This is a genomic window from Psychrobacter sp. 2Y5 (assembly GCF_051847375.1).
In the GTDB taxonomy this organism is placed as follows: domain Bacteria; phylum Pseudomonadota; class Gammaproteobacteria; order Pseudomonadales; family Moraxellaceae; genus Psychrobacter.
This window is the reverse complement of record NZ_JBPYDA010000002.1, coordinates 57,672-115,342: the sequence shown is the minus strand read 5'-3', so window position 1 is coordinate 115,342 and position 57,671 is coordinate 57,672. Positions and strand designations below refer to the sequence as shown.

Here is a 57,671-nt window from a genome sequence, read left to right as displayed (position 1 = left end):
AGCGCATCGATATTGCTGTGCGTATGAGCCCAAGTATTGACGACTCTGCGCTTAGTAGCCATCCTTTGTCTGATGTGCGTCAGCTGCTAGTGGCCTCGCCGCAATATTTACGCCAGCATAAAAAGATAGAGAGCCCAAAAGATTTAGCTGATCATCAGCTTATTGTCATCGATATTATGCAAGATGCTAGCTATGTTGAGCTCCTAAAAACAGAAACTAGTAAAAAAACGCGTATCAAAATGGACTCGCGTATCCATACCAATAATGTCTTTATGGCGCTAACTTTGGCAAAAGAAGGTCATGGCATCATTAGAATTATGGAGATGGATGTTAAGCGTGAGCTTGAAAACGGAAATTTAGTAGAAGTTCTAACCGGTTACCAATTACCAAGCTTTGTACTTTATGCAGTGACCTTAAATCGTGAACAGCAGCCTGCTAAAATTACACGCTGTTTAGAAGTATTGAAAAAGTACTTTCACGCGAATTAAGATGTTTTGAATGGCGGGCCTCTTTACTGCTTATTGTGTTTATAGCATTTAAAAGAGTCTTTAGAGTTATTTCATCTAAAGGCTCTTTTTTGCAACTCTGTTTTTTTAGCTAATTTTTTAAACTGCATAACAAAAGCTAGAGTTAAAGTAGCGGCCTTAACAAGTTATGCAGACGCTCAACCACTTGCTTGCTTTCATTACGGCTGATGTTGAGTGGCGGCAGTAAGCGAATGACATGACCACCAGTGACATTGATGATAAGCTGCTGCTCATCACGGGCAAGATCAACCAATTGACTACAATCCATCTCTTCTGGCAAGACAATACCTATCATCATGCCCGCGCCGCGAGTCGTGATACCAAATTGCTGCAACTCGCTAGCTAGGCTATCGCGAATAAACTGGCCTTCAAAGACAGCGTTCTCCATAACGCCGCTATTGGATAACACCTCGTACACGCTATGGACGACGCGGCTTGCTAGGGGAGTGCCACCGTAAGTAGAGCCATGACTGCCTGCACCGAATAAGTCTTTAGCGCGGCCACGCACCAAACAAGCGCCTACTGGAAAGCCATTCCCTAAACCTTTTGCTGTGGTTAATACGTCAGGACGCGCCTTACTGTGCTGATAAGCAAAATATTTACCGGTACGACCATTGCCAGTTTGTACTTCATCGAGCATAAAGAGCCAATCATTAGCGTCACAAACAGCTTGCAGTTCTTCTAAATAAGTAAAGCCATTAGCAGCGGTGTTCAAACCACCTTCACCTTGTATAGGCTCTACAAAGATAGCGCAGATATCATCGTGATCGATAGCGGCTTGCTTGATAGCGGCAATATCACCGAACGGCAAGCGGATAAAATCCTCATCTAAAGTAAAGAAGCCTGCACGCGCCTTGGGATTAGCTGTGGCAGACAAGGATAATAAAGTACGACCATGAAAGGAGTGCTCCATAACGACGACTTTGGGACGTTTAAAGCCTTTATTATGGGCATAAAGCCGCGCCATTTTCAGCGCCGCCTCATTAGCCTCAGCGCCACTATTAGCAAAAAATACGCTATCCATTTGTGCGGCCATGCATAGCGCTTCACCCGCTCGCTCTTGCCAGTCGATACCGAATAAGTTACTAGTGTGCACCAAAGTAGCGGCTTGCTGCTGAATAGCTTCGGTGACTTTTGGGTGACAATGGCCTAAACCGCAAACGGCAATACCAGTCAGTGCATCTAAATAAGGAGTGTCGTTTTTTGTATAGAGCCAACTGCCTGAGCCGCGTACAAAACTGATCGGCTGACGATTATAGGTAGGCATCAGATAAGTCGCTGACATACGGACATCCTTAAAGTATAAATATGAGAGGGTAGGTTTTAGGGTGATTTATTAAAATACATGGCTCAGCTGTTAGGCGCTGCCATACTGACCTTCAAAAACGCTAGCGTTATAATTCATCAGAAAACGGGGTGGATTCAGCTGGCAAGGTGTATTCTTCGCTAGCCCAAGCTCCTAAATCGATAAGCTTACAGCGCTCACTACAAAAAGGTTTGGATTTATTGTCTTGCCAAGCCGTTAGGGTGCCGCAGCGCGGGCAGGGGTAGCTTTTTGGTAGGAGAGTATCAGTCGTGTCAGTCATAAGAACAGGCAACTTTTTTAGATTTTAATAAATAACAGCCGTTATAATAGCATGTGCTTTATAAAAGACAACGCAGACTAAGTCGCAAATACTAAAAAGAACGACAAAACCCAGAGCGAAATTCTACAAAGAGACAATATAATAGAGTTATCATAAATAGCCTAAGCAATAATATCTTTACAAGATAAACCCTGTATCATATAAAGAGAAATTAATGACCCACATAAAAAACTTATCACATAAACAAAAAAGACCATTCCAGCCTGCAAAATTATCAAAACCGCGTGATTTTATCCTGCCAGAGATAATAGCTAACAAGCAAAAAAGTCGGTGTCCTTTAGTTGTTGAGATCGGAGCAGGGAAGGGCATGCATGCTTTAAGCTTTGCTAAGCAAAACCCTGATAAACACCTAATAGCTATTGAGCGCACTCTCAATAAGTTTGACGCTTTTTTTAAAATGACTCAGACGCAGCAGCTACCAAACCTTACTGCCGTACATGCAGACGCTATCGCTTGGATAGTACAAGCGATAGGACCGAATAGCCTCACGCGAATATACTTACTCTATCCCAATCCTGAGCAGCACAACTCTAATCAGCAGTGGCTAAATATGCCATTTTTTGAGTTTTTAATATCACGTCTGCAGATCGGCGGTGAGATAATATTAGCGACTAATATTGAGGAGTATATGGACAATGCAGAACAGCAAGCTGATGCGCTCTGGTGTTTACCTGCAATAAGACAAGAGGTGCCAGTAAACAGTCAGCGTACCCATTTTGAGATCAAATATTTAGCCCGTAAAGAAAAGTGTTGGCAGCTGACTATGACTAAGCCTGAAGGGTATCAAACTAGGTTTGATGAGTGGCAAGCCAGCTAATATGGTTTAGAGTTTAATACGGCAAAAGGCACTGATAGCGGTAAAGTAAGATTGCTACTAAAGTCTATAAATACAAAATAGCCTAAGCAAATAAAAACCAGAATAAAAAACCGCCACTAAAGGGCGGTTCAAAATTTGGCTTATATATATACTATAAAAACGGCTTCACTAATTTGTCAGAATCAGTATGGGCGTCTAACACCGTCAAAAAAGTATAAGCGCCGATAAACTTGCGACTTATAAACATAAACTCTTTTGGAGGTAGATTAAATTCAAAAGACTGCATAGCCGTGGAGGCAGCGGCAGAGATACGTGAGTGCAGCTTACTCTTAGACCAGATATAGCGCTCATTGCCATCTAAGACTTCAGCCGGAATGTCTGGATTACTAGCCGTATCACTAAAGGGTTCGGTAGCCAATAAAAATATGTTAGCAATATCGGAGCTGACTTTTTGGCTCATAGTGTCAAAAAAGTCATAGCCAGTCATAGCTTCCATCATCGTTTGATGATCATGGTGATAACCCGCCTTTAACAATCCATGAGCAATCGTTAATAACTCATAATCGAACTGGCGAATCGCCCCAAAGTCGAGTAATACTAGTTTGTCAGGCTCATCCATGCTATCACTAATGCGTACTAGATAATTACCAAAGTTGGGATCAGTTTGCATCTCGCCCCATACAAAGATCTCCTGCATCATAATCTCGATAGCTGCTTGGCCTATGGCGTTACGCCGCTCACTAGATAATTCCTGTAATAATGGTGAAGTCACTGAAACGCCGGACTCATAAGACATGCACAATAAGCGCTGACTCGAAAAATCACGATATATCTTTGGGACAGCATAGCGCGGATCATCTTGCAGACGCCCATAAAAACGCTCAGTGGTCGCAGCCTCGATATTATAATCGACCTCAACATGTAGTAAATCCCGAATCTCTTCAAACCAAGTGTCCAAAGCGCGAGTTTGTGGTACCGCGTTACTTACTTTTAATAGACGCTTAAATAACGCTAAGTCTGAGTCGATGGCATCGGCAACGCCTGGATATTGAATCTTTAATACCACCTCTTCGCCAGTCGCTTTTATAGTAGCGCGATGCACTTGGGCAAGGGAAGCGGTACCGATAGGTACTTGATCGATATCAAGCTCATCAAACTTTTCGCCTAAAGTGTGACGTAAGGTTTGCTCTATTCCCGGCCATGTCAAGGTTGCCGTATCGTCATTTAGGGTTTGCAGCGCGCGAGTGATCTCAGGAGGTAGAATGTGCTCTCCATACAAGGCTAGCATCTGTCCAATCTTGACTACTGAACCCTTGAGTTTACCAAGCTCCTCTGCAACATAGTTAGCCTGCGCTTCCATAAAAACTTGATTGCGCGCTGAACGAGCTTCTTTACCCAAAAACATGCCGGACACGCTATTACCTGCCCAGCGACGGCCAATATTTAGCGAAGTCTTAGCAATAGACATCCGACGTTCAAAACCAGAGGTTTTTAGGTTATCAATTGACTGCTTATTATTAGTAGGTTTATACACATCATTTGCCATAAATATAATCATTCACTAGGTTAATAATGATTTGTGGGTGCGTCGCCGTGAATGCAAGTGAAAAACCTTGCGAGTGCACAAGATTGTATCACAGCAACGCCACCTTGCCGATAATAAGGGTTTGGCCGTTTCTCAGTAAAAATTCCAGATTTTTATTTTAAGCTGGCTTTAGCTTTCGCGAGCAATCGCTTGATGACCAATATCACGGCGATAATGTGCACCCTCAAAGCTGATAGCTCCTGCGACGGTCAAAGCTGCTTGCTGAGCATCTGAGATACTATCTGCAAACGCGGTAACACAAACCACACGCCCGCCGTTAGTGACAATTTCTCTATCACTATCTTTTTGAGCATTGGCGTTAATATTGGCATCTAGATTATCTGCTTCCTTAGCAAAGTCAGTACCGGCATGAAATACTTTTACAAACTGTTGATCGTCAAGCTCAGGTAGGCCTGATATTACATCGCCTTTAGACGAAGTTTCTGGATAGCCTTTAGAGGCGATCACGATACCTAGAGCAGGGCGCTTATCCCAATCAGCCTCATCAGGTAGCTGACCTGCCAGCCCCGCCGCGACTAAATCCACGATCGATGATTGCAGGCGCATCAAGATAGGCTGCGTCTCTGGATCACCAAAGCGGCAGTTGAACTCGATAACCGAAGGGTTGCCAGCGTCATCAATCATTAAGCCTGCGTATAAAAATCCTGTGTAAGGGTGACCGGCGGTTTTCATGGCATCGACAACAGGCTGAATGACCTGCGTCATAACTTTGTTATGGACATCATCGGTGACCACCGGAGCAGGAGAGTAGGCGCCCATACCACCTGTGTTCGGGCCGGTGTCACCTTCAAAGGCACGCTTATGATCTTGGCTAGTGGCCATCGGCAAAATGTTGTCGCCATCAATCATACAAATAAAGCTGGCTTCTTCGCCTTGCAAAAACTGCTCAATAACCACGCGGCTACCGGCGTCGCCAAACTTATTATCAGCTAGCATATCATCAATAGCAGCATAAGCCTGCTCAGTAGTCTCGGCGACAATAACGCCTTTACCTGCGGCAAGGCCATCGGCTTTGATAACGATAGGCGCGCCTTGTTCATCGACATAAACTTTGGCACTGGCTGCATCCGTGAAGCCTTGATAAGCTGCCGTCGGGATATTGTTGTTTTGCATAAACTCTTTGGCAAAGGTCTTTGAGCCCTCTAGCTGCGCGCAATAAGCAGTCGGACCCCAAGCTTTAATACCGGCATCTCGGCAAGCATCGATGATACCCGTTACTAAAGGTGCTTCAGGGCCCACGATGACGATATCGATGTCGTTATATTGACAAAACTCTATAACTGCGCTGTGTTCATTATCAGTGTTTTTATTCTCCAAAACGATATTTTGGCATTTGGGCTCTAGCGCCGTGCCTGCATTACCTGGTGCGACGTACACCTTCTCAACCTTGTCATCTTTGGCACATTGCCACGCCAATGCATGCTCACGTCCACCGGCACCTATTACCAAAACCTTCATCATACATCTCACCTTTGTATCGATTGAATCGACTATGTTGTTTATTGAGTGTTGTTATTGTCAATTTTTAATGATCATTAGCGCTAAAGCTTGTAAATCACCTGAATATACTATGGCGTATTCTAACAAATAATTTGTCTTAATTGTTACGAGTATAGGACCCATTAGATAGGTAAAAATAGAAATTGTTGGCTGACAGCTAAGAGTGTTTGTGATTAGCTAAATTGACCTTTTTGGCTGTAAGCTCAGCTGTCTCATTAGTAAAGGTTATTAACTAACGCTTAATACATGAAATTATATTGAATACTACAGCTAAGGGCATAGGTGCGTTACACTTCACTAAATGAGAGCTATATTTAAAGCTGTAAGGTCATTACTCATATTGAGTCATTAGCCGTATTGAATAATATCGACTCAAAATACATAAAGCCGAAAACTATCATGATAAACAAAAACTTATAATAAGGACAAACGCTATGCCAAACTCTCTAAGTATCAGTAAAGAGGATATTAACCAAATCAGTGACATTGCCACGAGCTACGTGCAAAAGGATAAGTCACTTTTAGAACAGTTTATTCAAAGCTACTATCGCACCTTACATCACGAGATCGCTGATCAGATTGACAATATAGATCTAGCCGGCATGGCACTGCACCACTTTACCTTGTTAAAAGCTTACGCAGGCAACAAACCTCAATTAAAAATACTAAACCCTATCGCAGAGGAACAGCATTTTCATAGCTCCCATACCATCATTCAGATGGTTGCCTATGATCGCCCCTTTCTGGTAGATACTATCTTGATGAGTCTTGAGGCTCAAGGCATAAACGTACACCGCACCTATAACACGATTATTAGCGTAGAGCGAGATGATGACGGTCATATCACTCAGATCGATAGCGCCGCTGAGAGCGCAACCGCGCATTTGTCACTTATTCAATGCGAAATTGCTTATCAAGAAGATAGCGAATTGGCGGATCTACAACAAATGTTGCTAGAAAAAGTGGACACGCTAGATACAGTAGTCGGCGACTGGCAGCAAATGCACGAGCGCTTAACACAGATAAAAAATGAGTTATCAAAGCAGACTTTGCCTGAAGTGTTTTATTCTCAGCAAGAGATTCAGGCCTTTTTGGATTGGATATTAGAGGATAACTTTATATTTTTAGGCTACCGAGAGTATCGCTTAGAGCAAGGTGATATGAAAGAAGTCAATAATCCGGCGGCCGCTTCGTCAAGTACGCAAAATAATGATGATTTGAATCTATATTCTATTGGTAATAGTGGTCTTGGCTTATTACGCGGGAGCAGTGAAGATAGCTTGTCGGAGAGTTTTAGCCAGTTGCCAAAAGAGCTCAAGAAGCTGCTCACAGGACCACGGGTGCTTATGCTATCAAAGTCGAGTCGCGTCTCACCCATTCATCGTCCTGTCTATATGGACTTTTTGGGTATTCATAAATTCGACAGTCATGGCAAACTCATTGGTGAGTACCGCTTCATTGGTCTATTGACCTCACAGGCTTATCAGTTAACGGTCAGCAACATCCCACTACTGCGCGAAAAAGCCAATAAAATCATGGCGATGACATCTATACCCAAAGACGGTCACGCTTATCATAAGATGACTCATGTCATCAATACCTTACCACGTGATGATTTGTTTCAAGCCAGCGTTGAAGAACTGTATCCGATGGTCACAGGCATCTCGCAACTACAAGATAAAAAGAGCCTACGTCTATTTAGTCGTGTCGATCATTACCAGCGCTTTGTCTCCTGCTTGGTCTATATTCCAAGAGACAAGTTCAATACTGAGCTACGGATTAAAGTACAAAATGTGCTAAAAGAAGCTTATGGTGGCACCTCATCTGGGTTTACCACTGAGTTTAATGAATCCGATCATGCCCGCGTTCATGTGCATGTTCGCACAATCCCAGGACAAGTCAATGAGGTCAATACTAGCGATTTAGAAGCAGAGCTCACCGGATTGATGCAGTCATGGAGCGATCATTATCAAAAAATGCTACTCGATAACGTCGGTGAGCAACAAGCCAATGCGCTCATGCGCCGATTTCTAGCGTTTATACCAGCTGCTTATCAAGAGCGTTTTGATGCGCGTACCGCGGTTGAGGACACCAAACGCTTGCAGCGTCTTATCAGCTCGACAGACGATGAGCCAATGATTTGGCACTTATATCAGTCAACGGGTGATGCTAGCAATCAGCTGCATCTAAAACTTTATGGTCATCAGCAGCCCGTTATTTTATCAAAAGTGTTACCCGTACTAGAGAATTTTGGCGTATCGGTGGTCTCAGCACAAACTTATGAGTTTGATCTGTCAGAGCAGCCGATATGGATGCAAGAATATGAGCTAACGCTCGAGCATGTCGATACTGTTGATATGCGCGTGGTTCGCGAGCAGTTTGAGAACAGCCTACAACAAATATGGGCGGGCAGAGTGGAGAGCGATCCCTTTAATGAGCTTGTGCTGATTACCGAATTAGATACCTATGACGTGGTTGTCCTACGAGCGTTGTCAAGCTATATGCGTCAAGCTAAAGCACCATTCTCTAGTAGCTATATTCAGCAGACCATCGTCAAATATAGCGCTATCAGCGTCGCCTTAGTCAGGCTATTCGACGCGCGTATGAACCCCAAACACAATGAGGGAACTCGCGAAGAAAAAACCGCGCAAATTCAACAAAATATCATTGAAGACCTAGCAGCAGTTGATAGTTTGGATGAAGATCGCATCCTGCGTTGGTACTTAGATTTGATTAACGCTATGGTTCGTACTAATTTTTATCAGATCGATGAAGAGGGCAGGCGTAAAGACAGAGTATCGTTTAAGTTCTTAGCGGCCGATATTCCTAATCTGCCTAAACCTAAGCCAATGTTTGAGATTTTTGTCTACTCACCAAGAGTGGAAGCGGTGCATCTACGCGGTGGCAAGGTCGCCCGTGGTGGTCTGCGCTGGTCGGATCGTATGGAGGATTTTCGTACTGAAGTGCTCGGCCTCGTCAAAGCACAAATGGTCAAAAATGCGGTTATTGTGCCAGTCGGCTCAAAAGGTGGCTTTATCGTTAAGACTAAAACTATAGCAGATGGCCGCGAAGCCTTTCAAGCCGAAGGCATCGCTTGCTACCAAACTTTCCTGCGCGGGATGCTTGATGTCACTGATAATATCGTCGATGGACAGATTGTCCCGCCAGCTAATACTGTGCGTCATGATGACGATGATCCGTATTTAGTAGTAGCAGCTGATAAAGGTACGGCAAGTTTCTCTGATATCGCTAATGCGCTGTCTAGCGAATATAACTTTTGGCTCGACGATGCTTTTGCCTCAGGCGGCTCAGTCGGTTACGATCATAAAGCCATGGGTATCACCGCACGCGGCGGCTGGGAGTCGGTCAAACGTCACTTCCGTATGCTAGGTCAAGACATCCAAAATCGCGACGACTTCTCGGTAGTCGGCATCGGTGATATGAGTGGTGACGTCTTCGGTAACGGTATGCTGCAATCTAAACATACCAAGCTTGTTGCAGCCTTCAACCACCTGCATATCTTTATCGATCCAAACCCTGATACCGTAAGCTCTTATAGCGAGCGTGAGCGCTTATTTAATACGCCGCGCTCCACTTGGGATGACTACGATAAGTCGCTTATAAGTACAGGCGGCGGCGTGTTCGCCCGTACCGATAAAACCATTGCCATTACCCCTGAGATGAAAGCGCTATTTGCAATTGAAGAAGATAACTTAGCGCCCAATGATTTTATAAGTGCTTTATTACGAGCACCGGTCGATCTCATCTGGAACGGTGGGATCGGTACTTATGTCAAAAGCGCTAATGAGAGCCACGCTGATGTTGGTGACCGCGCTAATGATGCCGTACGTGTCGATGGCGGTGAGCTGCGGACCGCAGTTGTCGGTGAAGGCGGTAACCTAGGTTTCACTCAGCAAGGGCGTATTGAATATGCGCAAACCGGCGGCCGCATATATACTGACGCTATCGATAACTCAGGCGGCGTCAACTGCTCGGATCATGAAGTCAATATTAAGATCTTGCTCGGTAAAGTCGTTGAACAAGGTGATATGACCTTGAAGCAGCGCAACGAGCTACTTGAGAGTATGACGGACACCGTAGCGCAGTTGGTATTGCGTCAGAACTATCTACAGCCCCAAGCGCTTGAGCTCAGTCAAATACGAGCCGCTGATAATCTAAGCGATCACCAGCGCTTCATTCAGCTGCTAGAATCTGAAGGCCGTCTGGATAGAGCGATTGAATATCTACCCTCGGATGAAGAGATTGCCAAACGCCAAAAAGCCAATACCGGTCTAACTAACCCTGAGCTAGCGGTAGTTATGGCTTATGGCAAAATGTGGGTCTATGATCATCTGCTATTATCAGACCTGCCCGATGCGCCATACTTTGTGAATGAGCTGCGTAAATACTTCCCTGATGAGCTGGTCGGCCGTTTCTTTGATGAGATGACAGAACATCGTCTAAACCGCGAGATCATTAGTACCTATTTGACCAATAGCGTGGTCAATCGTCTGGGTATCGAGGCGCTGTTCCGCCTGTTTGAAGAAACAGGGCAGACGCTAGCGACTATCATTCGTGCTTATGCCATCAGCCGTGAAGTGTTTGAGGCAAAAGCGGCATGGCAATTGCTTGAGTCGCTCGATAATAAAGTCGACGCCAAGCTATTATTAGAGCTTGAGCTACGCTTACGTGACGCGTTAGAGAGTGGCGTCGTTTGGTTTATTAATGCCTTTGGACAAAATCTACAAGTGGCGGATATGATCGAGCGTTTTGGCGATAGTGTTGCACAGCTCACTAAGTCCAATGGCTTTATTGAGCAGCAGTTTGCTCAGCATCTACAAGATGATACTGCAAGGCTCACCGCTGATGGCCTCGAGGACAACGACGCGGCGCTGTTTGCTATTTTGCCTTATCACGTTGATGCCTTAGATACGGCCTTACTCGCTGAAAAATATGAGCGCTCAGTAGATGATATCGCTTCCTTGTACTTTGAGGCTTATCAAGTGCTACAGTTCGATTGGATGATGGATCATATCGCCACTCTGCCGCAGCAAGACTACTGGGATCGCCGCGCACGTCACGCGCTGGTCAATGAGCTGACGCGTAGTTTGCGTTTGCTTATGAATGCCATACTATCAGAGCCTGATGCGAAAGGAGCCTTTAACGAGTGGAAGTCGCGTCATGCGAATGCGCTTAACTCTGTCACGACTGAGATGCAAAAGCTAGATAACCATGATGACAGCGTAATTAGTCTATCCACGCTGTCAGTAATGATGAGCGAGCTTAGCAGCTTAGTCAGTAAATAATGAGTTAGTCAATAAATTGTATAGCAAAAAAGCCACCGCTCATTAAACGGTGGCTTTTTTATGGGTAATGTTTGGTTATTTAATGATAAAGGGTTGAACATGAACAAGCCACAAGATGCTACGCTTGCCATTGTCTCCTATCCATAAACAGAGACTTATAAAGAGGTGAAAATCAGCATCGTCGCTATCATGGCTAGCAGAAAAACTATAATAGGCAGCACGTAGCTAGGCATAGATAGTGGCTTAGATATCGGCTTAGACACTTGAGCAATTTTACTAATAACAATAGCCATTTTATTCTCTTATTTATTAGGAATTTGCAACGTAATAACAGCCTTGACCACTAATTTGACTGAAGCCGCCGGACAGTTTTTTGACTTGGATTTGCGTCAAAATCCGTTCTTTTAACGCTTGCACATGGGAGATGACGCCGATCAATTTACCTTCTTGTTGCAGGCTGGTCAGCGTATCTAGCGCAATATCAAGCGATTCTTCATCTAGCGTACCAAAACCTTCATCCAAAAACAATGAATCGACGCGGATGTTTTGACTAGCCATTTGCGATAATCCTAATGCTAAAGCTAAACTAATAATAAAGCCTTCGCCGCCTGAGAGGTTTTTGGTACTGCGAATCTCGCCGCCTTGATAGTTGTCTATGACGTTGAGCTCTAACGGATTACTATTATCACGCGCCAGCAAGTAACGATCACTCATCTTATGCAGCTGCGTATTAGCGTGATTGACCATAATATCAAAGGTCAGACCCTGCGCAAACGCCCGGAACTTTTTACCACTACTGGATCCTATCAGCTCATTTAACTGACGCCAAACTTGCAGATTTTGTTTTTGCTCAGCTATGGCCTTAAGCTGGGATTGTTGGTTGCCTTTTTTGGCTTCATTGTCTTTAAGCTTTTGCATCATCGCGCCGATGGACTCTATTAAACGATTAGACTTGCTTTGTGCTTGCTGCTGCTCATCTAACAAACACTCTTTGTTCTCTAAAGTTAAAGGGTGGGCTTTTTGATCCGCTAGTGCTTGTTCAGTCTGCTGTAGTAAAGATTTTGCTTGCTTCAAGTGATAGTCGATTTGCTGCCGCTGCTCGCTTAAATGATTGCGTTCATTTTGCGATAGGCGCGCGCTCATAAAATCAGCTTCAGTAGCAAAGTCAGAGCTCGCTAGCGCCTGTTGAAAGATATCATCTTGACTCTCTAGCGTGGTTTGTGCGGCTAATAATTCACTTGCAAGTCGTGTCAGCTGCTGCTCTGCTATTTGCAATAGTTGCTCAACACTATCGGCCTGTCTTTGTACCCGAGACTGCGCAGTTTTGGCTTGTTCAACATCTAAACGTAACCGATCTTCTTCCTTATCAACCTCTTTTTCAGCAAACAGGGCTTTTCTGTCTTTCTGAAATTCAACAACAGCTTTTGTCTGTTCTGCAATAGACTGACTTAAGGTGTCAAGCTCAGTGCTCTCTTTATCCAGCTGTGCTTGTTTGGTCTCAATTTGAGTGGTCAAACGACTAAGCTCAGTCGTTAGCGTTTGCTGTTGTTGCTTTTCTTGATTGTAGCTCTGTTTTAAATCCAACATATGGCTACGATACTGACGCAAAGCCGCTAACTGCTGCTCGATTTCTGTATTATCTAATACGCTTTGCTCATCGATACTGGACTTTAAAAGCTGTATGCCTGGGAAGATCCGCTCGGATTGCGAGTAACTAGCAGTATATTTATTGATAATGCTGAGCACATCAGCGATAAGCGTTTGCAGCTCGAGAAAATGAGCCTTAGTGTTATCTTGTAGTCCACCGAGTCTTTGCTGATTGAGCTTGTCATCGTTATCGAGCAGACTGATTTCGCTTGCCAGCTGATACTGATTTTTCTCAAACAGGGCTAATTCTTTTTCAAGCTTTGCTATGGACTCAGCCAATGTCTCATAATCGGTCAAAGCTGCCTTTACACGGTCTTTATGCTCGAGAAGTTGCTGTTTGGTTTGAGCTGAACTTGCAGTAATAGAGTGGATAACGTCGATAGCACTGGTGTCAATCGCATTAGTATTTAGACTCCGCTTAAGCTTTTGGGTCAATGCGCCGATGTCCTTGATAGGATTAACACGAGCCGCAACCGCTTCGTTATAGCGCTCATCTTGTCTAGTTAGAGTATCGCTCATCTGCGCAATATCATCGCTAAGCATACTCGCTTGAGTGATTAGTGGCACGAGTTGCTGCTGCTGGTGTTCTAACTGATTGGTATGAGTTGCAAAAGAAATTTTGAGTTTCGACAGCTCGTTATCTAGACTTTCAATCATGGTGTCGCTATCAGCGAGCTGCTGCTGCGTACTCAAGATTTTCGAGGGCTCAGTGGTTTCGTTGACCGATTTTTTATTAGCATTGGGATGTTCTAAAGCGCCGCAAAGCGGGCAGGGCTGACCATTTTCTAGCTCATTAATATAGTGCTCAAGACTTGCAACTTTTTGTAGTAGCGTCAATTGCATCTGCTTTTCTTGACGCTTGTCCTTGGCCTGTTGAAGACTTTTTTCGGTATTAGTGATTGATTCTTTAAGTGTTGCCAATGCCTCGTTGATACTAGGCTTCGATGATTGAAGGTTTTTTATTTGAGTCGTGAGTGTACTTAACTGCTGGTTACTATATATAAGTGGATCAATTTGACTGATTAGGTGTTCAATCTGCTGTTGTTCCGCTCGATGTTCCGCCAATGATTTGGTCGCTAGCAATTGCTGCTGTTGCTGTTGTAACTCACTAAACTGCTTTTGCGCCGCTGCAATTGAGGTTTCTTGCTCTTGTTGCTGTGATATAAGCTTGGCTTTGTCTAGCCGATATTGCTCGGTTTGCGCTACTAGAACCTTTTTTTGCTGCGCTAGAGTAGTATTATCTTGCAGTAGCGTCTTGAGCCGGCGACCGTTATTCTCAAAAGTTGCTATGTCGGTATCAATATCCTTAAGCTCGCTATACTGTGCAAGGTATTGTGCGGTACTAGCCAGCTGCGACTCACTGCGCGCCGCTATGGTTTGATGGGATTTTATTTCTTGCGTTAATCTCTGCACACTCGCTGATAGCGTGTCTTGACGTTGGCTGTTATCCTGTAGACGCTGACTTTGCTGCTTGATTCTCGCATCTAATTCGCGGGTTTCGGTAATCTTAGGTAAAGCCTCTTTTAACGCCAGTTGAGCCTGCTTATAGGTTTGATCCGCATGGTTAAGTTGATCCTGTGCTTGCTGCAAGTCAGACTGCTGCGTGGGTAATTTCACTGCTACTGCTTGCTGCTCATCGAACAAGCGCTTCGTAGTGTCGCGACTGCGACTCAGCTGGCCAAATTGACTCTCTAGCTCGAGCGCTTTTGTCGCAGCATCTAAGCGCTTAGCATCAGGGATAAAGTCTTGTTTTGATTGTTCAGCTTTTGATAAATCGTTTTGATAAGTGGCACGTTTGTTTTGCAACTCATCAATCGCATCTAACCACTGAATCTGTTCAGTGAATTGCTGATACTTTTGCTGCTGCTCGGTTTGGGCTAGCTGATACGTTTTTAGCTCTTCGTTAATGACCGCTTCTTCATCAACAGTCAATAGGATCAAGCCGTCCAAACCATATTGTAATTTACTAAGCACCTCTTCCTCGCTACGCTTCTTCTCAAAGACATGAGTTGAGATCGTCGCATAAATATCCGTGCCCGTAATTTTTTCTAAAATGTCGGCGCGCTCATCTGCTTTGGCTTTTAAGAAGGCGGAAAAGCTACCCTGCGCGAGCAAAATGGAGCGCGTGAACTGATCAAAATCCATGCGCGTTAGTTCAATAATTTTCTCTTTAGTACGTGACAGCTTGCTCTCTAAAATATCATCGCCACTGTTTTCACTATCGTCAGTTTGAGCATTGATCAAGGCGACTTCATGAGTAGCATCCTGCAAATTACCATCAGGCTTACCATAAGCGCGGCGCTGACCCCAGCGGCAGCGGTATTGGACACCATTGAGATCAATGACCACCTCGGCAAAACACTCCGCCGTTTGTCGCGTCATCACCTCATTACTGCTTTTGCTAATGCTATTGATACGCGGGGTTTCACCATATAATGCCAAGCAAATCGCGTCCAAAATCGTGGTCTTGCCCGCGCCGGTCTGTCCGGTAATGGCAAAGATACCTTCGTTAATAAAAGCAGGATCAGCGAAATCGATATACCATTCGCCTTTGAGAGAGTTAAGGTTTTTGAGTCGCAGTTCGATTAGGCGCATGTTAAGATCTTTATCGTGTTAAAAGTGAGATATAAACTAGGGTTTACAAGGTAAAAGAGGATTTATCTATTCGGCCTGGCTATCATTATGATAGATGTTGTGTAGTATTTGCTGATAAGCGTCTAACAAGGATTTTTTTTGTGAGTCTGGTATCTCATTAATGCTCAAGCAGCGCTTAAACACATCCTTCTCATTTAAGTCTTGCAGAGTCTCTGCATTTTTATCTTGACCCAGTACTTTATTATAAGTGCGTGTGTTTTTAATTTTTAATACTTCACAGGATAGACCCTCTACCATGGCAGCCACTTCTTCACGCAGCTCAGTGACAATGTTATCGCCGTCATAAATAATCTCAAGCCATACCGACTCTGTTAGATCTAAAGCTTTGATGGTATGAGCAATGGTAGTCAAATCACCTGAGATTTGCGCTAATTTTTGGAAGCAAGGGATAGCTAGGCAGACTACTTGCATCCTGTTTACATCGTTTGAGTAAAGGGTTTTGGCATCGCTAGCAGTAGGAACATTCAAAACTTGTTCATGGCTTAACGGTTGTTGGTTGCTGTCGTCTTGCTTGTCAGGCTCAATCTCCATGTCATCAAAGCCAAATAAATCATCGATTAAGTCGTTTGTATTGCTTACGACTTTTTTTGTAACGCTTTCAATAGGCTTGGCTATAACCTCAGGTAATAACTCAGCGGCGTTGTCTATTAAGGACTCATTTAACACATCCCCAAACTGCACAAGTAGCACTTGCTTTTGCTGCTTTGCTTCCCCAAAACCCATGGCAATGGGCGAGCCTGAATAACGAATATGCCCTTGACCACCGACGCGCTGCGGCACGTGCAAATGCCCAAGCGCGACATAATCAAAGCACTCATCGAACATCTCAGCGGATATCTGACCGAGATTACCGACATACAAGTCGCGTACGCCATCATCTTCTGTCGTTTTGCTACCAGCGGCAAACAGATGACCTGTGGCGATAATTGGAATGTGGCGCTGATGGGTTTGGCTTAATGATTTTTGCTGATCTTTGGCTAAGTTTGCAACTTCATCGTAGTGCGCGCGAATTCCCTTGATGACATTAGCATCTTTGCTATCTGCGGACTCGCCGGCGCTGCTACTGCGCACATCGCGGTCACGCAAGTAAGGTACCGCAGCGATAATGCAGTGCGTGTTGCCTTTGTTATCGTCTAAGACCAAAACTTCATCGCTCAAATCTTCACAGGCAGTACCGATGACATGGACGTTTAAAAATTTAAGCACTTGGCTTGGCGCATCCAAAAAAGTAGGGGAGTCGTGATTGCCAGCAACGATGACGATATGCTCACAGCAAAGCGTTGAGACTTTGCCTAAAAACTCATAATACAGCGCTTGTGCCCGATTGCTTGGCGTCATAGTGTCAAAGATGTCACCAGCAACGATAAGCACATCTACCTTTTGCGCGCTGATGGTCGTCTCTAGCCATTCTAAAAAAGCCTCGAACTCATCATAACGCATGCGCCCATACAGCCTGCGCCCCAAATGCCAATCTGAGGTGTGGAGAATAGTGAGTGGTTTAACCGGGTTTTTAAAGATATCAGCTGCGGACATAGATAGGCTTAATGGCAATGAATAGAAAGGTTTTATTTTAGCAAGAATTGCTCATGAAAAAGCCACTTTAACAAATAATTAAAGTGGCTGCGTTTAGTGATGATAATAAGTATAAAACCGCTAACCAATGACTAACTGCTTCAAACTATCTTCTTTTGACTCAGACAAAGTAGCAATCATAGACAGCGCATGTGCTTGCTGCGGCGTATTATTCTCATCTACAAGTTGTCTCGGAGTCGAAGCGGTACCGCCGCGTAGCCAATTACTTTGAGTATGGCTACTATCTTTATTATGCGTGTTGTACCATGCCAAATCATGATGCAGCCCCACTACGTCACCCATAATGAGTAGGGCAGGCGTTGGCAACTGAGCGCTATCTTGTAGAGCCACAATCGTATCAAGCGTACCTGTGAGCACTTGCTGATTGGGCATGCTAGCGTTAGAGACGATAGCGATAGGCGTACTAGAGTCGCGTCCCGCCTGCATCAAACCTTCGGTGAGACGCGTTAGCGAATGCAGCCCCATATAAAACACCACGGTCTCATCGGTATCAAGCAGGTTTTCAAACTTCTCATTGGGCGCGCCTGCTTTTAAAAATCCGGTGACAAAACGCACCGACTGCGCATGATCGCGATGGGTTAAGGGAATACCAGCATAGCTGGCCGCGGCATTGGCAGCCGTGATACCCGGCACCACTTGATAAGGAATACGGTGCGCGCGCAGGCTTTCAATCTCTTCACCGCCGCGTCCAAAGATAAACGGATCACCGCCTTTTAGTCGTACCACACGGCGACCTTTTTTGGCCTCAGTTATTAGTAGCTCATTGATACCTAACTGCGCTACCGCGTGATTGCTACGTTTTTTACCGACATAGACCTTGTCGGCGTCACGGCGGCATAGATCTAATACTTGCGGGGACACCAACGCATCATAAAAGACAATATCAGCTTGCTGCATTAGCCTGAGCGCTTTAAAAGTCAACAGCTCTGGGTCACCAGGACCAGCTCCTACGATATAAACCTCGCCAACGTTTGCTGGTTCCGCTTGGATGTCATTATCTTCACCTATAACTGCTGCTTTAGCCACTTGCACAGGTGCGCTTGCTGATACTGGCTGTTTACCCTGCTCATTTGTGTGATGACTGATGGGCGCAACAGGGCTTTGCTTATGTAAACCTTCATTGGTAGTTTTGCTCTGGGCAATCTGCGCGGCGGTTTTATCCAAATCTTTTTGCAGCTGCGCGTTTGCTTCAGTCTCATTACCAGCGAAGACAAGCTCGCTGACTTTTCCTTCAAAGGCACGCTCCCAAAACTGCCGACGTCCGGTAAGCGTTGGTATTTTAGTTTTGACCTCGCTACGAAAGTCGCCGGCAAGCTTGGCTAATTTGCCATAGCCTTGTGGTATTAAGGTCTCTAAACGCGCGCGCAATAAACGCGCCAGTACCGGCGCTTTACCGTTAGAGGAGATACCAATCACGATAGGGTTACGATCGACGATAGCAGGGAAAATAAAATCGCATAAATGCGGCGTATCGACCACATTGACTGGGATATTAAGCTCGGTGGCATCGGCATGAATTTGATGATTGAGCGCTTCATCATCGGTGCCGGCGATGATGATACGTGCGCCTCTCATATAGGTTTTATTATAATTTTCACAAATAAGCTCATGCTTATCGTCTTGCAATAACGTTTGTAAAGGATCGCAAATATCAGGCGCGACGACCGTAATATTGGCTCCTGCGCGGCTTAATAAATCCGCTTTACGCAGTGCGACATCGCCGCCACCCACGATCAATACTTTACGGCCTTCTAGTTTAAAAAACAGCGGAAAGGTATTCATAATGTTATGAGCCTTCAATTCAAATATGCTGCCATTATGAATTATCGCGCGCGGTATCTCACCTAACGGATTGGCATTAGTATAGTTATATTTTTCATAAGGGTGGGGTTTTTCGTTTGAAATAGGAATAGATAGCTCTGAATATTAACGCAACCGCAAAAAACAACCTAACAGAGGCCAACCTGACTATCTTGTAGACTGTGCTAATCTATTTAAGATTGATGTATTATTTATAAACACAAAAACAAATAAGGATAAAGACTATGAAATTACGAGACAGAGTAGCCATCATATTTGGCGGCACCTCCGGACTGGGTGAAGCCACGGCAAAAGCCTACGCAGACGAGGGCGCAAAAGTAGTCGTGACAGGTCGCGATGAAAAAGACGGCAATCGCATCGTCAAAGACATTAAAGACAATAATCAAGAAGCAATTTTTGTCAAAGCCGATGTTTCTAAAGGCTCTGAAATTCAGGCAGTAGTGGATAAAGCACTAAAAACCTACGGTCAAATCGACATCTTATACAACGGCGCAGGTATTCATGACGGTTATGACAATGCGGTTGAATTAGAAGCAGATTTTTACGACAAACTAATGGCAATTAATGTCAAAGCGCCTTATCTGGCCTCAAAAGCGGTGATTCCGCATTTTATTAAGCAGGGCAAAGGGGCCATTATCAATGTCGGTTCGCAAGCGACACAAATGGCAGGTCCGGGCGGTTCCGCTTATGTGACTTCCAAACACGCAGTATTAGGATTTACCAAGCAGTTGGCCTTTGATTTTGGTAGTCAAGGCGTAAAAGTGAACATTTTATCACCAGGCTTTATCGAGACGCCAATGACCGACGGCATTGACGATGAGCGTTTAGATCGTATTCCTGCCGAGCGTGCTGGCAAGCCAGAAGAGATTGCCGCATTGGCGGTATTCTTGGCGTCGGATGATTCTAATTATATGCATGGTTCTAACGTGTTCATGGATGGCGGCTGGGTGCTTGGTCGTAAATAGTAGTTCTTCTTTGTATCAGTCGTAAATACAATAAAAAAGCCCTTTCATAACGAGAGGGCTTTTCTGTTTTTGTATATTACAGCTTAATATTAAAGCTGAGTATGCAAACCACACTCACGGCTTTCTTCAACCTTCGTTGGATCAAAGTAATCATGCTCGTTGGGCAAGTTATGCTCGTCCAAGTATACATCTAAATCGGCGTCGTTCTTGTCAAATAGTGGCGCCACTTTCAATACGCCATCTTTCGATAAGCTGAGTACGTCAAGACCTTGACGGAATTCAGTTTGATCTTTACGAATGGCATTGAACCAAACGTCAGGCTTTAGCTCGTCTAGTGCACGGCGGAAAGGCTCAAGCTTGACTTGCTCGGTAAATTTATCATGCTGAGGATTATCGATTCCCGGAATACCATTCATTGTCGCGTCACGATGAGCAGCGGTTTGCTTAGGGATATAAGTGATGACATTAAGGTCTAAATCGTTAATCACTTTATTAGCAAAGCGATAAGTGGCATCGGTGTTATAACCAGAGTCTACCCATAATACCGTGATGTCAGGGCGCTGCTTAGCCACTAAATGCAAAATAGCAGACTCATACGGACGGAAGTTAGTAGTGATAATAGGATTTTTGGCTTGAGTCAGCGCCCACTCAACGATTTGCTCAGGCGACTTACCTTGCAAGTCTTTATTAGCTTGGTCGATATCTAAGTTTGGATGTAATTGGCTCATAATGTGTTCCTTAAATGGGATTGATTTAACATTGATTTCATATTGATTTAATAAAAGGTTCATAAACAAGTCATAAATTAAAATTTAAGCGCCTGCAAACATAGGCAAATCCGCAGCCTTTCGGCCATCATAACTACTAGCAAGCGCGGTAAAGGCCTGTTTGATATGAAACTCAGAATCCGGATGCACGTCATGTTCGCTAAGCACGAAGCTATCGACGCCGACGCGTAATAGATAAGCAATTTGATCCCGACCAAACTCGCCAGCGATCCGAATCTCGTCTTTATAACCGAGTTGGCGCAGAGTTTGTACAAAGCTAAAGCCGCGACCATCAGCAAATTTTGGCACATGAATGACAATCAGCGTTTGCTTTAATAACAGCTCGCCAAGCTGGCTTAGGACATCAGCATCCGTATCCGCGGTAATCCAAACACCAAGATGACTGCTGTGTTGAACAATAAGCTTATACATCTCATTCATCAGTCCGCTAGCGAGTGCGCCCTTAACATCAAGCAAATCTGCAAGCGGCACAATAACTTCAGGCTTTTCTTGACGTTGTAGCAGCTCAAGCAAGGTAATCTCACTGAGTGCAATACCATCGGGTAGACTATCAGTGCTCAGCGCTAGCCAGTTATCTTGTGCGCTAACATCGACGCCTTGGCTATCCAAGATATGATGATTAGCCATAGACCTTCTCCTTAAAGGGATCAATACCGACACGCTCGACTAGCTCGCCAAAGCTTTCGACGTCGTTATCAGTGGTCGCGCGCAGCTCGACATAGACATCAACGATTTGCTGAATAGTGTCCGCAACCGCTTCAGTGGGGACGGAGCGGCCTAGTATTTTGCCTAATTTGGCATCGTTACTGGAGTTACCGCCAAGGCTGATCTGATACCAGTTCTCGCCCTTTTTATCGACCCCTAAGATACCGATATCACCAGTATGATGATGAGCGCAGGCATTGATACAGCCTGACATATTTAGGCGAATATCGCCCAAATCATACAGATAATCCAAGTCGCTAAACTGCTTCTCGATTTGCTCAGCGATGTTGTGCGTAGTGGCGTTAGCCAGTGAGCAGTAATCCCAGCCCGGACAGACGATCATGTCGGTGAGCGTATTAATATTAGGGCGGGCTAAGTGCAAATCTAGTAATTGCTGCCACAGCTCGAATAGTTTATTGGCTTCCACATCAGCAAAGACCAGGTTTTGCTGGTAGGTACCGCGTAGCTCGCCAAAGCTATACGCATCTGCAAGATCAGCCAAAGCGTCCATCTGCGAGTCAGTGACATCGCCGGAAGGCACATATTTACCGTCGACCAGACCTGCTTTTAAAGAGATGACTACGGCGCGGTAACCGGCGATTTTGTGCGCGACGGTGTTTTGGTTATACCAACTAGCAAAGTCTTTATTGTCCGCGAGTTGCTGCTGCAGCTCTGACTGCACGTGTAGCGCATCAAACTCTTTATAATCCGGCTCACTAAAATAGCTGATCGCGGTAGTGAAATTGTCATCTGTTAAGGTGAGCGGGCCATCTTTGGTATTCGCCTCCCATTCAGCATCGACCAATTTGGCAAACTCGCGTCCGCCCAAAGTATCGACTAAAATTTTAATCCGTGATCTATATTTGCTACCTTTATCTCGGCGACCATGTAAGTTATAGACCCGCAAAATCGCGTCTAAGTAGCTCAATAGATGCGCGCGTGGTAAGAACTCGTTAATAACTTTACCAAGGACTGGAATACGGCCCAAACCGCCGCCAACGAGCACTTCAAAGCCAAGCTCGCCTTCCTCATTTTTCTTAAGATGTAGACCAATATCGTGTACACGGGTAGCAGCGCGGTCATTTTCAGTACCGATGACGGCAATCTTAAATTTACGCGGCAAAAAGGCAAATTCAGGATGAAAGGTTGACCACTGACGGATAATCTCGCAATAAGGACGCGGATCTGCAATCTCTTCTTTATGAATACCAGCATACGGATCGGTAGTGGTATTACGGATACAGTTGCCCGAGGTTTGGATGGCGTGCATCTGTACTGAGGCCAGCTCCGCTAAGATATCAGGCACGTCTTCAAGCTTAGGCCAGTTCAGCTGCATATTGGTACGCGTGGTGAAGTGCCCGTAGCCTTTATCATATTTACGGGTAATCTCGGCAAGCTTACGCAACTGATAGCTGGCAAGCAGGCCATAAGGGATAGCGATCCGTAGCATCGGCGCGTAACGCTGAATATAGAGGCCGTTTTGCAGTCGTAGCGGTAGATACTGATCCTCTGGCAGCTCACCTGCCAAAAAACGCTCAGTCTGGTCGCGAAACTGGGCGACGCGTTCTTCTACCAGCGTTTGATCCGCGTAGTTATATTGGTACATGACGTCATCTCAATAGTGATTTGCGTGTGTAATAATTCCAAGGTGTGCTTTAGCACTAAGTCGTTTAAAAATGAACTTAAAGCAATATAGGCTGACATCATATAACTGTGCGCTGATAAATATAAATTCCTATAAGTCATATCCATATCCAAACACAGCATAAATTTTCATAACAAAAATTCGGTAGCCTAGTCGCATTGAATTAATAAGCCACGTATTAACAAGCCAATTTATCCGCTGTTTTAAGGTTAACAACATGACATCTTTATCTGCTTTATCTGCTCAAGCAACTTCTTCTACATCAAAACTGGTGCCACCACACGGTAGCGACGCGCTTAAACCCTTATTATTAAAAGGCGATGCGCGCACGAAAGCGCTTAAGCTTGCCAGCACATTACCAACTATCACTCTAAGCTCACGCGAGCGCGGGGACTTGATCATGCTAGGTATCGGCGGCTTTACTCCGCTTAATGGCTTTATGAATCAGGCCGACTGGCAAGGGGTAGTCGATGAGATGCGCCTGAAATCAGGTGACAACGCTGGGCTGTTTTGGCCGATTCCGATTACGTTATCCGCGCCCAAAGTTTTAACTGATAATCTTAATCAAGGGGATAAAGTCGCTTTGGTAGCTGAAGATGGCGAAGTGATGGGTATCATCACGGTTGAAGAAACCTACAACATTGACAAAGATCATGAGTGCCAGCAAGTCTTTACCACCACTGACCCTGAGCATCCGGGCGTACAGCAAGTCCTGCGTCAAGGTGAGGTCAATGTCGCCGGTCAAGTCGAGGTATTAAGCGAAGGCGAGTTCCCTGAGCTATATCCGGAGATTTACAAAACCCCAAGCGAAACCCGTGAGATTTTGAGTAATAAAGGCTGGAAGACCGTTGCCGCTTTCCAGACGCGTAATCCGATGCACCGCTCGCATGAGTATTTAGCCAAGATTGCCATTGAGATCTGCGATGGCGTACTGATTCACTCCCTGCTCGGGGCGCTTAAGCCGGGTGACATTCCAGCTGAAGTACGTCAAGAGGCGATTAAAACGCTGATTGACAACTACTTCAGAGCGGATACCGTTATTCAAGCCGGTTACCCACTAGATATGCGTTATGCAGGCCCTCGTGAAGCTTTATTACATGCCGTATTCCGTCAAAACTACGGCTGTAGCCATCTAATCGTTGGCCGTGATCATGCCGGTGTTGGCGACTATTATGGTGCGTTTGACGCCCAAACGATCTTTGATTATGTCGGCAAGGACGATCTGATTACCCAGCCATTGAAAATAGGTTGGACGTTTTGGTGTAACGCTTGTCAAGCGATGGCTTCTGATAAGACTTGTCCGCATGAGGCTAAGGATCATGTCAAAGTATCTGGCACTAAGCTGCGTAAGGCTTTATCAGAGGACGAAGACGTACCTGAGAACTTTAGTCGCCCTGAAGTACTGGCCATTTTGCGTGAATACTACGCTGGTATCGCAAAAGAGGAACGTGCTGAGGTGAAGCTAACAGGCGCATCAGCGGTGTAGGCTACATTACATTTAAGCCATACTCGAAAATTCATCATAAAAACAAAAAGGTGGCAAATAATATATTTGCCACCTTTCTTTTTCAGACTTTTATTCAATTAGCTTAGCTTAGCTCTAGATTGGTCTGAAGTTTTTGATACTCACCAACGATTGAGGCGCCACCAGAGCAATAATAGTTTAAGGCGTATTTATCATCGCTATCTATCGTCAGCTTACCGTTTTGAAACTGTAGAAATACCTTGCTGTCATTAGCTATTGTCTCAAAGATAACCCCATGCGCTTGATCTTGACCCATAAGCTTTGCTTGTCCATCGAAGGTGCAAGTCGGCGTTTTTATATCATGACGAGAACGCACCTTTATATGAATTCCCTCTTTATTATCATCTGCTTGTACCATCACGGCGACCCAATCATAGCCTTGATGACGCTGACTATAGCTATCTGACACATAATCACCGACTACCGCTTGTACGGCAGGAGATACGGCGGCTACAGTTGCCGAGCTAGCTGTCGTCATAGTGCTAGTAGCGGATGATGTGTTATTGCATCCTGCCAGTAAAGCAGTGCTGATTATCACGGCACTTAACATAGCGATCGATGGATAGGATTGTTGAGAGGGGTGCAAGGTCATATATAAGCCTTAATGCTTAGAAATAGAGGAAATAACAGTTCAGATTAGGGCAGCATAGCTAATAACGCTACTTATGCCAAGATATTCATTTGATAAGCGTTTTTGTCACTAAGCATTCTACAAGCAAACTGCTAGCATAGCTCTCATTATCCTTTTCATTATCTATAAACCGTTTTCGTTGACCAAGTAGGCATACGATGACTTCTTCGGTCTACCACCTAGCCAATAACTATCGTCATAAACCTTTTCAAAACGGTAGTCATTATTTAAAGAGAACGTCCATGCAAAACCTGCCTTTGTTGTTTAAGTATTCCCCAAAGCTATCGTCAACTCTGCACTCATCAAAAACCCTGATATCCGCTAGCGTAATGCTGGCAAGCGTAGTCTTGATAGGCTGTAATCAGACCCAAGCTGATGCGAGTGCTAACAAAGCAAGCACCGCGCAAGATATCAGTTTACTCAACGTCTCATATGATGTCTCACGTGATTTCTACAAAGAGTATAACGAGTTATTTAAAGACTCACATCAAGCGCAGTATCCAGATAGCAAGGTGAAGATCAATCAGTCGCATGGTGGTTCAAGTAAGCAGGCTTTGTCAGTGGCCAATGGCTTGCAGGCCGATGTTGTAACCCTAAATCAAGAAAGCGACATGCAGCTACTGGTTAAAAAAGGCTTAGTAGCCACAGATTGGCAGCAAGCGCTACCGAATAAAGCGGTGCCTTATACCAGTACAGTGGTGCTACTCGTGCGTACTGGTAATCCTAAAAATATTCAGGATTGGCAGGATTTGGGACGGACTGATGTAGAAGTCGTTATGCCAAATCCAAAAACTAGTGGCACTGCACGTTATGCTTTTTTGGGTGCTTATGGTTACGGCTTGCAGCACTTTAAAGAAACGCTTGATACAGCACCTCAAACCGATAACTTTATCAAGCGACTGCTCGCTAATGTTGTCACTTACGATAATGGCGCGCGAGCCGCTACCACTAGCTTTACTCAGCGCGGGCTTGGCGACGTCCTCATCACCACAGAGAACGAAGCGCGTCTAGTCGCCCAAAAACATGCTAAAGGACAAGTTGATATCGTCTATCCCAGCTATTCTATCACCATTAATAACCCAGTCGCTGTGGTTACAGCTGTAACCGATAAAAAAGGCAGTACTAAGTCGGCAAATACTTATCTAAAAGAATTGTGGAGCGCGCCTGCGCAAGAACTGATCGCTAAGATGTCTCTGCGTCCTAGTGACCAAACGGTTCTTAAAGCGCATCAAAGTACGCTACCTGTCATTGATACCTTTGAGCCGACGGAAGTCTTTGGATCATGGGACAAGATTATGGCGCTGTTTTTTGTTGAGGACGGGCGCTTTGATCAGCTTGCGCAAGCCCATACTCGGTAAAGGCATCAGGTAAGACTCTAGCCACTGTTTATTTTGATATTCCATTTTGGCAGAAACATACACATATTCGTCATTAAAGATAATATGCAGACGCTGTTAGCATACTTGCATGATTACTCAGCATAATTGAATGAATAATTAAATGAGCTATCACCCCCTTTTATAAAGCTTTAATTCTCTACCTATTCGAGGCATTTATGACGACTTCTCCCAAAAGCTACTCTTTAAATAAAACCCACTTTTTCAAAAACAAAACCCTAAGTGCCCTTAGTATCGCAGGCGTGGCGGTCACGCTTGGACTAGCGGGCTGTAGTAATAATGAATCAGCGGAGACGGCAGCCAACGCTGACCCTGCGGCAAGCGGGGAGGCGCAAAATATTGAGCTGTTAAATGTCTCTTACGATGTGGCGCGCGATTTTTATAAAGACTACAACCCAATGTTCGTTGAGCATTACCAAGCTGAAAACCCTAACGCTACTATCAATATTAAGCAGTCGCATGGTGGCTCAAGTAAACAAGCCTTGTCTGTCGCTAATGGTTTACAAGCTGATGTAGCGACCATGAACCAAGGTTCAGACATCGAGCTATTACAAAAAGAAGGCCTAGTAGCGAACGACTGGGAGCAACAGTTTCCGGATAACGCAGTACCTTTTACTAGCACCATCGTCTTTTTGGTCCGTAAAGACAACCCAAAAAATATCAACGATTGGGAAGATCTGACTAAAGAGGGTGTTGAGATTGTGATGGCGAATCCAAAGGTCACAGGCAATGGTCGTTACGCTTTTTTAGGCGCTTACGGTTATGGTTTACACGCTTTTGATAACAACGAAGACAATGCCCAAAACTATGTCAGAGACATGCTGAAAAATGTCAAGGTTTATGAGAATGGCGGGCGCGCGGCAACCACCACTTTCGTTCAGCGCGGTATCGGCGATGTGCTTGTTACTTTTGAGAATGAAGCGAACCTAGCTGCCACTAAGTTTGGACAAGGGCAAGTCGATATCGTCTATCCGAAGTACTCGATTAAATCAGAGAGCCCTGTCGCTATCGTCAATGCGGTCACTGAGAAAAAAGGCACGACAGATGCAGCCAAAGCTTATCTTGACTATTTATGGAGCGAGCCGGCTCAGCAGTTAGCGGCCAACTTGTACCTACGTCCAAGTGTACAGAGCGTCCTTGAGAAAAACGGTGATAAATTACCACCGGTTGAAACTTTCCGTCCTAATGATACTTTCGGTACGTGGGATGAAATCATGGGTAACTTCTTTAGCGATAATGGCGTGTTTGATCAACTAGCGGTGAACGCTCCGCAGTAGCTTTTACAATAACCGCTACCGGTTATTATTACCTTTATTTGCTGGCTTAACTGACAGACAAATCCAAAATGTTCATGATAAATAAATAAGGACATGGCCGCTTGCGCTATGTCCTTTATACCGTAAGCTGCCTAGATGCTCACTACAAAATAAAGAGCACTAAAAGACAAAGCACTCACGATGATAAGTAAGTGCTGATAAAAATACAGACAGCGACGTAATAATTAGGATATAACTATGAGCGCAACGACACCTCCTGTCAGCACCTCGCCTAAACCTGTAAGAAAAAGTTGGCTTACGCGTTTGCGTCAGCGCAATGTGCTACCGGGGTTCGGGCTAAGCATGGGTATCACAGTTTTTAGCCTATCGCTACTGGTGATATTGCCGTTTGCGATGATGGCTTATACGACGACGCAGATGGGCTGGTCGGGGTTTTGGGATACCATCTCTCAGCCACAAGTTACCGCTGCTATCAAATTAAGCTTATGGGTGTCATTTCTTGCGATGCTGACGAACATGGTCTTCGGTACGCTGGTCGCTTGGGTGCTAGTGCGTTATGAGTTTTGGGGCAAATCCTTAATCAATGCCTTAGTCGATTTGCCGTTTGCCTTGCCAACGGCGGTGACCGGTATCTCGCTTGCTACCCTTTATGCTCCTAACGGTCTAATAGGCCAGTGGTTCGCCAAATTCGATATTCAAGTTGCCTTTACACCTATCGGTATTTGGCTGGCCTTAGTGGTGGTCAGTTTTCCTTTCATTGTACGGGCGGTACAGCCAGTACTCGCTGAGCTATCCGTTGAATTTGAAGAAGCTTCAGCGGTATTGGGTGCTAATCGTATCACGACTTTTCGTAAAGTCATTTTACCTGAGCTGTTACCCGCGTTATTTATGGGGGCGGGTATGATGTTTGCGCGGGCAACCGGCGAGTACGGCTCTGTTATTTTTATCGCCGGTAATATCCCGATGCAGTCTGAGATTTTGCCTATTATTATTATCAGTAAACTTGAGCAATTTGATATTCAGGGCGCCTCAGCAGTCGCTTTATTTATGCTCATGATCTCTTTTGTTATTTTATTAAGTATAAATATAGTGCAGTGGCGATTATCGCGCCGCGTAGGAGCACGCTAAGATGCAAATAGCCAACAGCTACGACTACCAAAGTAACCCCGCCACTAAAGATTCGCCATGGATCAGACGCACCTTCATTGGCATTGCAGTGCTGTTTATGATTATCATGTTGGTGATACCACTACTTGCGGTCTTTTATGAAGCGCTTAAAAATGGTTGGGAGTTGTACCTTGCCTCCTTAGTGGAGCCAGAAGCACTCCAAGCGATAAAGCTGACGCTACTGACTGCCGCTATCGTCTTACCGATCAATATGGTGATGGGTATCGCTATTGCTTGGCTGGTGACGCGCTATCAGTTCAAAGGTAAGCAGCTAGTCACTACGTTACTAGATTTGCCGTTTTCGGTGTCGCCAGTAGTCGCAGGTTTGATGTTTATCTTGCTATTTGGTCTTAATTCTCCAGTTGGCGGCTGGCTTGAAAGTCTTGGCTTTCAGATTATTTTTGCGGTGCCGGGAATTGTGCTTGCCACCTTATTTGTCACTTTTCCATTTGTAGCGCGTGAGCTGATACCTTTAATGCAGACCCAAGGCGATTCTGAGGAGCAAGCGGCCTTAACGCTTGGCGCTAGTGGTTGGCAGACATTTTGGCACATTACTATGCCTAATATTAAATGGGCGCTGCTTTATGGTCTGATATTGACTAATGCTCGAGCCATGGGCGAGTTTGGTGCGGTGAGTGTGGTATCTGGGCATATAAGAGGTGAGACCAACACTATGCCGCTACTCGTTGAGATTGCTTATAACGAGTATAACTTTACCGCCGCCTTTGCTTTATCTAGTCTATTGGCAGCGCTAGCGCTAGTGACGCTATTGCTGCAGCAAGTGATGACTAAGATGCAAGAGCGCAAATTTGCCAAGTCGGCGCGTCTGGTTGCTGCTCCTGAGCTGCCTGTTAGCGCCAATGACACGCCCACAAGGGATAAGCCTGAATAACAGATAGCGTAAGTCATTCATATTATAAGCGAATAAGAGATACACGTATGAGTATTGAAATTAGAGATGTTAATAAAACCTTTGGTGATTTCACCGCTTTGAATAATATCAATATTACCGTACCTACAGGTAAATTGACTACCTTATTAGGCCCATCAGGCTGTGGTAAAACCACGCTACTACGCATTATCGCTGGCCTAGAATACGCAGACTCTGGGCAGATATTATTTGATGATTTGGACGTAACGGATATTCCGGTACAAAAGCGTCATATTGGGTTTATGTTTCAGCATTACGCGCTGTTTCGTCATAAAAATATCGCCGATAACATCGCCTTTGGGCTAACGTTATTACCCAAATCTGAAAGACCCGGTAAAACCGATATTAAGAAACGGGTGGCGGAGCTGTTAGAACTTGTAAAATTGCCGCAACTTGCCAATGCTTATCCGCATCAGCTCTCAGGCGGACAGCGCCAACGTATTGCTTTAGCCCGAGCGTTAGCGGTCAAGCCCAAGCTGTTATTATTAGATGAGCCCTTTGGGGCGCTTGATGCCAAAGTGCGTAAAGAGCTGCGGACTTGGCTGAAAGACATTCATCACGAATTAGGGATTACTAGTATCATGGTGACCCATGATCAAGAAGAGGCGCGGGCAATATCCGATGAAATTGTAGTTATGAATCATGGCCGCGTCGAGCAAGTTGGCACCTCGGAGCAGCTTATTAACCAGCCCGCCAACAGCTTCGTCAGTGACTTCTTAGATTTAGCCTAACTCTACGTAAAAAAAGACCTATAGCTACTAGCTATAGGTCTTTTTTTACACTTCGATATAACCATTAAAGATAGTTATTATATTTTAATATTCTGTCTGAGTAGCGAGCTATCAGCTCGTTTATGCATCAGCGCTTCGAGAGTTATTCATCTCTTTTACTGGTGTGTTTTGTTCCTTTAACGTCTGATAAGTAGTCTCAAGGATAGTAGCACACCAATCAGGCGTATCATTTGCAACTTTATACCACATCCAGGTACCATCACGCACACAGCTGAGAATACCTAGCTTTTTGAGATGGTTAAGATGCCGAGATATTGTTGGCTGCGGCTGATCTAGCATGTCTACTAATTCGCCCACGCAGCGTGCTTCTTTTTTATATAAGATCTGAAACAGCTTCAAGCGAGTGGGGTCGGACAAGACTTTAAACAGCTCAATAGGCTGTATGGCATTATTTGAATTAGACATATAAAGGTCTCTTGAATGGTAGCTTATCTGCGCACAAAGCTGTTCACAAAAAAGTCAATGATAGGTACATAAACCAGTCTGAAAAGAAGTGATAGAGCATCAATAAATATGGGGTATTAAATCAGTAAATAGTCATAAAAGATAGTCAAGAAATAAATTATGACATTCATTAATAGTACTGAAATAACTTACATACTAAAAGCTATATTAACGAGTATGGATGATACCGACAATATTCTAGCTTCTAGGATATTTAGATGTCAATTTATAATAAAAAACCGTTTATCGGTTATTTAATACACTTCATGCTGCTTATCTTATCATTTTTTACGATCTATTTATATGCAAATAAGTAAATATCACAAGTTAGCCAACGAATTTCTTTAGTTATCGTCTTTTATCAACTTTACTATTTACTATCGCTGTAGATAACGGCTGCTTGTTTTAATAAAAGGTAGAAATAGGGTCAACAAAAGAAGCAATGACAGGCGGGCTTACAAAAGCTATTGTAAATGCTAATAGTTATCATTATAATGATTGTTAAGCCAGTTTTTAGTGATTGGCACACCAATAGCACTAAGATAGTAAAGTAGGGGTAGTTATATGTACGTTTGCATCTGTAACGACGTCAAAGAAAAGCAAATTCAAGCCGCCATAGCGTCAGGTATTGACACTCTCGATGGCTTAAAAGAGACCCTTGATGTCGCCACTTGTTGCGGCTGCTGCGAGCCTATGGTCAACGACTATCTTGACGAGCATCACGCCAAGCTTGATGTGCTAGCTTATGCGGTGTAGCGATAATTTAGTTAACGCCTACTTTTTTGTTATCGCTCTCGTCTATAAACCACCTATAAATAGATAGTAAAATACTAATCAGCCGTCCGTTGCTTATAAGAGCAGGACGGCTTTTTGATTTGTGTAGTTATAAGCTCAAAAAACTAAAACAAAGATTAAAGCTGCACCCTAAAATAAGAAGCAATAACAATAGTGGCTACTGTAGTCTGATAATAATTATCAGTTAGCATCTTATTCTTAGTTCCTAATATTACAAGCCCTGAGCTGTCTTTATGTTAGACTTATCAATTGATCAATTATGTTTTAGCTTGCGATGTCATTGACAGCGCTGATAGTGACAAAAGCTGATAATTAAAGGAGTAAGTGTTATGAAAGGTAGCCAAAAAGTTATTGATTATTTAAACTTTTTACTAGGTGGCGAGCTGGCAGCGCGGGATCAATATTTTATTCATTCTGAGATGTACGCTGAGTGGCACTATGGCAAGCTGTATGATCGTATTCATCATGAGATGGAAGATGAGACACTGCACGCGCAAGCGATCATTCGCCGTATCTTGATGCTAAGCGGCACTCCTAAAATGACGGTCAATGAAATCCATATCGGCAGCACTGTACCTGAGATGCTCAAGCTCGATCTCGATCTCGAATATGAAGTACAGCAGCACCTAAAAGACGGTATTGCCTTATGCGAAAAAGAGCACGACTATGTCACTCGTGATATCTTGGTAGAACAGCTTAAAGACACCGAAGAAGATCATGCTCATTGGCTTGAACAGCAGCTCCGCCTTATCGATATGGTTACTTTGCCAAATTACCTGCAAAGCCAGATAGCAGAAGTGCCGCCAGAATTAACCCAAGGCTAATATCAAGACTGAAAGTAGTTTCATAGACTAATATCATTTATTTTTAGATGCTTAGGAGAGAGAGATGAGAGGCGATAAAGAAGTTATTAGAGCCCTAAATAAGGTGCTTGGACAGTCACTAATAGCGATTAACCAGTACTTTTTGCATGCGCGCATTGCGCGGCATTGGGGCCTTGAAGCTTTAAATGAAAATTGTTACCAGCAGTCTATCTATGAGATGAAATGGTCGGATGATTTGATTGCGCGTATCTTGTTATTAGGCGGTCTGCCCAATCTGCAAGACTATGGCAAGATGTTTATCGCAGAAGATGTCCCTGAGATGATCGAGTGCAATCTGCGCTTAGAGCGTCAAAAATACGATATCATTACCGATGCGATCACTTTGTGTGAGCAGCATAAAGACTATGTCTCACGTAAGCTACTCGTTAAGCTAAAAGACGGTAACGAAGAGTACGACGATTGGCTTGATACCCAGCAAGATCTTATCCGCGATGTTGGTGTGCATAATTATATTCAGTCGCAGATTGATGAGGATCATACGCCTTAAGTACTAAGAGTGTGAGTTTTAGCATCAATGATTGAGACTAATTACTGCCAGCTTTTTTTAGTATTGCTAGAATAAAAAACCAGACTAAGCCTTATGTGCTTATGCTGGTTTTTGCATTTATCAACTTTCTATTTATTAATCTTGTCTTATTAGAAAAGTAGCAAGTTAGTATAATCCTTCGCCATCTTTTGGTTTTAGCCGTAAAAAATGCAATCCTGACAGAATAGTCAAAATGCCGAGTACCCAGTAAGTCGTCTGAAACGCCATCAGCATATCTAGCTCCATACGCTCACGTAGTAAGTTCAATACCGCTGCGCCAAAGGCAATCCCAAAACCAATCGCTAGCTGCTGATTGACTGCCATTAGGCTATTACCGCTACTGGTTTGGGTGCCTTCCAAATCACCGATAGTCAGTGTGTTCATCGCGCTAAACTGCATGGAGTTACAAGCACCCATAATGATTAAGATAGGGATATACCATATCCAATAAGACGGATCATTGAACTGCGCTAGAATAATAATCAAGATACCTAATAAAATAGTGTTAACCACTAATACCTTACGGTAGCTGTAGCTCTGAATAATTTTACTGACCCAAGGCTTGATACCCGTAGCACCAATAGCAATAGGAGCAAGTAACCAGCCCGCCTGCGAGGGTGAGTATTTAAACACCACTTGCAATAATAACGGTAGCAGAAAAGGCACTGCGCTAATCCCTAAGCGGGTAAATAGATTACCGACGATGCCTATTCGAAAGGTGCGAATACTAAACAAACTCAGTGGAAACAGCGGTGCTTGCCGGCGCTTAGCATGCCAAATATAAGCGCCTATTAATGCCGAAGCTATCAGCGCTAATAGCAGTCCATATAAGCCGCGACCGGTTTGTGAGCCAAACTCTACAGCTAAGGTGAAGCCGCAAGCGGCAGCGGCAAATAAAGCAAACCCTGCCCAATCTAAATGCTTGGCATCTTCAAATAAGTCAGGTACGAGTTTTTTACCCATGACATACCCAAGGATACCCATAGGAGTATTGATTAAGAATATCCAGTGCCAACTAAAATATTGCACGATATAGCCGCCGAGTACTGGGCCTACTAACGGGGCGATCAGCGCGGGAATCACCGCAAAGTTCATTACCGTCAGTAGCTTATTACGCGGATAAGACTTCACCAAAATCAGCCGCGCCACTGGCGTCATCATCGCCCCGCCAATCCCTTGGACAATACGAGAGCCGATCAGAATATCGAGCGTGGGCGAGGCTGCGCACATCAGCGAGCCAATAGAAAAGATAATAATAGCGGACAAAAACACCTTGCGCGTGCCGTACTTATCGGCCAAAAAACCACTAATCGGAATAAAGATCGCTAAAGTTAGCGCATAACTGATGACCGCCCACTGCATTCTTAATGGCGACTCACCTAGAGCCTCAGCCATCTGCGGCAGCGAGGTGTTAAGAATAGTCGCATCGAGGATCTGCATAAATAGCGCTACTGCTAACACATAGGGTAGGAATTTATCTTGCGCTGGGGTTAGCGTTACCATGTAGACATCACCATCGCTTACTTTATGAAGTATTAAATTATAGTTTGGAGTTTGCGTGTAGTATAGGGATAATAAGGCAGTAGTTAAAGAATGGTAAAGTAACGGTTAACAGCCAAGCGCTTAGCTACAGTCACTGCTCATAATGATTGCTATGGCTAAATGATACGTCTCGCTTAATAATCACTACATTAGAGCCCTTTTCTAACTAGCAACCCATCCGCTATAGTGGGATCTTAAAATTTAAAGCTGACAAGCTGCTTTCATGTTTTTTACTAAGCAGCAATTTAGGATAAATAAAATAGGATAACTCTTATGAGCGATAATAATGATACCCAATATAAACCTGCCAAAGTTTGGACTAATGATAAAGAAAACGGTGGTAAATTTGCCAATACTAATCGTCCAACCGCTGGCGCGCGCCATGAGCAAGCGCTACCAGTAGGGGATGCACCGCTACAACTCTACTCATTGAACACGCCTAATGGCATCAAAGTCAATATTCTACTAGAAGAGTTACGCGAACTTGGGATAAAAGGCGCAGAATACAACGCCTATAAAATAGATATTTCTGAAAACGATCAATTCGGCTCAGGCTTTGTCGATATCAACCCCAACTCTAAAATTCCAGCCTTAGTTGATTATTCGGTAGTAGAGGAAAATGATGGCGAACCGATTAAGATATTTGAGTCAGGCGCAATCTTACTGTACTTAGCAGAAAAATTCGGTAAGTTTGTACCTTTAGAGCAGGGCCGAGCGCGGACTCAGTGTCTCTCTTGGGTAATGTGGCAGATGGGCAGTGCGCCGTACTTAGGCGGCGGCTTCGGACATTTTTATGCTTACGCCCCTGAACCGATGGAATATCCGATTAATCGCTTCACTATGGAGACCAAACGTCAGCTTGATGTATTAGATATTCACTTACAAGACCGTGATTATATGTGCGGTAATGGTGAGCAAAGTTACAATATTGCTGATATTATTATTTGGGCTTGGTATGGTCAACTAGTGCTCGGCGAGCTCTATGAAGGCTCGGCTGAGTTTTTGCAGGTCGGTAGCTATCAGCACTTGCAGCGATGGGCTAGAACAATAGCGCAGCGTCCAGCAGTAAAAAGAGCGGTTGATCTCCCCCTACAATCCATTCACTCCTAAGATCCATGGTTACTGTAAAGCCCTAAAACAAAACGACTTATTAAAATTAAGGGCCGATAGCTTAAGCTATCGGCCCTTAATTATGTGCTTAACTTATGAGTCAGGGTAGACGGTAGTGAATAAGCAAGCTTAGTCGTTGTGATGCGTCAATAATCTGCAATAATTAGTAGTTATAGGACTGTATACTAATTTTTAGGACAATTTAGTAGAATTTATATCCCTTTTATCTATTACACAATGATATATTAGAATAACAAATGGTAACATTAAGCGTTTAAGATAGTAGCTTGTCTATGTTAAAAAACTGCACTGATGTCTTATAAGTTTAAGAGTATCCCTTATGAAATATACTAATAATAAAATCAATTGTCCTGATAATAAGCAGTGGCGTGATAATCATTCTAGCGCAGCTATTGTTCTTGCTCTTTATAATACTAAAAAGCATCTTAAAAAGTATTTGGCATTAGGCTTGTTCGCCGTCAGTACTATGACCATCAGCACTATGGGTAATACGGCCACCCCAGTAGCGCTTGAATCAAAAGACTGGCAAGTCGCCTGTGACAATACTCGTACTTGCCGATTAGCAGGGTATCAAAGCCAAAATAATAGCGAGATGCCAGTCTCAGTGCTATTAGTTCGCCGCGCTGGTGATACAGCAAAGGTTGATGGCAGAGTAAAGCTTGGCGGGTCTAAAGATGGCTCGGCCAAATCATTGCTGCAATTAGGTAATCGTCACCGTATCTCACTTATCATAGATGGAAAAGATTATGGCGAGGCGCAGCCATACTCTAGCACCACCAATGATGCCGGCTTAACCTCTGGGCAGGTGAGCGCACTTCTAAAGGCGCTAACTAAAGAGAGTAAGATCGAATTTGTGCTCCGTAATACTCGCTGGGAGCTGTCTGGTGACGGCGCAATGTCAGTCATGCTAAAAGCAGATGAAGCGCAAGGCCGAATAGGAACGAGTAGTGCGCTTGTGAATAAAGGTACTAAGCCCGACAGCCAAGTACTAGCTGCCAAATCCGCTCCGCAATTACGCTTAATTGTGCCGACAGCAAGGGCAGCCACCAAACAGAGCTTCAAAATAGACGCCTCGAACCTTACAGCTATGATGAAAAACACTCTATCAGATACAAAACGCGACTGCCCGAGCTTAAGTGATGATTCGGGCTGGCGGGTTAAGCGTTTAAATGGTAGTCAGCTACTCGCTCAACATAAATGCTGGGTCGATGCTTATAATGTTGGGCATGGTATGTGGGTGATGAATGACAGCGCGCCCTATAACCCTAAATTGGTCACTAATAGTGCCACTAGCTATGATAGTGGTAAAATAAGCTCTATTCAAAAAAGCCGCAGCCTTGGAGATTGTTTAGAAAAATCAGACTGGATCTGGACGGGGAGTCGTTTTGAAAAGAGCTATGAGAGCACCACAGGTCTCTGCCGTATGGTGGAGTCTGGCGGCGCTTGGGATCTACCGACCTACGTCTCAGACGTTAAACGTTAGCTTCGGTAGTATTTTCGACAATGATTGGCACTTAGCGCTAATATTTGGTACTAGCACTGATAATGAGTACTTAGCGGCTTACCTTCTGACTACCCGTATTATCGGCTAGTGCGTTACGGTTATGAATATAAAAAAATAGATAGGGATAATAAGCGAGCTGTGATATACTACGTCGCCACGTTGGCTTTGACTGACGTGTATTATGAGATTGATAACATCGCCTGCGATTTTGAGCCTAGGATGGCTATGAGTAATTGTTGCCGATGATTTTGTGTACTTAAATAGCTTTTATTGATAGCGCTATTTTTGACTCATATCTTATCTACTAGCCTATAGATTGGCTTAAATTGGGTGTTACTTGCCTTTATCTGCTTTGGACAAAGTGGTGATAAAGTTAGGGTAACAAACGAAGATAAGACACTCGGCACTACCACCAAAATACGTCAGACATCATACAGATACTTTATCAAGTTGATTGGTAAATAGGCTGTTTGATGAACGGTTATCAGTGGTAGGCAACAAGCACGCTGAATTTACAGCGGCTCAACTACCAAGGATACTCATGACTGACATCTTATCTACTATTGCCGCTGAAAACGGCATCATCGAAAGCAACGACACTCAAAAGACCAACACGCCAGCAACAGAGACTCAAGACGCTACTACTGACGCGTCTGAGACTACTGAAGAAAACCAAGTAACCTTTGCTGATCTTAACATTGCCAAGCCTATTCTTACCTCGCTTGATCGCAGCGGCTACACCAACCCTACACCTATTCAAGCCCAGGCCATTCCCTTTGCGCTAGCGGGTCGTGATTTATTATTATCTGCGCAAACGGGTAGTGGTAAAACGGCAGCATTCGTTATCCCTTTACTGGATCGTTTGAGCCGTGCGACAAGCTTTGACAAGCATACTAAAGCCCTGATCTTGACGCCTACGCGCGAGCTTGCTCAGCAGGTTCATGATAGCGTGCGTACTTACTCGCATGACATGCGCGGTCTATTTTGTGTCCCATTAGTCGGCGGCGCGCCGTATAACGGTCAGATTCGCGCCCTTAAAAAAGGTGTGCAAGTTATTGTTGCGACTCCAGGTCGCTTGCTCGATCATATCAAAGCTGGCCGTGTTGATTTATCACACTTAGAAGTGCTTGTGCTAGATGAAGCCGACCGTATGCTCGATATGGGTTTTGCTGATGATATCAACGATATCCTAAAAGCTGCGCCAACCGATCGTCAAACGGTCATGTGTTCAGCCACTTGGGATGGCCCAGTTGGCAAAATCGCCGCGAGCTTCACTAAAAACCCTGAGCGCGTTTCTATTAAGGTTGAATCCGCTCATATTGATGAAAAAGTATATTACTGTGACGATTTTAATCACAAAAATAAGATTTTAGATAAAATCGTTTGTCAGCCAGAGATGGAGCAAATTATTATCTTTGCTGCGACTAAGCGTAGTACCGAAAAGCTTGCTAATCAGCTCAAAGAAGATGGTCACAAAGCCAGCTTTTTGCATGGTGACTTGCCGCAAAGCAAACGTAACCGTATCGTACAAGATTTGCGCAATGGCAAATGCAAAATATTAGTCGCAACCGATGTCGCTGCTCGTGGTCTTGATGTGCCTGCTATCTCGCATGTCATCAACTATGACTTGCCGCGTCAGACCGAAGACTATGTACACCGTATCGGTCGCTGTGGTCGTGCTGGTCGTACCGGTGTTGCTATCAGCTTATGTAGCATGGACGATCGTCCACAGCTAGCGGCTATTAATCGCTACTTAGATCGCAAAATGGAAGTAGAGGTTATCGAAGGCCTTGAGCCGAAGAAAACTTATGTCCCAAGTGAGAACAAACCTAAAGGTCGTGGTCGTGGCCGCGGACGCTCAAATGGTGGCGGTCAAGGACGCGGACGTTCAGGTGGCTATGCCGGTAAGCCTAGCGGTGGTGGTCAAGGTCGCAGTCGCTCAAATGATAGCAATAGTACGGGTCAACGCGCTAGCAACGACAGCGGTTATCAAGGTAAACCACGTGATTCATCTGGTAAGCCAAAAGACCGTTTCGGCGGCAAGCCATATCAAGGCAAGCGCAGTGGCCCTAGCCGCGGCGACGGCACTAGTGCCCCGCGTGGTGATCGCGCTGCAACCGGACGTGGTCGCCCAAGCGGTAGCCAAGGCCGTCCAGCCAATCGCTCAGGCGGCAACGGCCGTCCAAGCGGAAATCGCGGTAACCGTGGTGGCAACTCGTAATAAGCTAGTTCTAAGTGATACAAATCAGCTACATCCATCTTGATCGCTTAAGTTAGTGCAGATGTTTAAATAAAAAACCAGATATCTAGTTAATAGCTAGTATCTGGTTTTTTTATGTCCACAAACAAGGGGTCTTATAAGACCCACTTGCGCTCATTTTCGCGCTTCTCTATACTGCAATGCTTATTCACTTCCTCTCAATTGATCCCGCTTGGAGCCATTAGATGCTCGCTATTTCTGACTTAAAGATAGACAGCCTACCGTTAGCTTTTGGCATCATCATGGCAATTATTGGTTTGGTATTTTATACCCAAGGGCTGCCGGGCAAGTTTTGGCGACGCTTTTATGCCGTACTACCAGGTATCGTGCTGTGCTGCTTTATACCGGCGACGCTTAACAGCTTAGGCGTGTTTGCTGATGGCGTTGGCTCACAGATTTATGGCTTTACCGCCACTTATCTGTTGCCAGCAAGCTTACTGCTGATGACCCTGTCAATGGATGTACCCAAGATTTTGGGACTAGGCTGGAAGGCAATAGCCATGTTTTTTGCTGCAAGCTTAGCTATCATTATCAGCGGGCCTGTCAGTTTAGGGTTAGCAAAGTGGGTGTCACCTGAGATGTTCACAGATGACACGTTGTGGCGCGGGTTTTCGGCGGTCGCAGGAAGCTGGATTGGCGGCGCGGCCAATCAGGCAGCGATGAAGGAGCTGTTCGGGGTCGGCGATGATTTATTTGGCATGATGATTTTGGTCGATACTACTAATGCTTCATTGTGGCTATTAGCGATTTTAGTGTTAGCCAAGCATAGCGATAAGGTCGATCGCCTTTTAAGAGCCGATACCAGCAGCATAGAAAAAGTCATCCAAGCTGTCGAGAGCTACGAGCGCGATCACGCGCGTCCGGCCACTTTGAATGATCTAATGGTGATGTTTGGGCTGTGTTTTGCCATGGTCGGGGTGGCGCATTTCATTGGGGCGCAAATTGCAGCAGCTTTTGCACCTTATGCTTGGGCGGTACAATATAGCTTTGCCAGCAGCTTTTTTTGGATGGTGGTGATTATCACCTTAATCGGAGTTATCTTCTCTTTTACTAAAATTCGCCGCCTTGATCATGTGGGGGCCTCCAAAATTGGCACGGTATTTATCTTTGTACTCATTGCCGCTATTGGTATGCAAATTAACCTTGCTGGTATCGTTTCGCAGTGGCGACTGCTCTTGATTGGTTTAGTTTGGATGATGATTCATGTGGCTATCATCTTTATGGTGGCAAGACTCATTCGCGCGCCGTTTTTCTTCTTAGCAGTCGGCTCTAATGCCAATACTGGTGGCGCGTCATCAGCGCCTATTGTCGCTACTGCTTTTCATCCCTCCTTGGCACCGGTTGGGGTGTTTTTGGGTATTCTAGGTTATGCAGTAGGGACGTTTGGCGGTTATATCAGTACTCAAATGATGCGTTTGGTTGTGGGATAACCGCCATTTTAGATCTTTTACGACAATAAAAAGGCAGCATAAACTAAATTTATGCTGCCTTTTTTTAAGCTAATAAATAGTCATCTTTAGCTTTAAGACTACCTATAGTTGTCAGCTATTATTCTTCAAAATGAATAACCGAGCGAATACTTTTGCCTTCGTGCATTAAGTCAAACGCTTCGTTGATGTCTTCTAATGGCATAGTATGCGTAATGAAGTCCTCTAAAGGAATCTCACCTGCCAAATAACGCTCAACGTAGCCGGGTAGTTCGGTACGGCCTTTGACGCCGCCAAACGCCGAGCCTTTCCAGACGCGTCCTGTTACCAGTTGGAATGGACGAGTGGAGATCTCTTGACCCGCACCAGCGACACCGATAATAACCGACTCACCCCAGCCTTTATGGCAGCACTCGAGCGCTGAGCGCATCACATTGACGTTACCAATACACTCAAAAGAGTAGTCAACGCCGCCATCCGTCATCTCAACGATAACGTCTTGAATCGGTTTGTCATAGTCTTTGGAGTTAATACAATCAGTCGCGCCGAGTTTTTTGGCCAATTCAAATTTATCTTCGTTGATATCGATACCGATGATACGGCTGGCTTTGGCCATTTTTGCTCCGATGATAGCGGCTAGACCAATACCACCAAGACCAAAGATAGCGACGGTAGAACCTTCTTCGACTTTGGCGGTATTCATCACTGCGCCCATACCAGTGGTCACGCCGCAGCCAAGCAAGCAGACCTTTTCAAGTGGCGCATCCTTATCGACTTTGGCTAAAGAAATCTCAGGTAGAACCGTGTACTCAGAAAAGGTTGAGCAGCCCATGTAGTGATAAATGGGCTCACCGTCTTTATAAAAGCGCGTGGTACCATCCGGCATCAGACCTTTACCTTGGGTCTCACGTACGGCAGAACACAGGTTAGTTTTGCCCGAGCGGCACATTTTACAGACACCGCATTCGGCGGTATATAAAGGAATCACGTGATCGCCGACTGCAACGCTGGTCACATCTTCGCCGATTTGCTCAACGATACCGCCGCCTTCATGACCTAAGATAGCGGGGAACACACCTTCTGGGTCTTCACCGGATAAAGTGAAGGCATCGGTATGACAAACGCCACTGGCCAGTATTTTTACTAACACTTCACCTTTACGTGGCAGCATCACGTCTACTTCTTCGATAGATAGTGGCTCTTTTGGGCCCCAAGCGACCGCAGCTTTAGATTTGATAAATTCATCGGTAGTATTGGCTTGCTTTGACATAGCTTCGCTTCCTTCTTTTTAATTGTAATGAGTTTTTAGGGTTGTGATGACTATTTTATATTATTTCTATGGTAATGATAATATAGTGAAATTGAAAATATCTTTTACAAGGTGGTAATAATCATGCAGTGGGAAGGGGTTAGTGAATTTGTTTATGTTGCCGAGTGCGCAAGCTTCACCAAAGCTGCCAAAAGGCTCGGTATTTCTACTGCGCAAGTAAGCCGGCAAGTGAGTACCTTGGAGGAACGTTTGAATACCAAACTCCTCTATCGTACCACTCGTAGGGTCTCATTGACAGAGGAGGGGCGGGTGTTTTATGAGCGCTGCCGCACGGTGTTAGATGATTTGAATGCAGCGGAACAAGCGGTAAGTAATTTGCAGTCTAAACCTCAAGGTAAGATAAAACTAACCGCGCCTGTCACTTATGGTGAGCAGCAACTCTTACCGTTAGTTAATGATTTCATGCTGCAATATAGAGATATTGAGGTCACGGCTTTTTTGACCAATCAAACTGTTGATTTGATTGAGGGTAGCTACGATTTAGCCATTCGTATCGGTCATTTAAATGACTCAACTTTGATGGCTAAGAAACTGAGCAGCCGGACTAATTTTGTCTGCGCTGCTCCTGCTTATTTGGATAAATATGGTACTCCGCATCATTTAGCAGATCTTAGTCAGCATCACTGCTTACTGGGAACGCTAGATTATTGGCGTTTTAAGAGCACTGGTAAAGAAAAAAAGGCGCAGGTGAGTGGTCCGGTGCGTTATAACAGTGGCTACAGCTTGGTCGATGCGGCATTAAAAGGCCTAGGTATGGTCCAGCTTCCTGATTATTATGTACAAAAATATCTGGAGAGCGGCGCGCTAGTCAGTTTACTGGATCAGTATCGAGAGCCTGAAGAAGATATCTGGGCCGTTTATCCGCACAATCGTCATTTATCATCGAAAATCAGAATATTAGTCGATTACTTGGCTGAGCATTTGATCAAATAATCTTCTAACCAAACCAAAAAGTCATCACTTGTCGTCGAGACATTTAAACGCAGATATGTCGAAGCCCTAGCGTCTGGATAAAACAATTGTCCCGGTGCGACTAACCAACCCTCCTGATAAGCATCTAATGCCAGCTGGCTAGTATCTTGTCCGGTATCTACCCAAACGAACAGACCTGCCTGCGTATGCTCAGGATATGTGATACCAATCTTGGGCAGCGCGCTACGTAGTCTTTGATGCGCAGCATACAGCTGCTGCTGCACTTTTTTAATTTGTCGACGGTATTCGCCGTGCGTCCATAGACGGTGAATAACGCGCTCACCAAACTCTGGGGTATTTAGAGTACTCAAAGTTTTTATTCGCAATACGTCATCGATAAATCTATCAGGATACACCAGCATACCGACGCGCCAGCCTGACGCCATGGACTTTGAAAACCCCGTGGCATAAAGCACGCGCTCAAACTGATCGAGACTGGCATAACGCAGCACTTGTCCACCCGGTACAAAAGTGGCGTACAAATCATCCTCAAAGATATAGGCATCGTACTCGTGAATCAGATTAAGTACTTGATGGGCGCGGGCAGGATGCAGGTTATAAGAAGTGGGATTGTGCAGTACGCTATTGGTGAGATACAGTTTCGGACGATGCGCGGCGAACAGCTTTTGCATGTGCTCGATATTTGGACCTTGATGATCACGATCTACAGCAACGACATTTAGCCCTTGTTGTTGCAGGCTGCTCGATAGCCAATACCAACCCGGACCATCGACGATAACAGTATCACCTGCTTGAGTCAGTAATTGCGCTACCATCGTCACCGCCTGCGATACCCCTGCTGTAGTGATGACATTATCGACATGGGTATGCATCCCTTGCGTATTTAGCTGCTGCACGAGCTGCTGGCGTAGCGGCAAATAGCCTTGAATATCTCCGTAATTATAAACAAAACTGTCCGCTTGCTGCGTTACCTGCCGGATCGCCCATTCCATCTTTTCATTACGCACCCACTCATTAGGCAAAGTGCCAACGCCCGGTGAGCAGTGGTGCGGAATATCACTAAACACTTGTTGCACTAGCCATCGCGTATCAATGGCTGGGTATTTAATCGCTGGTTTTTTGGCGTTATTTGACGGTACTGGATTTATTTGAGTACGAACGTAATAGCCAGAGCTGGGCTTCGCGACTAATACATTGGTAGCGACTAGCTGCTCATAAGCTTGTACCACCGTAAAGCTCGATATATTCAAGAGCTTGGCCAGTTTGCGTACTGAAGGTACACGCTGATTAGGCAAGTAAATTTGCCAATCAATACGCTGCTGGAGCCATTCAGCGACAGCCGCAGTCTTGGTTAAATTGGGATTGAGCGTATAGGTTTCGACCATGATGCGCCACTCTTGTTTTGTTTTAAGTGCTGACTTCAGCTTGCTCACTCTGAGGCAAAGTTAAAAGAGTAAACCAGTCAATTGTTATGCTCATAGTGACTATACACTTTGTTCACCAATCGTGAAACTGTATCGGGTCTGTTATGGATATTTACATTAAAGTTGGTCTTATCACTAACGTTCAGCACTATTAGGGTGAAACAGCAGATGGACTTAACCGCGAGCTTTGAAGGCAGTATAACGGCATTAGCTATTTTTATGCTGATCAATTCTATTACGCCAGGTCCTAATAATTTAATGTTATTGCACGGCAGTATCAAACGCGGATTTTGGGCGTGCCGCTGGCATATGCTTGGCATTACTACCGGTGTCGCAGTTATGCTTTGGTTAAGCTATTGGGGCATGACGGCGTTAGTGGTTAGTTTCCCTGCCGTTATGTTGATTATAAAAATTCTAGGTACGCTATATCTGTTATGGCTGACCTATCAGATGGCGAAAACTGACTTTTCCGCTATTATTAATGAGGCATTATTACGTGAACAACAACGTAAACAAGATAATGAGAGTGATACTAAGGTAAAAAGAAGCTTCGGTGAACTACCTTTAAGTTTTGGGCAGGCGCTACTGTTTCAATGGCTCAATCCCAAAGCATGGACGATGACTATGGTTGCTCCCAGTCTGGCGATGTTCCACGCTGGCAGACCTTGGCTAGATAATTATGCGCTGCTTGCGATGTGCGCGCTTATAAATATTTTATCCATTAGCTGCTGGGCAGCAGGAGGTCATTGGCTACGTAAGTTGGTGCATTTGCCGCGAGTGATTCAGTTGATTCATGCGGTAATTGTACTCATGACATTGTACTGCGCAGTAACGCTTTGGCTGTAGATAAAAGCTACCTATAGCTAAGATTAAAGCTCTATTCACTTCAAGTATTGATAACAATAACTAAAAACCATTATCTAGGATAATCCTATGAGCCCAATCCATATCGCCTTAGCGGTGCTCGTTGCCTTTATTTGGGGCGTAAACTTCACTTTCATTGCGTGGGGACTTGAGAGTTTTCCGCCACTAATGTTGACTGCTATGCGTTTCTTCTTCACTGCTGTACCGCTAATATTACTCCTTAAGCCGCCTACCTTTAACCGAACCTTATTTGTCTATGCGATTGGTACTTTCGTACTGCAATATGCCTTTGTGTTTACCGCGATGCACTTGGGCGCCTCGGCAGGATTAACAGCGTTGTTATTGCAAATGCAGATTTTTATCACCGTATTGTTAGCCTATGTCATCTTGGGCGAGGCGGTAAGTCGTAAGCAAATCGTTGGGATGATAGTTGGTTTGTTAGGGCTAGGGGTAATTGCATTAAACCTTGGCGGCGATATGCCACTGAACGGCTTTATTTGCATCTTGATTGCGGCCATAGGCTGGAGCTTTGGCAACATTGCCTCCAAGCAGGCTTCAAAGCAAGCCACTATAAAAGCGACACAGCAGGGCGCTAATACCTCTATGGTTTCGCCTACTAATAGCAAGGATCAAGGCTCAAATAAATCATCGGCACTATCGGCATTAGCCTTAGTAGTATGGGGTGGTCTGATCGCTTGTGTGATATTAACATTATCTTCAGTCATATTAGAAACTGAGGCATGGACGCTTGCGACCTTTACGCAGGCATCCTATAAATCTTGGTTGTCCCTTGGGTTTATCGTTTATGTGTCAACGCTAATTGGCTTTGGACTGTGGGCGCATCTGCTGGCACAAAACACCGCCTCCAAAGTCATGCCGTTTGCCTTATTGGTGCCTGTATTCGGTATGGCGACCTCAGTGTTATTTACAGGGGAAGTGTTGACATGGTGGAAAATGCTAGCGATGGTACTTATCTTGTCAGGCCTGATACTAGCAAACGTGAAGATAGGACTTAGAAGAAGTTCTGTTAGTACTTAGCGGATATACAGTAGTGGGGTAAACTCTCAAATATTTTATTAAAAGCCCAGTCCTTGGGCTTTTAATAAAAATTATTATTATTCAACACCCTAACCCTACATACTCTTCCATTCGACTAATTTTGCCTCGTATTTTTATAAATTGTAAATTGCATTCTTCATAATAACTTATTTTATCTTTATCTATGAGACATTAGTGTCTGGACAAAAAATTGTCTCATTTCTATCAGTTAACCTTTTATCCTTAGATAAGCAAATTTATATAAAGTTATCGTTTTGTCTCTCTATGCTAGTAATACGTAAGCCCAGACTGAACTACTCATAGTAGCTGTTAGAATAATTGCAAAATAAAATATCAACAGGATACGCTATGACTTCTAAAAACAATAATAATAAAACCGACCTTAAAACCAGTTCTAAAAATAATAAAACTTCAAATAATGCCAATAACCAAGTTCAAGTCAGAGGCGCGCGCGTTCATAACCTAAAGAACATCGATGTTGATTTGCCGCGTAATGCGCTGGTGGTATTTACAGGGATATCAGGCTCAGGGAAGTCATCGCTAGCTTTTGGAACTTTATTTGCCGAGTCACAGCGGCGCTATCTAGATTCAGTAGCGCCTTATGCTCGGCGCCTAATTGACCAAGTGGATGAGCCTGATGTCGATGCTATAGAAGGATTGCCGCCAGCAGTCGCTCTGCAGCAGCAACGCGGCACGCCTTCGGTACGCTCATCGGTGGCGAGTGTGACTACTATCTCCAATGGTTTGCGTATGCTCTATTCGCGGGCAGGGGACTATCCAGATGGGCAAGAGATGCTCTATGCCGATGCGTTCTCACCCAATACACCAGAGGGCGCTTGCTCAACTTGTTCAGGTATTGGACGGGTATTTGAGGTAACCGAGGATCTCATGGTTCCTGATGATACCAAGTCTATTCGCGAGCGCGCTATTGCTTCGTGGCCAGGCGCTTGGCAAGGGCAAAACCTAAGTCGTATCTTAACCACTTTAGGTTATGATATCGATGTTCCGTGGCATAAATTGCCCAAAAAGTCTCGCGATTGGATTTTATATACTGACGAGACGCCAACGGTACCGGTTTATCCTGAATACAATGTAGAACAAGTGCGAGCGGCTATTAAAAAGGACGAAAAGCCCAATTATATGGGCACTTATATCAGCGCCAAAAACTTTATTTTGCAATCATTTACAACCACTCAAAGCCCGCGAGTTAAAAAACGGGTCTCGCAGTTTATGCAAATATCCAAGTGTCCTGAATGTCATGGTAAGAAGCTCAAAAAAGAGTCGCTAGCGGTTAAATTTGCAGGTCTTGATATTGGCGAGCTGTCACAATTAACGTTAACAGAGCTTGCCTCCAAGCTACAAGGTAGCGCCCACGCCCGCTTAAATAGCCCAAACTATAAGCATAATCCTGAAAAAGCCATTGTAGCGCAGCGCATTACTAGCGATATTCTCGCACGGGTTGAAGCATTAACGAGACTAGGATTAGGCTATCTATCACTTGAGCGTACCACGCCGACTTTGTCGCCAGGAGAGCTGCAGCGTTTGCGTCTGGCAACCCAAATCCGCTCGCAACTATTCGGCGTGGTCTATGTCCTTGATGAGCCGTCGGCGGGGCTACATCCGGCTGATACGCAAGCGCTGCTCGGTGCTTTGGATGAGCTGATAGCCGCTGGCAATTCGGTGTTTGTGGTCGAGCATGATGTGAGCGTCATCCGTCACGCCGATTGGGTAGTCGATGTCGGACCCAAGGCTGGCGTGCATGGCGGCGAGATTGTTTATAGCGGACCTGTAGCGGGTTTACGCGGCGTTAGCGAGTCATCAACCGCGCAATATCTATTTACTGATAACGACAGCGCAAACCAGCAAAACTTAAGACAACCTACTGCTTGGCTTAAGCTTACTGAGGTAGAGCGTAATAATATACAAGGTTTAGAGGTTGAGTTTCCGCTCGGGGTACTCACTAGTGTTACTGGGGTATCGGGTTCAGGCAAATCAAGTTTAGTCAGCCAAGCAGTAGTCGAATTAGTCAATGAAGCCTTGGGGAAAAAGACAGTTGCCCAAGCACCAACCGATGAAGCAGATCTGCTTGAGCAGGAGTTTGAAGCACCAACAGGCGGGCGCATTGTCTCTAGCATGGATAAAGTAAGCCGGCTTGTGAACATTAACCAAAAAGCCATTGGCCGTACACCGCGCTCAAACCTTGCTACTTATACCGGATTGTTTGATTATGTGCGTAAATTATTTGCTGCTACCAAGACTGCAAAAGTACGCGGTTATGATGCTGGCCGCTTCTCATTTAATACGCCAAAGGGACGTTGTCCCAATTGCGAAGGTTTAGGGTTTGTTAGCGTTGAGCTTTTATTTTTACCTAGTGTTTACGCACCCTGCCAAGTCTGTCATGGACAGCGCTATAACGATGAGACGCTTGAAGTCACTTATCGAGATCAAAATATTGCTGAAGTGCTAGATTTAACCGTTGAAAAAGCTTATGATTTTTTCGCCGATGACGCGCCTATTTTGCGTGCGTTAGATGCTTTATTGCAAGTGGGTCTTGGTTATCTGCGTTTAGGTCAACCCGCTACGGAGCTATCAGGCGGGGAGGCGCAGCGTATTAAGCTTGCCACCGAGCTACAACGCGTTCAGCGCGGCGATACGCTCTATATCCTCGATGAACCGACTACCGGTTTGCACCCAGCTGACGTCTCTATGCTCATGGCACAGTTAAATGGGCTGGTTGATGCGGGTAACACCGTTATTATGGTAGAGCACGATATGCAAGTGGCGAGCAATAGTGACTGGATTATCGATATGGGGCCAGGAGCTGGGGATGCCGGCGGGCAGATTGTCACTCAAGGGGTGCCAGCTACAGTAGCACAGTCAAAGAGGAGTCGTACCGCACCTTTTTTAACCTTAGCTTAGTTCTATAAATTCTAACTCTAAATAAAAAGATTGAGTATTAGCCCCAATAATCATCAGGGCAAGCAGGCAGCTCTACCAAAGTATTACGCAGCGCCTCAGACCAATGACGGCTAATCTTATTAAAGTGCTCGTCGTCGGCTTCGATACGGCGGCCTTTGGGCAGGGTTAAGCTATCGTTTTGATAGATCAAAAAGTCTATCGGCATACCCACAGATAAATTGGAGTGAATGGTCGAGTCGAATGATAGCATCAGCGCTTGGGTGGCATGATTGATATCGGTGTCGTAATCGACCGAACGATCTAAAACAGGCTTACCGTATTTGATCTCGCCTAATTGAAAGAAGGGCGTGTCTTCTGTGGCTTTTATAAAGTTGCCTTCAGGGTAGATCATATAGAGCTCAGGCTCTTGGCCCTTTATTTGACCGCCAAGCAAAAAAGAGCTGGTAAAGGTGCTGCTATTATCATCGTTGGCCACCGTTTGCGCATGCGCCATTACATTACGCATGCATTCGCCCACCATTTGCGCAGCGTCAAATAAAGTCGCTACGGTATTGATATTGCTCTCGGCGCGCTGATCGATATCGTTTTGTAGCTTATTAAATACCGCTTGCGACGTGGCTAAGCTGCCGGCGGTTTGTAGCACCATAAAGCGCTCACCTTCAACGCCATATTGGTAAAGCTTACGGAAGGTAGAGATGTGATCGACTCCCGCATTGGTACGCGTATCACTAGCGAATATTAGACCGTCTCTAAGACGAATAGCGGCGCAGTAAGTCATGAGTATCCTAAAAGTATATAAAGTAGTGAGGGCTATGATAGCCGCGTGACTAGTACTTGACTGTAAAGATTTTCGTAACCACCACCTATTCTGACGCCGCGTACGGGCGCAGTATCTAAGTAGTCACGGCCAATAGCGACATACACGTGTGAGTTTGGCTGGAACGCTTGGTTTGATATATCAAAAGTGTACCAAAAGCCATCTATATAAGCTTCCGCCCATGCGTGGCTGGCCATATGGTTCTCGGTATCATCATACAAGTAGCCTGAGACGTAGCGTGCAGGGATTTGCTGGTCGCGTAGTAAGCTCAAAAACACATGGGTATGATCCTGACAGACGCCGCCCGCCATGTTAAAGGCCTCAGCAGCTGTAGTACCGACATGGGTAACGTTTTTGACAAAAGGCATGGTCATGATTAGCGCATTAGCCATTTTCTTTAAACTATCGAGGGTAGGGGTTTTTAAGAAAGGCGCAGCAAACTCGCGCATCTCCTCAGAGCATTTGGTTAATGGACTCTGGACGGTAAATAGCAGATAGGGTACATTGTCCATATCCTCAAGCCGCTCGGTATCGGGGTTAATCTCAACAATACCAGAGGCTTGCATTTGCAAGTTATCATGGGTCTCATTACGGCTAAGGGTGAGCCATTCATTGCCGAAGCCGTCTTTTTGACTAACTGCGACTTTAGGCAGTAGCACATCCCAACGGTGAATCACTTGATGTGGCAGCTGCATCGGAGTCATACGGATGTATTGCACACTGCGCTGCGCTTGCTCGCCATAATAGTAATTGGTCTGATGACTGATTTGTAGTTTCATAATGTCCTCGTATTATTCTGTTTATCACTTTTATTAAGGTTACTTATGAGCTTAAACCCCTTGCTGCAAAATGATATTGAACTCACGGCTGATCATCTTAAAGTCGCTAAACTGCTTTGAGCGAATCATCTGATTGGTCAAACGCGTCAGCTCACGCCAGCGAGTGTTTTCAGGGAGCTGGTTAATCCAGTATTTAAATTGTAGGCTGATTTCGCTAGTATCTTCACCGAGTAAGACTGCGCGCTCAAGCTGCTCAAAGTAGCGGCCCAATTGCCAAAAGCAGGTCACGGTTGGATGTTCTTGCTTCATCGCTGCGTTACAGGCATACAGCTGCAGCGTTGCCGCGCGGTAAGTGCCAGCATTGGACAGACGCTTAATCAGGTTATACAGCTCTGCGGTGTCTTTACCGATGACGCCTTTTGCTTCTTGTACGTTGGTCTCGATAGAGGTGACCACGCTTGGAATTATATTTTGCTCCAACTCATTGAGCATCTGCGATTTCATGACTTTTAGCGAGTCGCTGGTATCTGCACTAAAGCCTAAGTTATGAATGAGGTGCTGAACCTGTGATTTTTTAATATCACCATTGATCAGCTGTTTCATGATGCTGTCATAGTAATATAAGCGCTCACTATAACGACCGAGCCAAATTAAATAGCTACCGGTGGATAGCAGCAAGATCATTGGCGCGTCGTCTAAATCGGCAAACCCTGCTTCAGTTGGCTGCGCGCGATTATAGTAGCTGGCATGATTGACAGCGCTATTCTCTACGCTTGATAGGTCAGCTCTATCAGCCGTTTTATTTACATGGGTTTTACTGGTGTGAGGTTGGTTTAATTTATCATCATCGACAACCCAAGTGTCTTTAATGCCGCCTCCTTGAGAGGAGTTGACCACTAACGAGCCTTCCACCATAGCTACTCGAGTGAGGCCGCCTGGTACGATGTCGACTGAGCCATCGCCATGACTGAGTATGAACGGACGCAAATCAATATGACGCGGGGCGATACCGTCGATGACAGCGGTAGGATTGGTAGATAGGGAAATGGTAGGCTGGGCGATAAAGCCTGCTGGGTTTTCAAGCAAGCGCTTACGATAGTCGCTAATCTCTTGCTTGCTAGAGGTCGGACCAATCAGCATCCCGTAGCCGCCCGAGCCTTGGGTTTCTTTGACGACTAATTTATCGAGATTATCCAGCACATAAGCGAGTTCATCAGGCTTGCGGCATTGATAAGTTTCTATATTTGGTAGTATAGGCTCTTCATTGAGATAAAACTTAATCATGTCCGGCACAAAAGGATAGAGACTTTTGTCATCAGCGACGCCCGTACCTGGCGCATTCACAATGACCACATTACCGGCGCGGTAAGCACTCATTAGTCCTGAAACGCCTAAAATAGAGTCTGATTGGAAGGCAAGCGGGTCAATAAAAGGGTCGTCGATTCGGCGGTAGATGATATCTACTTGCACTTTGCCGCGAATGCTTTGCATATAGACTTTACTATCTTCAACAACCAAATCATAACCGTGAACGAGTGGTACATTCATCTCATGCGCCAAAAACGCATGCTCATAATAAGCACTGTTAAAGCGTCCTGGGGTTAAGATGACGATTTGTGGGTCGTATTTGCTGATCGAGCTAGCCAGACATTTCTTCAGGCGTTTAGGATAATCACTGATGCCCAATACCGGCGTATGCGCAAATAAATCGGCGAGGAGGGTTTCAGAGATAGTACGGCTCTCAAGCATATAAGAGACGCCAGAAGGCGTACGTAGATTGTCTTCTAATACACAAAATCTACCCTCTTCATCACGAATCAAATCAATACCGCTAATGTGCGAATAAATCGGTTTATCGAGCTCAATCCCCATCATCCACGGCTCATAGCAGCCGCTAGCATAGACGTAGCTGGCAGGTACGATATCGGCTTTCATTATCGCTTGGTCGTGGTAAATATCGTGCAAAAAAGCATTCAATGCGGTGATACGCTGCTTACAGCCTGCTTCTATGAGCTGCCATTCGCTAGCAGAGATGATACGGGGCACGATGTCAAAAGGAATCATCCGCTCGATATTTTTGGCATCACTATAGACGGTAAAGGTGACACCTTTACGATAAAAGATGTTTTCGGCTTGTTCATTAAGATGATTAATCGCATCCATGCTCGTATCATCAAGCCAGTCGCCGACCGCTTGGGCAACAGGGCGATACTTACCTTTGGCATCTTTTAGCTCATCGAAACAAGGACGCTTCTCCAAGGTTTTTTTTGTTTGGCTTTGAGATTGTGTCTGGTTCTGATTTTGGCTCTGTTTCTGAGTCGCTTCTTTAGTCATAAATACCTCACGCATCCTTGGTAAAGTTTAAAGTTATGATGAACACAATAACTCTCCCTATATGACTTAAGACTATAGCGCGTCTTTAGGGTAATACACAACAGAGGTTCGACATTAATATTTTGTTTTTATTCGCTTTTCTTTCATATTTTAAGCTTGGTTTATGACCTGTTGAAGCTAATTATTAGTCCTGTATAGTAAAAAATAATTCAAGTCAGATTGTCAGTATTTAATCACATCACTACCACCAAACCCTCATTCGCTGGAATATTACCCGCACAAACGTCTTCATAAACTTCTGATAGACCTTCAATCCCGTCTAGTTCTCTGACTTTTAGCCAGTTACTAGTCTTTGCAGCGCACTGCATTATGTATTGTCCAGTGCGTTTGTTAAATTCCTCAGTGCCTAATTCTTTCATTAGCTTTTGAATATAACTTGGCGCAAAGAACTGTTCGCTACGCTCCTTAATAATACCATCCATTTGACGAGGTTCATCCCAATGGGTCAGTCCGACATTGATTGTGAAGCGCATATTAGCGCCTAAGTGGCTATGCAATCGACTTAGTACCGCAAAGTTAGCAGACATATCGACGATGACGGTAGGTTTGCTAGCATCAAGCTGCTCAAGATCGTTATAGCTTAAGACATTATCATAAGTATCAATCGAACTTACAAAGTCCACGTTACGAGTTGAGGTGAGCCCGATAACCGCAGGCGCGTCTTCGTCCTCGTCAAGTCCATAAGCGAGCCCAATACTGGTCTTGCTTGACGCGCTGATTATGACCACTTGCTCAGCGCCATACCAGTCATTGCTCTTTAACATCTCTTGTATACAAAACGCGGTGAGATGCAGTACAGCAAGTAACATGCGCAGGTTGTCATGAGTGCGGTCATAGTCCGTCTCGTGATTGACACGCTGATAGAGGTTGTAGCTTGGCGGCAATTCGGCGCGATGGTCGCTACCATCCATCAAGCTTGAAGGTGTAATCCGAACAGGTTTTATCACAAGCTCATTGGCAGGCGGGAAGTAGCCAAAGAGTCTATCGCCAACGGGAATAGCATCGCTATTGGACTCGGTCACATCCGCAAAGCCCCATACAGGAATGATGCCCCATTGTTCTGCGTTTCTGCCGTTAGGCGCAAAGAACTGCCAGTAGCGCAGCTGATCGCCCATCACCGCATAAGTAATATTATTGGCGGTAAAAGCAAATCGATCGACTTTGACGAGCACTTCACCATCTTTGATAGTAGCTTTGGGCGTTTCGACTATTCGGGATTGGGTTAGGTCGGCTTTATTGGTTTGAAACTCTAGCATGTCTTCATCCTTGATATGAGTTGTTGGCTATTATAGGTATCATAAGCATACTTTAGCATATCACGACACTTACCTTGTTTTAACGGCTACGATTATGTAGCAAATTGATACGATAAATGTGGTTTAATTGATATAACAAATTGAACCAATGCAAGGCAAAAATATGTTTGAAATGATAAAAGAATGGCGAGAGCAGCGAGTACTCGATAATAGCGATTTTACTCGAGATGATTGGCAGCGCGCTGCTAAGCGTATTGTCATCCTCGATAGATTGAATGAAGAAGAAATGGAGCGCTTGTTTGAATTGGCAACCTTATTCCTAGATAGTAAATCTATCACGGGCGCGCAAGGTTTTGAGATTACCGATGCCGTTAGACAGTCGATTGCGCTGCAAGCCTGTCTACCTATCTTAAGTTTAAGCTTAGAGTGGTATGCGGGCTGGTCATCTATCATCATCTATCCAGGCTCATACAAAAGCGATGCCAAAAGCGTTGATGAATTTGGCATCGTCCACGAAGGTAGTCAACACCGTAGCGGAGAGGCGTGGCAGCGCGGGCCTGTTATTTTGTCATGGAAAGATGCCAAGCACTCCGGCGAACGCGACGGGCATAATGTGGTCATTCATGAGTTTGTACATAAGCTCGACATGCTCAACGGCCGTGCTAACGGATTTCCGCCGCTGCAGCCGGATATGGATCCTGAACGCTGGACCACCATTATGAGCCGCGACTTTGAAGACTTTCAAACCCATCGCAAATCTGGCTTAGATCGTTATGGCGCAACCAATCCGGCGGAGTTTTTGGCGGTACTCAGTGAAGTGTTTTTTGAGACCCCGCAAAAGCTGATTGATGCTTATCCTGATATTTATGACATTATGGAGAAGTTTTTTCGGCAGTCGCCACTATGATACATAACTAAATATGAATATAACTTACTAATAACCAAAAAGGGTAGTGTAATGCCCTTTTTTAATCGTTATCAGTCAACTTAAATTAATACCTTAAACCGTCCACTGATCAGAGATAATAGCGACTAAATAGCGCTTACCTTGATACTCATCAAATACCAAACGCATAGCACGCCAGTCCATACCACCGTATTGTTCGCTACCATCTTTATAAAACTCAACATAATCGGCGTTTTGATATATTTTACTTAAATTATCAATACTATTACCTGTAGCTTGGCTATCGTTAACAGTCATAGTGGCATTTTCATCAAAAACCTCTGCGTTAACCCAAGTCTGCAAATAGTCAGGCAAAGTTGTGATGAGTGGATCGCCTGTGCCGTCTTTTTCGCCCCAAGTTAAGCGAATGTCAGACTTTTGCAAATATTGAGCAAATTGAGTACGGCTAAAGGATTTATCAGACTCTGGGCGCACATAAGCATACATTGAGAAGCGTACGCCGCGTATCGGATGAATATCATTCTTAATGCTAGCATAGCTGCCATTAGCCAAAGCTTGTTGAATACGTAGAGCCTGTTGTTCAAGCGTCTGCGCCGGTGCTGACGTAGAGTTTTGATTATGGATCACAGGAGTGTTGATAGCTGCGTTATGTTGTGCGGAGCTGTTTTGCGAATTAGTAGCAGACTGACAGCCAACTATAACTAATGAGATAGCTGCAGTAATTATTAGTGATAAAGAATTAGACAGTTTGCTCATAACGACATCCTTAGCGTAGCAGAAAATTAAAAACCGTAACTTATTTTATTATAATACTGGCAATAGTAAATCAAACATTAATAGCGACATCAATAGTTAGTATTTACTTAAAGCGTATGCAAAAGCCGTTGGTTTGTTTTCGCATAATGTATATTATGTTAAATATACTGTATTAGAGTACGGCTCGGTCTAGTGTTTGACTTATCATTCTTAAATCGCTTTTAGAACTCATCCATTGATTTAATAATGTTGTTCTAGTATTTAAAGCAGTGCTTATTTTGCTTGAAGCTTAGTCGGTTTTTTAACTCTCAAGCGATAACATATTCATAATCAGTTTAATCAGCGTCTCTTTTTGATTGGGATCTGATTCTGCTACTAGCAAGGTTAAAGCAGCAAGTCCGGTATTATTAATGACCATATCGCCCCCATCATTGAGCAATCTGCTATTACGATGCAAAAAATCAACGAACAAAAAAGCGCCGCTGCGTTTATTACCATCGGTGAAAGGATGGTTTTTGACCATAAAATACAATAAGTGCGCCGCTTTACTTTCAATCGTTGGGTACGCAGGTTCGCCAAATACGCTTTGCTGTAAGTTACCTAGTACACTATCCAAACCGTCACCGCGAGGTTTAGCAAATAGCTCAGTGGCCTCACCGCGCGCCATTAGCTGTGATTTTAGGTCGTTTAATGCGGTCATTGCTTCATCTGTGGTCGGCAAAGTACCGCCAGATTGCCCTGCAGGGTCATCAAGCAAGCCTTCGTCGTAGCGTTGCAGCC

Annotated in this window: 42 protein-coding genes and 1 pseudogene (2 of these 43 cut by a window edge); 22 read left to right on the top strand and 21 right to left on the bottom strand. The window is 44.7% G+C overall.

The window, feature by feature from the left end; genetic code table 11:
• Positions 1 to 488 carry the 3' portion of a LysR family transcriptional regulator gene (locus tag ACS8E3_RS02435; RefSeq protein WP_439240865.1) on the top strand. Its footprint begins 412 nt before the window's first position, so only the last 488 of its 900 coding nucleotides appear in the window; its start codon lies beyond the left edge, outside the window; it ends in the stop codon at positions 486 to 488.
• A 142-nt stretch (positions 489 to 630) separates the two neighbouring features.
• On the opposite strand, the gene ACS8E3_RS02430 is transcribed toward ACS8E3_RS02435, so the two are convergent.
• Entirely contained in the window at positions 631 to 1,812 is a 1,182-nt protein-coding gene (locus ACS8E3_RS02430; RefSeq protein ID WP_439240863.1) for an aspartate aminotransferase family protein, read from the bottom strand.
• 109 nt (positions 1,813 to 1,921) lie between these two features.
• A complete protein-coding gene (locus ACS8E3_RS02425) occupies positions 1,922 to 2,113 on the bottom strand; it encodes a DNA gyrase inhibitor YacG (RefSeq protein ID WP_439240861.1) in 192 nt (63 codons plus the stop codon).
• A 214-nt stretch (positions 2,114 to 2,327) separates the two neighbouring features.
• On the opposite strand from ACS8E3_RS02425, the gene ACS8E3_RS02420 reads away from it, so the two are divergent.
• Complete coding sequence (locus tag ACS8E3_RS02420; protein WP_439240859.1) at positions 2,328 to 2,990, top strand: class I SAM-dependent methyltransferase; 663 nt, start codon at positions 2,328 to 2,330, stop codon at positions 2,988 to 2,990.
• A 151-nt stretch (positions 2,991 to 3,141) separates the two neighbouring features.
• Here ACS8E3_RS02420 and ACS8E3_RS02415 read toward each other — a convergent pair whose 3' ends face one another.
• Together ACS8E3_RS02415 and purD are read right to left on the bottom strand one after the other, a co-directional pair.
• Positions 3,142 to 4,536: an ABC1 kinase family protein gene (locus ACS8E3_RS02415; protein ID WP_439240857.1), complete on the bottom strand. Its 1,395-nt coding sequence runs from the start codon at positions 4,534 to 4,536 to the stop codon at positions 3,142 to 3,144.
• A gap of 168 nt (positions 4,537 to 4,704) precedes the next feature.
• A complete protein-coding gene (purD, locus tag ACS8E3_RS02410) occupies positions 4,705 to 6,054 on the bottom strand; it encodes a phosphoribosylamine--glycine ligase (protein ID WP_439241331.1) in 1,350 nt (449 codons plus the stop codon).
• Positions 6,055 to 6,530: 476 nt separating this feature from the next.
• Here purD and ACS8E3_RS02405 point away from each other — a divergent pair, with 476 nt between their 5' ends.
• The gene (locus ACS8E3_RS02405) at positions 6,531 to 11,402 is read left to right on the top strand and encodes an NAD-glutamate dehydrogenase (protein WP_439240855.1); all 4,872 of its coding nucleotides are present in this window, start codon (positions 6,531 to 6,533) and stop codon (positions 11,400 to 11,402) included.
• A gap of 309 nt (positions 11,403 to 11,711) precedes the next feature.
• Here ACS8E3_RS02405 and ACS8E3_RS02400 read toward each other — a convergent pair whose 3' ends face one another.
• The 3 genes from ACS8E3_RS02400 to cobA all read right to left on the bottom strand — a co-directional run bounded on the left by ACS8E3_RS02400 (position 11,712) and on the right by cobA (position 19,079).
• Complete coding sequence (locus tag ACS8E3_RS02400; protein WP_439240853.1) at positions 11,712 to 15,644, bottom strand: AAA family ATPase; 3,933 nt, start codon at positions 15,642 to 15,644, stop codon at positions 11,712 to 11,714.
• Between the two features lie 66 nt (positions 15,645 to 15,710).
• Positions 15,711 to 17,237 carry an exonuclease SbcCD subunit D C-terminal domain-containing protein gene (locus ACS8E3_RS02395; RefSeq protein WP_439240851.1) on the bottom strand — a complete coding sequence of 509 codons (1,527 nt, stop codon included), beginning with the start codon at positions 17,235 to 17,237 and terminating at the stop codon, positions 15,711 to 15,713.
• 120 nt (positions 17,238 to 17,357) lie between these two features.
• Positions 17,358 to 19,079 (bottom strand): uroporphyrinogen-III C-methyltransferase, encoded by a 1,722-nt coding sequence (gene cobA, locus ACS8E3_RS02390; RefSeq protein WP_439240849.1) that lies wholly within the window; start codon positions 19,077 to 19,079, stop codon positions 17,358 to 17,360.
• 263 nt (positions 19,080 to 19,342) lie between these two features.
• Here cobA and ACS8E3_RS02385 point away from each other — a divergent pair, with 263 nt between their 5' ends.
• A complete protein-coding gene (locus tag ACS8E3_RS02385; RefSeq protein ID WP_439240847.1) occupies positions 19,343 to 20,083 on the top strand; it encodes an SDR family NAD(P)-dependent oxidoreductase in 741 nt (246 codons plus the stop codon).
• 89 nt (positions 20,084 to 20,172) lie between these two features.
• On the opposite strand, the gene ACS8E3_RS02380 is transcribed toward ACS8E3_RS02385, so the two are convergent.
• From ACS8E3_RS02380 to ACS8E3_RS02370, 3 genes are all read right to left on the bottom strand, one after another.
• Complete coding sequence (locus ACS8E3_RS02380) at positions 20,173 to 20,811, bottom strand: phosphoadenosine phosphosulfate reductase domain-containing protein (protein ID WP_439240845.1); 639 nt, start codon at positions 20,809 to 20,811, stop codon at positions 20,173 to 20,175.
• Positions 20,812 to 20,895: 84 nt separating this feature from the next.
• The gene (locus ACS8E3_RS02375; protein WP_439240843.1) at positions 20,896 to 21,498 is read right to left on the bottom strand and encodes a DUF934 domain-containing protein; all 603 of its coding nucleotides are present in this window, start codon (positions 21,496 to 21,498) and stop codon (positions 20,896 to 20,898) included.
• Entirely contained in the window at positions 21,491 to 23,182 is a 1,692-nt protein-coding gene (locus ACS8E3_RS02370; RefSeq protein WP_439240840.1) for a nitrite/sulfite reductase, read from the bottom strand. The genes ACS8E3_RS02375 and ACS8E3_RS02370 overlap by 8 nt, the downstream gene beginning before the upstream one ends.
• Positions 23,183 to 23,438: 256 nt before the next feature.
• Here ACS8E3_RS02370 and sat point away from each other — a divergent pair, with 256 nt between their 5' ends.
• A complete protein-coding gene (sat, locus tag ACS8E3_RS02365) occupies positions 23,439 to 24,707 on the top strand; it encodes a sulfate adenylyltransferase (RefSeq protein WP_439240838.1) in 1,269 nt (422 codons plus the stop codon).
• Positions 24,708 to 24,810: 103 nt separating this feature from the next.
• Here sat and ACS8E3_RS02360 read toward each other — a convergent pair whose 3' ends face one another.
• Complete coding sequence (locus tag ACS8E3_RS02360; RefSeq protein WP_439240836.1) at positions 24,811 to 25,338, bottom strand: hypothetical protein; 528 nt, start codon at positions 25,336 to 25,338, stop codon at positions 24,811 to 24,813.
• A 281-nt stretch (positions 25,339 to 25,619) separates the two neighbouring features.
• Here ACS8E3_RS02360 and ACS8E3_RS02355 point away from each other — a divergent pair, with 281 nt between their 5' ends.
• From ACS8E3_RS02355 to ACS8E3_RS02335, 5 genes and pseudogenes are all read left to right on the top strand, one after another.
• Entirely contained in the window at positions 25,620 to 26,735 is a 1,116-nt protein-coding gene (locus ACS8E3_RS02355; protein WP_439241329.1) for a sulfate ABC transporter substrate-binding protein, read from the top strand.
• A 197-nt stretch (positions 26,736 to 26,932) separates the two neighbouring features.
• Complete coding sequence (locus ACS8E3_RS02350) at positions 26,933 to 28,051, top strand: sulfate ABC transporter substrate-binding protein (RefSeq protein ID WP_439240834.1); 1,119 nt, start codon at positions 26,933 to 26,935, stop codon at positions 28,049 to 28,051.
• Between the two features lie 237 nt (positions 28,052 to 28,288).
• A complete protein-coding gene (cysT, locus tag ACS8E3_RS02345; protein ID WP_439240832.1) occupies positions 28,289 to 29,179 on the top strand; it encodes a sulfate ABC transporter permease subunit CysT in 891 nt (296 codons plus the stop codon).
• A 1-nt stretch (position 29,180) separates the two neighbouring features.
• Entirely contained in the window at positions 29,181 to 30,110 is a 930-nt protein-coding gene (cysW, locus tag ACS8E3_RS02340) for a sulfate ABC transporter permease subunit CysW (protein WP_439240830.1), read from the top strand.
• Positions 30,111 to 30,157: 47 nt separating this feature from the next.
• Positions 30,158 to 30,877 (top strand): annotated as a pseudogene (locus ACS8E3_RS02335) (sulfate/molybdate ABC transporter ATP-binding protein); the annotation flags it as partial.
• Positions 30,878 to 31,000: 123 nt separating this feature from the next.
• Here ACS8E3_RS02335 and ACS8E3_RS02330 read toward each other — a convergent pair.
• Positions 31,001 to 31,345 (bottom strand): ArsR/SmtB family transcription factor, encoded by a 345-nt coding sequence (locus tag ACS8E3_RS02330; protein WP_439240828.1) that lies wholly within the window; start codon positions 31,343 to 31,345, stop codon positions 31,001 to 31,003.
• Positions 31,346 to 31,948: 603 nt separating this feature from the next.
• On the opposite strand from ACS8E3_RS02330, the gene ACS8E3_RS02325 reads away from it, so the two are divergent.
• The 3 genes from ACS8E3_RS02325 (at position 31,949) to bfr (ACS8E3_RS02315) (ending at position 33,550) form a co-directional block, all read left to right on the top strand.
• Positions 31,949 to 32,140, top strand: a complete 192-nt coding sequence (locus ACS8E3_RS02325; protein ID WP_439240826.1) for a (2Fe-2S)-binding protein — start codon at positions 31,949 to 31,951, stop codon at positions 32,138 to 32,140.
• A 368-nt stretch (positions 32,141 to 32,508) separates the two neighbouring features.
• The gene (gene bfr, locus ACS8E3_RS02320) at positions 32,509 to 33,003 is read left to right on the top strand and encodes a bacterioferritin (RefSeq protein WP_439240824.1); all 495 of its coding nucleotides are present in this window, start codon (positions 32,509 to 32,511) and stop codon (positions 33,001 to 33,003) included.
• A gap of 64 nt (positions 33,004 to 33,067) precedes the next feature.
• Positions 33,068 to 33,550, top strand: a complete 483-nt coding sequence (gene bfr, locus ACS8E3_RS02315) for a bacterioferritin (protein ID WP_439240822.1) — start codon at positions 33,068 to 33,070, stop codon at positions 33,548 to 33,550.
• A 165-nt stretch (positions 33,551 to 33,715) separates the two neighbouring features.
• On the opposite strand, the gene ACS8E3_RS02310 is transcribed toward bfr (ACS8E3_RS02315), so the two are convergent.
• On the bottom strand, positions 33,716 to 35,092 hold the full coding sequence (locus ACS8E3_RS02310; protein WP_439240820.1) for a DHA2 family efflux MFS transporter permease subunit: 1,377 nt from the start codon (positions 35,090 to 35,092) through the stop codon (positions 33,716 to 33,718).
• Between the two features lie 312 nt (positions 35,093 to 35,404).
• Between ACS8E3_RS02310 and yghU the strand changes: the two genes are divergently transcribed.
• The 4 genes from yghU to ACS8E3_RS02290 all read left to right on the top strand — a co-directional run bounded on the left by yghU (position 35,405) and on the right by ACS8E3_RS02290 (position 41,456).
• On the top strand, positions 35,405 to 36,241 hold the full coding sequence (yghU, locus tag ACS8E3_RS02305; RefSeq protein ID WP_439240818.1) for a glutathione-dependent disulfide-bond oxidoreductase: 837 nt from the start codon (positions 35,405 to 35,407) through the stop codon (positions 36,239 to 36,241).
• Positions 36,242 to 36,581: 340 nt separating this feature from the next.
• Positions 36,582 to 37,745: a DUF1176 domain-containing protein gene (locus ACS8E3_RS02300; protein ID WP_439240816.1), complete on the top strand. Its 1,164-nt coding sequence runs from the start codon at positions 36,582 to 36,584 to the stop codon at positions 37,743 to 37,745.
• 562 nt (positions 37,746 to 38,307) lie between these two features.
• The gene (locus ACS8E3_RS02295) at positions 38,308 to 39,987 is read left to right on the top strand and encodes a DEAD/DEAH box helicase (RefSeq protein WP_439240813.1); all 1,680 of its coding nucleotides are present in this window, start codon (positions 38,308 to 38,310) and stop codon (positions 39,985 to 39,987) included.
• Positions 39,988 to 40,211: 224 nt separating this feature from the next.
• Positions 40,212 to 41,456, top strand: coding sequence for a DUF819 family protein (locus ACS8E3_RS02290; protein ID WP_439240811.1), 1,245 nt, complete (start codon positions 40,212 to 40,214; stop codon positions 41,454 to 41,456).
• A 118-nt stretch (positions 41,457 to 41,574) separates the two neighbouring features.
• Here ACS8E3_RS02290 and ACS8E3_RS02285 read toward each other — a convergent pair whose 3' ends face one another.
• Positions 41,575 to 42,690: an S-(hydroxymethyl)glutathione dehydrogenase/class III alcohol dehydrogenase gene (locus ACS8E3_RS02285; RefSeq protein WP_439241327.1), complete on the bottom strand. Its 1,116-nt coding sequence runs from the start codon at positions 42,688 to 42,690 to the stop codon at positions 41,575 to 41,577.
• A gap of 156 nt (positions 42,691 to 42,846) precedes the next feature.
• Here ACS8E3_RS02285 and ACS8E3_RS02280 point away from each other — a divergent pair, with 156 nt between their 5' ends.
• Positions 42,847 to 43,716, top strand: coding sequence for a LysR family transcriptional regulator (locus tag ACS8E3_RS02280; protein WP_439240809.1), 870 nt, complete (start codon positions 42,847 to 42,849; stop codon positions 43,714 to 43,716).
• Here ACS8E3_RS02280 and ACS8E3_RS02275 read toward each other — a convergent pair.
• A complete protein-coding gene (locus tag ACS8E3_RS02275) occupies positions 43,689 to 45,101 on the bottom strand; it encodes an aminotransferase-like domain-containing protein (protein ID WP_439240807.1) in 1,413 nt (470 codons plus the stop codon). The genes ACS8E3_RS02280 and ACS8E3_RS02275 overlap by 28 nt on opposite strands.
• A 207-nt stretch (positions 45,102 to 45,308) precedes the next feature.
• On the opposite strand from ACS8E3_RS02275, the gene ACS8E3_RS02270 reads away from it, so the two are divergent.
• From ACS8E3_RS02270 to uvrA, 3 genes are all read left to right on the top strand, one after another.
• Positions 45,309 to 45,986, top strand: coding sequence for a LysE family translocator (locus ACS8E3_RS02270; RefSeq protein WP_439240805.1), 678 nt, complete (start codon positions 45,309 to 45,311; stop codon positions 45,984 to 45,986).
• 87 nt (positions 45,987 to 46,073) lie between these two features.
• Positions 46,074 to 47,042 (top strand): EamA family transporter, encoded by a 969-nt coding sequence (locus ACS8E3_RS02265; protein ID WP_439240803.1) that lies wholly within the window; start codon positions 46,074 to 46,076, stop codon positions 47,040 to 47,042.
• A 369-nt stretch (positions 47,043 to 47,411) separates the two neighbouring features.
• Positions 47,412 to 49,982 carry an excinuclease ABC subunit UvrA gene (gene uvrA / locus ACS8E3_RS02260; RefSeq protein ID WP_439240801.1) on the top strand — a complete coding sequence of 857 codons (2,571 nt, stop codon included), beginning with the start codon at positions 47,412 to 47,414 and terminating at the stop codon, positions 49,980 to 49,982.
• A gap of 37 nt (positions 49,983 to 50,019) precedes the next feature.
• Here the strand turns inward: uvrA and ACS8E3_RS02255 are convergent, their stop codons facing one another.
• The 4 genes from ACS8E3_RS02255 to ACS8E3_RS02240 form a co-directional block, all read right to left on the bottom strand.
• Positions 50,020 to 50,760, bottom strand: coding sequence for a peptidase (locus tag ACS8E3_RS02255; protein WP_439240798.1), 741 nt, complete (start codon positions 50,758 to 50,760; stop codon positions 50,020 to 50,022).
• A 32-nt stretch (positions 50,761 to 50,792) separates the two neighbouring features.
• Positions 50,793 to 51,578: a transglutaminase family protein gene (locus ACS8E3_RS02250; protein WP_439240796.1), complete on the bottom strand. Its 786-nt coding sequence runs from the start codon at positions 51,576 to 51,578 to the stop codon at positions 50,793 to 50,795.
• A 51-nt stretch (positions 51,579 to 51,629) separates the two neighbouring features.
• Positions 51,630 to 53,912 carry a circularly permuted type 2 ATP-grasp protein gene (locus tag ACS8E3_RS02245; RefSeq protein ID WP_439240794.1) on the bottom strand — a complete coding sequence of 761 codons (2,283 nt, stop codon included), beginning with the start codon at positions 53,910 to 53,912 and terminating at the stop codon, positions 51,630 to 51,632.
• A 233-nt stretch (positions 53,913 to 54,145) separates the two neighbouring features.
• Positions 54,146 to 55,228 carry a DUF2855 family protein gene (locus ACS8E3_RS02240; protein ID WP_439240792.1) on the bottom strand — a complete coding sequence of 361 codons (1,083 nt, stop codon included), beginning with the start codon at positions 55,226 to 55,228 and terminating at the stop codon, positions 54,146 to 54,148.
• Positions 55,229 to 55,391: 163 nt separating this feature from the next.
• On the opposite strand from ACS8E3_RS02240, the gene ACS8E3_RS02235 reads away from it, so the two are divergent.
• Positions 55,392 to 56,135 carry a M90 family metallopeptidase gene (locus ACS8E3_RS02235; protein WP_439240790.1) on the top strand — a complete coding sequence of 248 codons (744 nt, stop codon included), beginning with the start codon at positions 55,392 to 55,394 and terminating at the stop codon, positions 56,133 to 56,135.
• A gap of 93 nt (positions 56,136 to 56,228) precedes the next feature.
• Here the strand turns inward: ACS8E3_RS02235 and ACS8E3_RS02230 are convergent, their stop codons facing one another.
• Both ACS8E3_RS02230 and rhuM read right to left on the bottom strand, forming a co-directional pair.
• Positions 56,229 to 56,891 (bottom strand): hypothetical protein, encoded by a 663-nt coding sequence (locus tag ACS8E3_RS02230; protein ID WP_439240788.1) that lies wholly within the window; start codon positions 56,889 to 56,891, stop codon positions 56,229 to 56,231.
• Between the two features lie 301 nt (positions 56,892 to 57,192).
• Positions 57,193 to 57,671, bottom strand: the 3' portion of a protein-coding gene (gene rhuM, locus ACS8E3_RS02225) for a RhuM family protein (protein WP_439240786.1). The gene runs 538 nt beyond the window's last position; only the last 479 of its 1,017 coding nucleotides appear in the window; its start codon lies beyond the right edge, outside the window; its stop codon occupies positions 57,193 to 57,195.

Coding starts and splice junctions, on each gene's coding strand:
- yghU (WP_439240818.1), top strand. CDS start 35,405: ATGAGCGATAATAATGATACCCAATATAAACCTGCCAAAGTTTGGACT.
- ACS8E3_RS02420 (WP_439240859.1), top strand. CDS start 2,328: ATGACCCACATAAAAAACTTATCACATAAACAAAAAAGACCATTCCAG.
- ACS8E3_RS02235 (WP_439240790.1), top strand. CDS start 55,392: ATGTTTGAAATGATAAAAGAATGGCGAGAGCAGCGAGTACTCGATAAT.
- ACS8E3_RS02230 (WP_439240788.1), bottom strand. CDS start 56,891: ATGAGCAAACTGTCTAATTCTTTATCACTAATAATTACTGCAGCTATC.
- bfr (WP_439240824.1), top strand. CDS start 32,509: ATGAAAGGTAGCCAAAAAGTTATTGATTATTTAAACTTTTTACTAGGT.
- sat (WP_439240838.1), top strand. CDS start 23,439: ATGACATCTTTATCTGCTTTATCTGCTCAAGCAACTTCTTCTACATCA.
- ACS8E3_RS02355 (WP_439241329.1), top strand. CDS start 25,620: ATGCAAAACCTGCCTTTGTTGTTTAAGTATTCCCCAAAGCTATCGTCA.
- ACS8E3_RS02295 (WP_439240813.1), top strand. CDS start 38,308: ATGACTGACATCTTATCTACTATTGCCGCTGAAAACGGCATCATCGAA.
- ACS8E3_RS02325 (WP_439240826.1), top strand. CDS start 31,949: ATGTACGTTTGCATCTGTAACGACGTCAAAGAAAAGCAAATTCAAGCC.
- ACS8E3_RS02425 (WP_439240861.1), bottom strand. CDS start 2,113: ATGACTGACACGACTGATACTCTCCTACCAAAAAGCTACCCCTGCCCG.
- ACS8E3_RS02385 (WP_439240847.1), top strand. CDS start 19,343: ATGAAATTACGAGACAGAGTAGCCATCATATTTGGCGGCACCTCCGGA.
- ACS8E3_RS02375 (WP_439240843.1), bottom strand. CDS start 21,498: ATGGCTAATCATCATATCTTGGATAGCCAAGGCGTCGATGTTAGCGCA.
- ACS8E3_RS02250 (WP_439240796.1), bottom strand. CDS start 51,578: ATGAAACTACAAATCAGTCATCAGACCAATTACTATTATGGCGAGCAA.
- cobA (WP_439240849.1), bottom strand. CDS start 19,079: ATGAATACCTTTCCGCTGTTTTTTAAACTAGAAGGCCGTAAAGTATTG.
- cysT (WP_439240832.1), top strand. CDS start 28,289: ATGAGCGCAACGACACCTCCTGTCAGCACCTCGCCTAAACCTGTAAGA.
- ACS8E3_RS02255 (WP_439240798.1), bottom strand. CDS start 50,760: ATGACTTACTGCGCCGCTATTCGTCTTAGAGACGGTCTAATATTCGCT.
- cysW (WP_439240830.1), top strand. CDS start 29,181: ATGCAAATAGCCAACAGCTACGACTACCAAAGTAACCCCGCCACTAAA.
- ACS8E3_RS02415 (WP_439240857.1), bottom strand. CDS start 4,536: ATGGCAAATGATGTGTATAAACCTACTAATAATAAGCAGTCAATTGAT.
- ACS8E3_RS02310 (WP_439240820.1), bottom strand. CDS start 35,092: ATGGTAACGCTAACCCCAGCGCAAGATAAATTCCTACCCTATGTGTTA.
- ACS8E3_RS02395 (WP_439240851.1), bottom strand. CDS start 17,237: ATGTCCGCAGCTGATATCTTTAAAAACCCGGTTAAACCACTCACTATT.
- ACS8E3_RS02430 (WP_439240863.1), bottom strand. CDS start 1,812: ATGTCAGCGACTTATCTGATGCCTACCTATAATCGTCAGCCGATCAGT.
- ACS8E3_RS02290 (WP_439240811.1), top strand. CDS start 40,212: ATGCTCGCTATTTCTGACTTAAAGATAGACAGCCTACCGTTAGCTTTT.
- ACS8E3_RS02380 (WP_439240845.1), bottom strand. CDS start 20,811: ATGAGCCAATTACATCCAAACTTAGATATCGACCAAGCTAATAAAGAC.
- ACS8E3_RS02245 (WP_439240794.1), bottom strand. CDS start 53,912: ATGACTAAAGAAGCGACTCAGAAACAGAGCCAAAATCAGAACCAGACA.
- ACS8E3_RS02240 (WP_439240792.1), bottom strand. CDS start 55,228: ATGCTAGAGTTTCAAACCAATAAAGCCGACCTAACCCAATCCCGAATA.
- ACS8E3_RS02330 (WP_439240828.1), bottom strand. CDS start 31,345: ATGTCTAATTCAAATAATGCCATACAGCCTATTGAGCTGTTTAAAGTC.
- ACS8E3_RS02265 (WP_439240803.1), top strand. CDS start 46,074: ATGAGCCCAATCCATATCGCCTTAGCGGTGCTCGTTGCCTTTATTTGG.
- ACS8E3_RS02370 (WP_439240840.1), bottom strand. CDS start 23,182: ATGTACCAATATAACTACGCGGATCAAACGCTGGTAGAAGAACGCGTC.
- ACS8E3_RS02400 (WP_439240853.1), bottom strand. CDS start 15,644: ATGCGCCTAATCGAACTGCGACTCAAAAACCTTAACTCTCTCAAAGGC.
- ACS8E3_RS02350 (WP_439240834.1), top strand. CDS start 26,933: ATGACGACTTCTCCCAAAAGCTACTCTTTAAATAAAACCCACTTTTTC.
- ACS8E3_RS02280 (WP_439240809.1), top strand. CDS start 42,847: ATGCAGTGGGAAGGGGTTAGTGAATTTGTTTATGTTGCCGAGTGCGCA.
- uvrA (WP_439240801.1), top strand. CDS start 47,412: ATGACTTCTAAAAACAATAATAATAAAACCGACCTTAAAACCAGTTCT.
- ACS8E3_RS02300 (WP_439240816.1), top strand. CDS start 36,582: ATGAAATATACTAATAATAAAATCAATTGTCCTGATAATAAGCAGTGG.
- bfr (WP_439240822.1), top strand. CDS start 33,068: ATGAGAGGCGATAAAGAAGTTATTAGAGCCCTAAATAAGGTGCTTGGA.
- ACS8E3_RS02275 (WP_439240807.1), bottom strand. CDS start 45,101: ATGGTCGAAACCTATACGCTCAATCCCAATTTAACCAAGACTGCGGCT.
- purD (WP_439241331.1), bottom strand. CDS start 6,054: ATGAAGGTTTTGGTAATAGGTGCCGGTGGACGTGAGCATGCATTGGCG.
- ACS8E3_RS02405 (WP_439240855.1), top strand. CDS start 6,531: ATGCCAAACTCTCTAAGTATCAGTAAAGAGGATATTAACCAAATCAGT.
- ACS8E3_RS02360 (WP_439240836.1), bottom strand. CDS start 25,338: ATGACCTTGCACCCCTCTCAACAATCCTATCCATCGATCGCTATGTTA.
- ACS8E3_RS02270 (WP_439240805.1), top strand. CDS start 45,309: ATGGACTTAACCGCGAGCTTTGAAGGCAGTATAACGGCATTAGCTATT.